Source organism: Solirubrobacter deserti (genome assembly GCF_027587175.1).
GTDB lineage: Bacteria > Actinomycetota > Thermoleophilia > Solirubrobacterales > Solirubrobacteraceae > Solirubrobacter > Solirubrobacter deserti.
Genome location: NZ_JAPCID010000020.1, coordinates 56,083 through 113,131, shown reverse-complemented (window position 1 = coordinate 113,131; position 57,049 = coordinate 56,083). Strand labels below are relative to the sequence as shown.

The following is a 57,049-nucleotide window of genomic DNA, read 5'->3' as shown; positions in this document are numbered from 1 at the left end:
CCGTTGCCGGACTTGCCGAGGATCGGCGCACCCTCGCCGCGGAGCCGCTGGACCGTGCCGTGCTTGGTGCCCGGCGCGACGCGCAGCTTCTTGGTGCCGTGCAGCGTCGGGACCTCGACCTCGGCGCCGCCGAGCGCCTCGACGACCGTGATCGGCACCTCGACCTCGAGGTTGTCGCCCTTGGCCTTGAAGACTTCGGACTCGGTGACGTGGGTCACCACGTACAGGTCGCCCGGCGGCCCGCCGCGTAGCCCCGCCTCGCCCTTGCCGGCGAGCCGGATCCGCGAGCCCTCGCGCACGCCCTTGGGGATGTTGACCCGGTAGCGCTTCATCTCGCGCAGCCGGCCCTCGCCCCCGCAGGTCCCGCACGGGTCCTCGATGACCGTGCCCGTGCCGTTGCAGCGCGAGCACGGGCGGGTGATGGAGAACACGCCCTGGCCCTGGGCCTCGACGCCCCGGCCGCTGCAGACCGGGCAGACCTTGGGCGAGGTGCCCGGCCGCGCGCCCGACCCGCGGCACGTGGTGCACGGCGCGTGGGTGGCGACCGAGACGGGCACCTGGGCACCCGTCAGCGCCTGCTCGAACGACAGCGTGACCGCCGTCTCGAGGTCCTTGCCACGCTCCGTCGCCGGCTTGGTGCGCGTGGCGCGCCCGCCGCCGGTGTTGAAGATCCCGCTCAGGATGTCCGAGAACGAGCCGAAGTCGGCGCTCGACGCGCCGCCGGCCGTGCCGGACGTCCCGCCCCCGAACGGCGAGGTGCCGCCGAAGACCGAGCCGCCGCGGTCGTACTTCTTGCGCTTGTCGGGGTCGCCGAGGACGTCGTAGGCCTCGGAGATCGCCTTGAAGCGCTCCTCGGCCCCCGCGTCCTTGTTCGTGTCCGGGTGGTACTGCCGCGCGAGCTTGCGGTACGCCTTCTTGATGTCCTCCTGGGACGCCTTCTTGTCGACCCCGAGGGTCTTGTAGTGGTCGGTACCGCGCGCCATCGCTACTGAGCCACCACCACGCGAGCGGGGCGCAGCACCGCGCCGTTGATCCGGTAGCCGGACTGGTAGACCTCGGCGACGGTGCCGGACTCGACACCCTCGATCGGGGCCTGGGCCATCGCCTCGTGCTCGTTGGGATCGAACGGCTCGCCCTTGGGCGAGAACGCCTGGATCCCCACGCGCGCGAGGGCGGCCTGCAGCTCGCCCGCGACCATCGCGAAGCCCTTCACCACGTCCTCGTGCCCCTCGGCCGCCTTGAGCGCGAGCTCGAGGTGGTCGAGCGCCGGCAGCAGCTCCTTGGCCAGCTTCGCCATCCCGCGGTCGGCGGCCGCCGCGTTCTCACGCGCCATCCGCTTGCGGTAGTTGTCGAAGTCGGCCTGGGCGCGCTGCGCCAGCCCGAGGTACTTGTCACGCTCGGCCGTGAGCGCGTCGAGCTCGGGCGCGATCGGAGCCTCAGACGCGGGCGGCGCCTCCGCATCCGCGAAGGACGTCTCGCCCGCGCCGGACGCCGCAGCGTCGGGCGGCGCCGCCGCGGAGAACTCCTCGGGAGCCTCCGCGGCTTCGACGTTGACGTTCTCGTCCGTCATTACTTCTGCTCGTCCACGACCTCGGCGTCGACGACCTCTTCCTCGTCCGCGCTGGCCGCGTTGCCGTTGCTGCTGGTCGCGTGGCCGTTGTTGTCCTCCGGCGCGGGCGTGTCCTGCTGCTGCGCCTGGGCACGCTCGTACATCTGCTCGGAGACGCGATGGAAGGCGGTCTGCAGACGCTCGGTCTTGTTGCGGATGTCCTCGGCGTCCTCGCCCTTGACGGCCTCGTTGACGTCCTTGATCGCGTCCTCGATCTCCGTCTTGGAGGCCGAGTCGATCTGGTCGGCGAGGTCCTTGAGCTGCTTCTGCGCGTTGTAGGCGGCGGACTCGCCGTTGTTGCGCGCCTCGGCGAGCTCACGCTGACGCTTGTCGTCGTCGGCGTGGGACTCGGCGTCCTGGACCATCCGCTTGATCTCGTCGTCGCTCAGACCGGAGCCCGACTTGATCTCGATCTTCTGCTCCTTGCCCGTGCCGAGGTCCTTCGCCGACACCTTGACGATGCCGTTGGCGTCGATGTCGAAGCCGACCTCGATCTGCGGGATGCCGCGCGGTGCCGGCGGGATGCCCGTCAGCTGGAACTTGCCCAGCGACTTGTTGTACATCGCCATCTCGCGCTCGCCCTGGAGCACGTGGATCTCCACGGAGGGCTGGTTGTCCTCGGCGGTCGAGAAGACCTCGGACTTGCGCGTCGGGATGGTCGTGTTGCGCTCGATGAGCTTGGTCATCACGCCGCCCTTGGTCTCGATGCCGAGGGTGAGCGGGGTGACGTCGAGCAGCAGCACGTCCTTGACGTCGCCGGCCAGGACGCCCGCCTGGATGGCGGCCCCGACGGCCACGACCTCGTCCGGGTTGACGCCGCGGTGCGGCTCCTTGCCCGTGAGCTCCTTGACCTTCTCCTGGACGGCCGGCATGCGGGTCATGCCGCCGACGAGCACGACGTGGTCGATCTCCTTGACGCCCTTGTCCTTGGCGTCGTCGAGCGCCTGGCGGACCGGGCCGACGACGCGCTCGATCAGCGAGCCCGCGAGCTCGGTGAGCTTGGCGCGCGTGAGGCGCACGTCGAGGTGCTTCGGGCCGGAGGCGTCGGCCGTGATGAACGGCAGGTTGATCTGCGTCTCCTGCGCGGAGGACAGCTCGATCTTGGCCTTCTCGGCGGCCTCGTAGAGGCGCTGCAGGGCCATCTTGTCCTGCGTGAGGTCGATGCCCTGGTCGCGCTTGAACTCCGCCGCGAGCCAGTCGACGATCGCCTTGTCGAAGTTGTCGCCGCCGAGGTGGTTGTCACCCGCGGTGGCCTTGACCTCGAACACGCCGTCGCCGATCTCGAGCACGGACACGTCGAACGTGCCGCCGCCGAGGTCGAAGACGAGGATCGTCTGGTCGGATTCCTTGTCGAGGCCGTAGGCCAGCGCGGCCGCGGTCGGCTCGTTGATGATGCGCTTGACGTCCAGGCCCGCGATCCGGCCGGCGTCCTTGGTCGCCTGGCGCTGATCGTCGTTGAAGTAGGCCGGGACGGTGATGACCGCGGAGTCCACGGACTCGCCCAGGTAGGCCTCGGCGTCGGCCTTGAGCTTCTGGAGGATCATCGCGGAGATCTCCGGCGGCGTGTACTGCTTGCCGCCCGCATCGATCCGCGCCTCCCCGCCCGAGCCGGAGACGACGTTGTACGGGACGATCGACTCCTCCTCGCGCACCTCGGCCTCCTTGCGGCCCATGAAGCGCTTGACGGAGAAGACCGTGTTCGTGGGGTTGGTGACCGCCTGGCGCTTGGCGACGGTGCCGACCAGGCGCTCGCCGCTCTGCGCGAAGGCGACCACCGACGGGGTGGTGCGTCCACCCTCGCTGTTCTCGATCACCGTGGGCTCGCCGCCCTCCAGCACTGCCATGCAGGAGTTGGTGGTCCCGAGGTCGATCCCGATGGTCTTTGCCATGTGGCTATTGCTCCTCGTCCGAAATCTCAGTCTGCTTGACGCAGATTGTAGCCGGTCGGACAGAGCCGCAACAGCGCGCAGTCCTCACATTTAGGGCGCCTTGAATGACACGTCCGGCGCCCGTGCCGGAGCAGGTTCACGTGGAACTCGAGCTCCTGCCCGCGCGGGGTGAGCGCGAGCATCGCGTCGTGCAGCTCCTCGAACGGGGCCTTCTCCCGGAACAGCCCCAGGCGGGTCCCCACCCGCGAGACGTGGGTGTCCACCGGGATGTCGCGCTTGCCGTAGGCGAACAGCAGCACGCAGGCCGCGGTCTTGCGGCCCACTCCGGGCAGGCCGACCAGGAGCTCGCGCCCCTCGTCCACGCTCATGCGCGCGAGGGCGGCGTCGAAGGTGTCGACGTCGATCGCCCGCAGGATGTCCTGGATGCGGGCCGACTTGACCTTCGAGATCCCGCCGGGCCGGATCGCGAGCTCCACCTCCGCGTTCGGCGCGTCGCGAACGGCCGCCCAGCTCTCGAAGCGCTCGCGCAGGGCGAGGTAGGCGACGTCGCGGTTGCGATCGTTGGTCGACTGCGACAGGACGGTGAGGATCAGCTCGTCCAGGCCCTGCCCGTGCGGCGGGGCGAACGGCCGACCGTAGACGAGGCGGAGGCGGTCGCGGATCCGGCGGACGCGCGCGCGGTTGAGCTCAGGCACGACGGCCACCGTATCGGCGCGATCCAATACCCCGGTTTGGCGATTTTCAGCACCGTCATGTATTGTTTCTGACGGATCGCGCGGTCCACGGGCTGCGAGATCCGTGTGCGACCTTTAGGTTGCGGGCCGCGCGGACGGATTTCGCGCTGGTCGAAGTACGGCGACGGACTGCGCCGAATTTGGTCAACACCCCGGTGGCCTTGGTCGGGCCTCCGGTCCCAGGGGGATTCATGTCCGTCACGTCCGTGCGGCGAGCGCTGCTCGTCGTGTGTCTCATCGTCTGCGTCTCAGCGCCCGGTGCGGTGGCGCGCGCGTCGGCGCGCACCGACTCGCTCGAGGCCGGGATCGTCCGTGCCATGAACCAGTTCCGCGCCCAGCACGGCCTGCCGCAGCTCCGTCAGCAGCTCGGGTTCGCCCGCGCCGCCGACGTGCACTCCGCCAGGATGCTGCGGGAGAACCGGCTGGCGCACGGCGCCTACGGCAAGCGCGTGCGCCGCTACGTGCGCCGCGTGGCGCGCGTGGGCGAGAACCTCGCGTGGATGAACCGCTGCGACCCGCACAAGGTCGTGCGCATGTGGGCGCGCTCGTCGTCGCACCGCCACGTGATGCTCTCGCGGTCGTTCCGCCGTGTCGGCGTGGCCCGCCGGGCGACGTCGCGTGCCTGCTTCGTCACCGCTGACTTCGGCACCGCCCGCTAGCGCCTCGGCGCCCGATACGCTGTCTGCCGCACATGCGGCGGGCGTTCGAGCATCCCCTCGCGCCGGCGCTCGGATGCGCGCTGGCCTGCTTGGCGTACCTGATCGCGCAGCCGGCGACGGCGGACATGGCCGCGCACTCCTACCGCGCGTGGCTGTTCGAGCAGCAGGGGCTGACGGTCTGGAACGCCCAGTGGTACGGCGGCCACCACGTCCTCGGCTACTCGCTGCTGTTCGCGCCGTTCGCGATGGTGCTCGGCCCGGCGCTCGTCGGTGTCGCCGCCGCGATCGCGGCCACGCTGCTGTTCCCGCCGCTCGCCCGCGCCGCTGCGCCCTCGGACACCGCGGCCGCGATCGCGTCCTGGCTGTTCACCGCGGGCGTGCTGTCGAACGTCGCGATCGGGCGGATGCCGTTCCTGCTCGGGATCGCGTTCGGCGTGGCGGCCTGGACGGTCACACGCGGCGGGCGCCGCGCGCTCGGCGGCGGGCTCGCCCTGTGCACCATGCTCGCCAGCCCCGTCGCGGGCGTGTTCCTGATGCTCGGCGCGGCCGCGAAGCTGCTCGCCGACGGCCGGCCCGCGCTGCGCACCGCGGCGTGGGTGTTCGCCCCGGCCCTGGCCGGCGGGATCGCGCTGTGGGCGCTGTTCCCCGAGGGCGGCAACGACCGCTTCACCGCCACCGCCTTCTGGCCCATGCTCGCGATCAGCGCCGCGGGCGTCGCGCTGCTCACGCCGGGCCGGCGGACCATCTGGGCCGGCGGCCTGCTGTACCTGGGCGTGCTGATCGGCGCGTTCGTGGTCCCGACGCCGTTCGGCCAGAACGCGCTGCGGCTCGGCGTGCTGGCGGGGCCGTCCGTGCTCGCGCTCGCACACCGGCGGAAGGTCCCGCTTGTCGCGGTGGCCACCGTCGGCGTCGCGCTGCTGTACCTGCAGTGGCTGCCCGCCGTGCGGGCCGTGGCGGAGGCGCACGGGGACCCGTCGACCCGGCTCGCGTTCCAGGCCGAGGCGCGCGACTTCCTCGAGAAGCGGGCGCAGCCCGGCGAACGCGTCGAGGTCCCGCTGACCATGAACCATTGGGAAGCGGCCGACCTGGCGAAGGTCGTCCCGCTCGCACGCGGGTGGGAGCGCCAGCTGGACGCTAAGGCCAACCCGATCTTCTACGACGACGAGCGACTCACGCCGGCGCGCTACCACGACTGGCTGCGCGAGAACGCGGTCCGCTTCGTCGCGCTCCCGACCGCGCCGCTGGACTACTCCGCGCACGCCGAGGCGCTGCTGCTCGAGGACGGGCTGGACTACCTCGAGCTCGTCTACGAGTCCCCGCGCTGGCGCATCTGGGAGCTGCGGGACCCGGTCCCGCCCGCGTCCAACGGCGCGTCCATGCTTGCGGCCGGCCCGAACTGGTTCATGGTCAACGCCTCCAAGCCGACGGTCGTCAAGTACCGCTACACGCCGTACTGGACGACGACGAACGCGTGCGTGAGCCGCGCGCCCGGCGGCTGGACGCGCGTGGAGCCGGAGGAATCCGGCGTGCTGATCGTGCAGGCGCGCTTCGGCATCGACCGCAGCCGGCGCGCCAAGACCTGTCATTAGCCGTTGTTGAGGCCGAGGAGGCCGAGGCGCCGCCCCCTTTAGTCTTGGGCGGACGTTGCTGTCCCGAGTGCTCCCCCGCGGCCCCCGCGACCTGCTGTGGCAGGTTCTCCTGTTCTGCGGCGCGTACTGGCTCTACCGGCTCGTGCGCGGGCAGGTCTGGGACCAGTCCGCGGCGGCGTTCGCCAACGCGCGCGACATCGTCGACCTCCAGCAGGCGCTGCACGTCTTCGCCGAGCCCGAGATCCAGCGCTGGGCGATCCAGACGGGCTGGGTCGACGACCTGGGCTCCTGGATGTACCTGAACACCCACTTCGGCGTGACCACGGTCACGCTCGCGTTCATCTACCTGTTCCGCAACGAGCACTTCTACTGGGTGCGAAACATGTTCATGGTCGCGATGGGGCTCGCGCTCGTCGGGTACGTCGCGTACCCGACCGCGCCGCCGCGGCTGATGCCCGAGCTCGGCTTCACGGACTCGGTCATGCAGTTCACGGGCGTGGCGCCGACGTCGGACGTCAACGCGCTCTACAACCCGTACGCCGCCGTGCCCTCGATGCACGTCGGCTTCGCCCTGATGCTGGCGATCTCCGTGATCCGGATGACGCGCCACACCTGGGTGAAGGTGGTGTGGGCGACCTATCCGCTCGTCGTCAGCCTGGTCGTGGTCGTCACCGCCAACCACTGGATCTTCGACGCCGTCACCGGCGCCGCAGTGGCGGTCGTCTCCGCGTTGGCCGCGCAGGTGCTGTTCGCGCGCGTCTGGCCCGCTCACTGGGCGTTCCGCTCGGAGCCGGGCCTGGCCGCTCCGGCGCGCGCCGGGTAGGCTGCGCGGCCGAATGGCCACACGCGACTACCAGACGGTCATGCGCAACCGTCTCATCGAATCACGGCTCACGCCGAACGCGATCTCCCTGACCGGGTTCGTGCTCTGCGTCGTGTCCGCCGTGCTGATCCTGCAGGGCTGGTGGATCGCGGGCGGGATCGCGTTCATCGTCGGTTCGGTCTGCGACACCCTCGACGGCCGCTACTCGCGCATGTCGGGCAAGGGCACGCCGTTCGGCGCGTTCCTGGACTCGACGCTGGACCGGCTGGAGGAGGGCATCGTGCTCGCGGCCGTCGGCGTGATGTTCGTGCGCGACGAGGACCTGACGTTCATTTTCAACGCGGAGGTCGCCGTCGGCGTGACGGTCCTGGCCGTGCTCGCGTCGCTGATGGTGTCCTACACGCGAGCCCGCGCCGAGGCGCTGGGCGTCGAGTGCAAGGTCGGCATCGCGGATCGCGCCGTGCGCGTCGTGGTGCTGTCCGCGGGCCTCGTGTTCGGGTTCGTCCAGGCGATCGAACCCGCCGTATACGTCCTGGCCGCGATGGCGATCATCACGGTGTTCCAGCGCATCTTCCACGTGCGCTCCGAGCTGACGAAGCCTGTAACCGATACGGTCTAAGTGGGTTTATTGACCGACGGTCATCAACACTTGGAAGGGATTTGAGGCACTTGACGGCGTCAACGAACGGCAACGGCCGCTACCAGAACGACAAGGTCCGCGTCGCCATCATCGGCGTCGGCAACTGCGCGAACGCGTTCGTGCAGGGCGTGCACTACTACAAGAACGCTGATCCGGAGACGCGCGTCCCGGGTCTCATGCACGTCGACCTCGGCGGCTACCACGTCGGCGACATCGAGTTCTCCGCGGCCTTCGACATCGACGCGGACAAGGTCGGCAAGGACCTCTCCGAGGCGATCTGGGCCGGTCAGAACAACACGATCAAGTTCTACAACGAGGACATCCCGAACCTCGGCGTGCCGGTTCAGCGCGGCATGACGCACGACGGCCTGGGCAAGTACCTCTCGCAGAAGATCACGAAGGCGCCGGGCTCCACGGTCGACATCGTCGAGGTGCTGAGGGAGACCAAGACCGACGTCGTCGTCTCCTATCTGCCGGTCGGCTCCGAGCAGGCGACCAAGTGGTACGTCGAGCAGATCCTCGAGGCCGGCTGCGCGATGGTCAACTGCATCCCGGTCTTCATCGCCCGCGAGCAGTACTGGGACAACCGCTTCAAGAAGGCCGGCCTGCCGATCGTCGGCGACGACATCAAGTCCCAGGTCGGCGCGACGATCGTCCACCGCCAGCTGGCTCGCCTGTTCGGCGACCGCGGCGTCGAGCTGCAGCGCACGTCGCAGCTCAACGTCGGCGGCAACATGGACTTCTACAACATGCTCGAGCGCGAGCGCCTGGAATCCAAGAAGATCTCCAAGACGAACGCCGTCACCTCGATCGTCGACCACGAGATGCCCGAGCACGACGTGCACGTCGGCCCCTCGGACTACGTGCCGTGGCTCACGGACCGCAAGTGGGCGCACATCCGCCTCGAGGGCGCGGCCTTCGGCGACGTCCCGCTGACCGCCGAGCTCAAGCTCGAGGTGTGGGACTCCCCGAACTCGGCCGGCATCGTCATCGACGCCGCCCGCTGCTGCAAGCTCGCCATGAACAACGGCGTCTCCGGCCAGCTCGACGGCCCGTCGTCGTACCTGATGAAGTCGCCGCAGAACCAGCGCCCGGACGACCAGGCGCGCCAGGCGACCGAGGAGTTCATCGCCCGCTACTCGCGCGCCGAGAAGGTCTCGCGCGCCGCGCGCGAGAAGAAGGCCGCGACGACCGAGAAGGTCCAAGCGCCCGCCGAGTAGGCCCACCGCGGGCACGCAGGCGTCCTGCGTGCCCGCGTCTCAGCGTCGGGTCAGGGCCGCCGCGGCGATCGTGCTCGTGAGGTCACGCGGGCGGCCGACGTGGAACCCCTGGGCCATGTCGACGCCCAGGCCCTGCAGCAGGTCGACGGTCGCCGCGTCCTCGACGTACTCGGCGATCGTCCGCTTGCCCAGCCCGCGCGCGGCGTGGATCAGGCTCTCGAGGATCACGCGGTCGGTCGCGCTGCTCGCGCTGTTGCGGACGAACTCGCCGTCGATCTTCAGGAAGTCGAACGGCAGGTGCTTGACGTAGGTGAACGAGCCGAAGCCGACGCCGAAGTCGTCGAGCGCGAACCGGCAGCCCAGCCGCGCGAGGGCGGACGCGAACGCCTGCGCCTCCTCGAGGTTGGTGACCGCGGTCGTCTCGGTGATCTCGAAGATCAGCCGGTCGGCAGCGAACCGGTGCGCCTCCAGCGCGTCCGCGATCGCCGCCAGCAGCTCGGTGGAGCCGAGTGAGCTGCCGGAGAGGTTGACCTCGAAGATCAGGTCGCGGTCCCGGTTGGCGCCGAGCGCCGCGATCGCGCGGGTGACGACCCAGCGGTCGATCTCCTCCATGAGCCCGAACTGCTCGGCGATCGGCACGAAGCTGCCGGGCGCGATCTGCTCGCCCTCGCGGCCCAGCATCCGCAGCAGCAGCTCGTGGTGGACGACCGAGCCCGAGTCCAGGTCCTGGATCGGCTGCGCCAGCAGCACGAACCGCTCCTCCGCCAGGGCGGTGCGGATGCGGTCGACCCAGCGCAGCCGGGTCTGCGTGCTCGACGCCGAGCGGTGGTCGAAGCGCGCGGCGCGCCGACGGCCGGCCGCCTTGGCGTCGTACATGGCCAGGTCAGCCGCCATCAGGGCCTCGTCGGCGTTGGCGAAGTCGCCGTCGAGCATGGCGTAGCCCGCGCTCGCGCTGACCGAGTGCAGCCCCGTGATGTCCGGCACCACCGAGCCGGTGCTCACGGCGGCCACGAGCCGGTCGGCGGTCATGTGCGCGTGCTCGTCGGACGCGCCCGGCAGCAGCACCGCGAACTCGTCGCCGCCGATCCGGGCGACGATGTCGCCGCTGCGCACCGCCTCGCTCAGCGCGTGCCCGGCGGCCCGGATCACCTGGTCGCCGACATGATGGCCGAGCGTGTCGTTGACAGCCTTGAAGTGGTCCAGGTCGAGCAGCATGACCGCTCCCCGCGCCGCGTCGGGCCCGGTCAGCAGGGCGTCCAGCCGGCGCTGGAAGCCGCGCCGGTTCAGCAGCTCGGTGAGCGCGTCGTGCTCGGCCTGATGGCGAAGCTCGACCTCCAGCCCCCGCTGCTCGGAGACGTCGATGACCTGGGTGAGCACCGGGTGCGCGGCGTCCCGGTCGCGGAGCCGGATCAGATGCACCTGCACGTAGCGCGCGACGCCGTCCGTGGCCGCGAGCCGGACCTCCCGGCCGACGCCGACGCCGGGGCGTTCGAGCGCCTCCCGGAGCATCGCGCTGACGGCGGCGTGATCGCGCGGATCGACGAGGTCGACGCAGGTCATCTCCGCCAGCTGCTCCTGCGTGTGGCCGGTGAGCTCGCCGAGCGCCGCGTTGACGCGGGCGAAGCGCCCGTCCGGCGACGCCAGCGCCTGACCCACGGGGCTCGCCTCGAAGGCGTCCGCGAAGCGCAGCTCGCCGACGGCCAGCCGCCGCCGCGCCCGCCACGCGCTGGCGATGATCAGCGCGAGCGCGGTCAGCCCCGGACCGACGAGCAGCCCCAACGCGCCGTAGCGGATGCCGTCGCCGCTCGGCGCGTCGGCCTGCACTGCCATCCGCACGCCGCCGTACTCGACCGCCCCGCTGGGCGCGGACCGGGCCCGCGGCGCGCCGATCACGGTCTGCCCGGCGACCGCCACCGCCACCTCGGTGTCGCGCACCAGGGCGCGCTCGACCGTCTGGTCGAGCCGCCGGAACGTGAGGCTTCCCACGACGAACTGCCGCGGGTCGTTCCCCACCCGGGCGTAGACGGCGAACCCCCGCTCGTCGCGCTGGGCGAGCGCGATCGGCCCCGTCGCACCGAGCTCCCCGGTGCGCGCGGCACGCTCGAGTGCGCGGCGGCGCACCGGGTCCACCAGCAGATCGAGCCCGACGATGTTGCGACCGCGGCCCGCGTCACGGATCTCCTCGATGACGGCGTACTCGGGACGCTCACCCGCGAGGACCATTGCTCCGTCCGGGCGCAGCTCGCGCACGCGGACGCCGAGCCGGCGCTCCGTGGCGGCCCGCTCAGCGGCTTCGATCCGGCGGATGTACCCGAACGAGTTCGCCTCCGAGTTCTCGAACATGTCGCGCGTGTAGGCGTCGAACTCGGCCCGCGTGACGTTCCGGCTCGCCTCGAACAGGCTGGCGAGGCCCTCGACCTGCGCGCTCAGCTTGGTCAGCTGCAGGCGCAGGGCGCCCACCGCGGCGGCACGCGCCTCGTCGTCGCGGAGCGCGGCGCGCTCCGCATCCAGACGCGAGCCCGCCAGCCACAGCCCCAGCGTGACCAACGCTCCGACGAGCACCGTCACTCCAACGCCCCGAAGACGGGCCGGCCGCCGCTGCTGTCGCAAGCGGCGACCCTACCCAGAACTTCGCAGGTGCGAGAACGGTTGGCCGGTTCTCAGTGCGCAGCGACAGGTTCGCCCGCGGCGCCCGGCTCGGCGACGCGCACCGACGGGACGATCGCGCCGACGATGATCGCGCCGGCGGCGAAGACGCCCGCGGCGACCCAGAAGGCGACCGTGTAGCCATGGACGGTGGCCGTCTCGGCCAGGGACGGCGACGGGGTGTGGCCGTTGGCGTAGGACGTGACGGCGCCGGCGAAGATCGAGCTCAGCAGCGCGGTGCCGATCGAGCCGCCGACCTGCTGCATGGTGTTGACCATGGCCGAGGCGACGCCCGTGTCGGCGCGGTCGACGCCGTAGGTGGCGCTCTGGAAGGCCGGCGGGAAGATGTTGCCCATGCCGACGCCCATCAGAACCAGGGCCGGCAGCACGTGGGTGACGTAGCTGGAGTCGGTGCCGAGCTGGGTCAGCACGAGCATCGCGGCGGCGCCGAGCAGCATGCCGGTGACCATGTGCGGCCGCGGACCGAACTTGGCCAGCAGGCGCTGGCTGACGACGTTGGCCGTGACGATGATCGCCGCCGACATCGGCAGGAACGCGAGGCCGGTCTGGATCGGCGAGAAGCCGAGCGTGGACTGCAGGTAGTACGTGAGGAACAGGAACAGCGCGAACATCGCGATGCCGGCGATGCCGATGCCGGCGAACGCGCCGCCGCGGGTGCGGTCGGCGATCACGCGCAGCGGGAGCAGCGGGTGCGCGACGCGGCGCTCGACGGCGAAGAACCCGGCGAGCAGGATGACCGCGGCGACGAGCATGATGATCGTCACGGGGTGGCCCCAGGAGTTCGTCTCGGAGTTCGAGAAGCCGTAGACGAGCGCGAACAGGCCGGACGTGGCGAGCAGCGTGCCCGGGACGTCGATCCGCGGCCGCTGCGGGTTCGCCTGGTTGGTGATCAGGCGGAAGGCGAGGACGGCGGCGGGCAGCGCGAACAGCAGGTTCACGTACAGCGCCCAGCGCCAGGACAGGTACTCGGTGAGGATGCCGCCGAGCAGCAGGCCGATCGCGGCGCCGGTGCCGGCGATCGCGCCGAAGATGCCGAACGCCTTGCCGCGCTCACGCGGGTCGGTGAAGGTCGTGGCCAGCAGCGCGAGGGCCGAAGGCGCGAGCATCGCGCCGAACACGCCCTGCGCGGCACGAGCGCCGACGAGCAGGCCGAACGAGTCGGCCGCGCCGCCGACGGCGGAGGCGACGGAGAAGCCGAGCAGGCCGCCGATGAACGTCCACTTGCGCCCGAACAGGTCGCCGATGCGGCCGCCGAGCAGCAGCAGGGAGCCGAACGCGAGCGCGTAGGCGGTGACGACCCACTGGCGGGAGTCGTTGCTGAAGCCGAGGTCCTGCTGGGCGCTCGGGAGCGCGATGTTCACAATCGTGGCGTCGAGGACGACCATGAGCTGCGCGATGGCGATGACGCCGAGGATCAACCAGCGGCGTGAGTGGTGGGGATCGGTGTGGGGAGGCATGCCTTAGGGGAGGAAGTGGAGGCTGGTATTCCGGTTATCGGACAAGGTAGCACGGAACTGGAGGGAGTGCTTCCGCTTTCTTCTATCCTGCGTCTCACCCATGTCCGCCGCCCGCCCCCTCCGCGTCGACGCCGAACGCAACCGCCAGCGCATCCTCGAAGCCGCCAGGACGCTGTTCGCCGAGCGCGGCGTCGACGTGTCCGTCGATGACATCGCCGCGGCGGCGGGCGTCGGGATCGGGACCTTCTACCGGCGCTTCCCGGACCGCGAGTCGCTCGTGGAGGCCGTCTTCGCCACCAAGCTGGACCGCATCGTCGAGGCCGCCCGGGCCGCGCTGGAGATCGAGGACCCGTGGGAGGCGTTCCGCACGTACGTGATGACCGTCTCGCGCATGCACGCCGGCGACCGCGGCCTCAAGGACGTGATGCTCTCCACCGATCGCGGCCGCGAGCAGGTGACCGCGTTCCGCGCGACCATCCAGCCGCTCGCCGGGGCGCTGATCGAGCGCGCCAAGGCCGCGGGCGTCCTGCGCGAGGACATCTCGCCGTTCGACATCCCGCTCATCCACCAGGCGGTCGGCGCCATCGCCGACGTCACCCGCGACTGCTCACCCGACTACTTCGAGCGTACGCTCACCCTGCTGGTCGACGGCCTCGCCCAGCAGCGCACGGCGCCGACGCCGATGTCCGCCCCGCCACTGAGCGTCGACCAGTTCCTCACCATCATGGCGCGCCGGCGCTGACCCTCACTGCGGGTGCTGCACCTCGACGACGGGCGGCGGCTCGTCGTCGGTGCCCGACACCCGGAACTCCACCTGCTCGTACTCGAGCCCCGGCTCGGACAGCACGTACTCGACCGGGATCGGCGTGAGCACCTCCGCCGCCCCGCCCTCCGGCCCGCTCAACGCCAGCTCGAGCACCAGCATGCGCGGGTTGATCCCCGGGTTGCCCTCGTAGTCGCGCAGCTCGGCCGTGCAGCCGTCGGTCCGGCACACGACGGTGCCCGACACGCGCAGCGCGCCGTCGCTGCCCGGCATGTGGTCGTGGATGGCCGTGAAGTCCTCGTAGTGGGCGACGACTGACATGCGCTCCTCCGTGGTCGATGTGTGCGGGAACCTACGGTCGGGCGGATCGGCCGCCCCTGGCCGGACGCTCAGGTTTCCCAACGCAACCGGGTTCCGGCGTACGATGACCGCTTGCCGCTGGAAGTGCACGATCAACTCACGCGTGGGCGGCTGCTGCCGCTCAGCGCGGTCGCCGCGTGCGTCGAGCACCTGCGCGGCGGCGGGCTCGCGGTGCTCCCGACCGAGACGGGCTACATGCTCGCCGTGGACGCCACCGACGAGGCCGCGATCGACGCCGTCTACGCCGCCAAGGGGCGCCCGGAGGCCAAACCGATCCACGTGGCCGTCGCCTCGCTGGAGGAGATCGACCGGGTCACGGAGCTGCCCGAGGAGGCGCGGCGCCTGTGCCTGGAGCACATGCCCGGGCCGCTGACGCTGGTCGGGCGCAGCCGCGGCGTGGTGCCGGACGCGCTGACCGCGCACACCGGGACGCTCGGCGCGCGCATCCCGGACACGCCCGCGACGCTGCAGATCCTCGCCGCGTTCAGGGGTCCGCTGACGGCGACGTCGCACAACCTGTCGGGCGAGCCGCCCGACCCGGACCCGATCCAGGCCGCGGGCCGGCTCCATCCCGTGGGCAGCGGCGCCATCCACGTCGTGGTCGACCCCGAGGCGATCAAGTACGACCGGCCGTCCACCGTCGTGGACACGCTCGTTCACCCGTGGGACATCTTGCGGGAGGGACCGGTGACTATCCTCCCGCTCAGTGGCTGAACGGTTCGCCATCGCCCAGGTCGCGCCGCATCCGCTCGAGGATGCGAACGAGGTCGGAACGTTCGCCTCGGAGGTCTCGAAGGAGCTCGCCGCGCGCGGCCACCGGGTGTTGCTGCTCGCACCTTCGCGCAATCCCGACCTCGTGCGGGAGTCGCGCCGGCTGATCCGCGCCGCGCGCGAGACGCCGGAGGACCTGTTCGACCCCGACGGCGGCGTCCGCGTCCTCGGGGTCGGGGAGCTGCTGTTCAACACGGGCCGCAAGGGCATCAACCCGGCGCCGCCGGTGGACATCGCGCGCACGATCGAGGAAGTGCTCACGCACACGCCGCTGGACTTCGTGCACGTGCACGAGCCGTGGGCGCCGAGCGCGGGCAGCGTCGCCCTCCGGCACAGCCGCGCGCTGAACGTCGGCTCCTTCCACGCTCCCGCCGAGCGCGTCCTCTCCACGCAGGTCGCCCGCAAGTTCGTGGAGCTGTTCTTCGGCCGCATGGACGCGCGCACCGCGTCCTACGAGGCCACCGCGGAGCTGATGAACCGCTTCTTCCCGTCCTCCTACCAGCTGCTGCGTCCCGGGATGACCCCCGAGCAGCGCGAGCGGCCGGAAGGCCCGCCGCGGATCGCGTTCAGCGACCGCGAGGAGCGCGGCGCGCTGCGGCTGTTCCTGCGCGCGCTGCGGCTGCTGCCCGAGGAGCTGCCGTGGGAGGCCGTCGTCTACAGCAAGACGGGCGGCATCCCGACGCTGCGCTCGAGCCTGCGCAACCGCGTGACGGTCGTCGACGACGAGGACGCGGCGTTCGCGAGCGCCGACATCGTCGTGGCCGCCTCGCTCGGCCAGGTGACCGCCCCCGGCGTTCTGGTGAAGGCGCTCGGCGTCGGCGCCGTCCCGCTCGCGGCGCGCACGCCGGTGTACGAGGAGGTCCTGCGCGAGGGAGACCTCGGCCTGCACTTCCAGGTCGGCGACGTGGAGGTGCTCGCCCAGCAGCTCGAGCGCGCGCTCAAGGACGAGGCCCTGCGCGCCAAGCTCGTCGCCGCGGGTGCCGAGGCACGCGAGGCGCTGGGGTGGACGCGGGTCACCGACCAGGTCGAGGAGATCTACGCCGGCCTGGCCGCGCTCCGGCACGACCCGGACCCCAAGCCCGAGGTCCGCGCGCGCGTGGCCAAGAAGAAGCTGATCGACGTCGATCTGCACATGCACACCGACCACTCCAACGACTGCGCGACCCCGGTCGACGTGCTGCTGGCCACCGCGGTCGAAGTCGGGCTGGGCGCGATCGCCGTCACCGACCACAACGAGATCTCCGGCGCGCACGACGCAGCGGCCAAGGCCGCGGACTACGGCATCAAGGTGATCGTCGGCGAGGAGGTCAAGACCGCCGACCAGGGCGAGGTCATCGGCCTGTTCATCAACGAGAAGATCCCGCGCGGGATGACGCTCGAGGAGACGATCGCCGAGATCCGCCGCCAGGGCGGGCTGGTCTACGTCCCGCACCCGTTCGACCGCCTACACAGCGTCCCGGACTATGAGCACATGCTCGCGATCGTGTCCGACATCGACGCGATCGAGGTCTTCAACCCGCGGATCGCGATCCCGGCCTTCAACGAGGAGGCCGTGCGCTTCGCCGCCAAGTACCGGATCGTCGGCGGCGCCGGGACTGACGGACATGTTGCACAGGCGCTGGGCTCGGTCCGGATCACGATGCGCGACTTCGACGGACCCGAGGAGTTCCTGGAATCCCTGCGCGACGCGAACATCGCCGCCAAGCCTTCTTCCCTGCGTTACGCGCAGGTTCAGGCCCTCAAGTTCCTCCAGACGACCGCCATGCCACCGGCCGCTCGCCGGGCCACGCGCAGGCGCAAGGTGGCGAAGGCGGTGGCCGGTCGCGGCGGGCAGTGACTTGCAGGGGCAAGGAGAACCCGGGCTGGGCGTGAACCTCGTCGGCGGAATGCCCGCCACCGACGACGAGATCCGCGAGAAGTACCTCGAGCGCGCCATCCGCGAGCTCAACACGTTCACCCACGACCTGCAGAGCTGCGAGCGCTGCCCACGCGGCAACCTGATGCCGGTGCTGGGCTCGGGCCACCCGCAGGCGGACGTGTTCCTGCTCAAGTACGCGCCGACCCCCGCGGAGGTCGAGGAGGGCGTTGCCTTCTACGGCCGATCGGGGACCGCCCTCATGAAGTCGCTGCGGCGGCTCGACATCGACCCGCTGGTCGTCTACGGCACGCTGTGCGTGAAGTGCCCGGTCGCCGATCCCTCCCTGGCCGCGCCGGAGTGCGTCGCGCGCCTGGTGGAGGAGCTGGCGATCGTGCAGCCCAAGATCGTCGTGGTCATGGGCACCGACGCGCTGGACGTGCTCAACGACCTGCAGCTGCCACTCGCCCGCGAGCTCCATGAGCTCCCGGGCGACATCCAGCGCCTGACGCCTTCGATCGAGGCGCTGTACGTCCCCGACATCGACCGATCGCTCGACGAGGAGTCCGCCAAGCGCGACTTCTGGCGCGCGTTCCGCGAGCTGGGCACCTGGTGGAGCGACTTCCCGCCGTACTAGCGCTCACATCTCCAGGACGACCTTGCCGAACTTCTTGCCGGCGCTGAAGCGCTCGTAGGCCGCTGGCGCGTCTCCGAGCGGGAAGGCGGCCGTGACCGGCACGGACAGGTCGCCGGACGCGAAGCCCGGCAGCACCATCTTCTCCACCAGCCGCGCCGCGATCGCCTTCTCCTCGATCGGGCGCGTGCGCAGCGTGGAGCCGTGGATGCGCCCGCGCTTGGCCATCAGCTTGCGCAGGTCGATCTCGGCCTTGGCGCCCGCGCCGACGCCGATCGTGCAGATGCGGCCGCCGACGGCGAGCGCGTCGAGGTTGTCGGACAGGTTGATCGCGCCGACCAGCTCGAGGATCACGTCGTACTCGCCCGCGGCGACGAACTCGTCGGGCGCGATCGCGTGCACCGTGCCGAGCGCCGCGACCTGCTCGCGGGCGTGCTCGTCGCGCACGGTCGCCGTCACGCGCGCGCCCGCCATCACGCCGAGCTGGACGGCCGCCATGCCGACGCCGCCGGCCGCGCCGTGCACCAGCAGGCGCTCGCCCACCGTGAGGCCGGCCTGCGTGAAGAGCGCGTCGTGGGCGGTGGTGAAGACCTCCGGGACGCCGCCCGCGGCGGTCCAGTCGAGCTCCTCCGGCACCGGCATCGCGGTGCGCTCGTGCACGACCGCGAGCTCGGCCTGCCCGCCGCCGGCGACGAGCGCCATCACTCGGTCACCGGGCTCGAAGCGCTCGGCGCGGCGCCCGCAGGCGACGACCTCGCCCGCGAGCTCGAGGCCCGGGATGTCGGCGGGAACGCCGGGCGGCGCGGGGTAGTGGCCGGCGACCTGCAGGATGTCGGCACCGTTGAGCCCGGCGGCGCGGACGCGGACGAGCAGCTGCCCGTCCTGGGGCTCGGGATCGGGACGGTCGGCGACCTCGATCCGGCCGTCGACGATGGTGGCGGCACGCATGGTCGCGAAGATACTCCAGGCGCCCTGTCCCGTTGGCGGTGGTGGTCCGCACCGGTTTTGGGTAAGAATGTGGACTTGGGCGTCCAGGTTCCCCACTTCCCCCCGCTCTGGCGCGAGAGCATGGCCGGCGTCGAGCTGGCCGCGCTGCGGCGCAGCGCCGTCTGGCGCGGCGGCGGGGTGCCGGAGGGCGAGGGCCGCCCGGTCCTGCTGATTCCCGGCTTCCTCGCCGGCGACGGCTCGCTGGCGACGATGACCGGCTGGCTGCGTCAGAACGGCTACCACACGCGCCGGGCCGGAATCCGGATCAACGTCGGCTGCTCGTCGGAGGCGATCGACCGCCTCGAGGAGCGGGTCGAGCAGTTCGCGCAGGACACGGGCGAGCGCGTCGCCGTGATCGGCCAGAGCCGCGGCGGCATCTTCGCCCGGCATCTCGCCGTGCGTCGCCCGGACCTGGTCAGCGGCATCGTCACGCTCGGCTCGCCCACCGTCAACCAGCTCAGCACGCATCCGCTCGTGCTCGCCCAGGTCGCGCTCGTCGGCGTGCTCGGCACGACCCGGTTCCCCGGGATGTTCCGCATGAGCTGCCTGCGCGGCGCCTGCTGCGAGCGCTTCCGCGACGAGTTCAACGCCGACGTCCCGCCCGAGGTCGGCTTCACCGCGATCTACTCCAAGACGGACGGGATCGTCAACTGGCACGCCTGCCTGGACCGCTGCGCCGACCTCGTCGAGGTGCACTCCTCGCACGTCGGCATGGGCGCCAACGCCGAGGTCTACGCGGAGATCGGCCACGCGCTCGGCGAGTTCGGGCACCGCTGGGCGCAGACGACGTAGCCTGGTCTCATGGCCAGACACCAGCCCGCGGGCCGACAGCACGCCGGTGAACCGCCGCCACCGAAGGTGACCATGCGCTTCGACGCCGCGACGGGGCGCTTCGTCCCCGTCGAGGAGCCGCGCGAGACGACCGAGACCACCGAGGCCGCCGAGCGCCCGGCGACGCCCGACGATCCGCGCCCCGCGGCCTTCCGCAACATCCCGCCGTTCGGCGGCGGCGTCTGAGCCGCCGCCGAACCAGCGTGATCGTTACGGCGTCGTGGTGCTGAGCGTGAAGACCAGCGTCGTTCCGTAGCGGCCGGAGCGCAGACCGTCGGTCTCCGCGATGGGCTGCTTGAACTGCACCGGGATCACGTCCTTGCCCACCGGGCCGGTGTAGGTGCGCAGGGTGGCCGGGAGGCCGCCGAACGCGCCTTCGGCCGCCTTGACCTGCAGCGGCTGCGGCAGCGGGTAGCTGCCGTTGCTCAGGTAGCCCGGCTTGGCCGCGCCCGGGTCGGTGACCGTGAGCTTGGCCTCGCCGGCCGTCGAGACGACGGTCGCCGTGGTGGAGGCGAGGTAGTCCCTCGTCACGCCCGGCACGAACGGCTCGAGGTCGAGCACCGGGCCGAGCGTGAGGTTGAGCGTCGGAGCGACGTCGCTGCCGAGCTCGATCGGCGTGGACGTCGACGCGCCCTCGACGGTCACCGTGACCGTCTTCTCCGCGGTGAGCTTGCCGTCGGACACGGTGACCTTCGCCGTGTACGTGCCGGCCCGCTCGTAGCGGAACGCGGGCTTGGCGACGGTCGAGTCGACCGTGCCGTTGCCGTCCAGGTCCCACGCGTAGGTGAGCGCGTCACCGTCGGCGTCGGTCGCGACGGCCTCGAACTGGGTCGAGAACGGCGCCGTGCCCTTGTTCGGCGTGGCCGTGGCGGCCGAGATCACCGGCGCGCGGTTGCCGGTTCCGAGGCGGAAGAAGTCGAACCGCGCCGGCTGGCCCGTGCCGTGGTAGCCGGCGAGACCGACCTTCGCCCCCGCCAGCGAGGCCAGCGGCTTGGCCCGCCCGAACGTCGTCCAGGTGGTGCCGTCCGCGGACCACTGGCCCGTGAGGGTCGTGCCGTCGCTGATCATCTTCAGCCACACGCCGGACTCGTTGATCCCCGCGGGGAGCGCGCCCGAGCGGTCCTGGTTGTCGACGTTGGTCGTGACGCCGTTGACGTCCTGACCGAGCTCCAGGCGCCAGCCCGTGCCCTCGAGGTCGATCAGCATGAGCTTCGCGAAGTTCCGGCCGTCCTTGTAGAGGACGAGGCCCGCCTGCTCGTACTGACCGCCCTGGGCCAGCTTGACCTTGGTCGTCGCCTCCCACTTGCCGACGGGCGCCGGCTGCAGGAGGACGCTCTTCGCCGTGTCGGTGCCGTTGTAGAGGTCACCGTCGATGGCGTCGATCTGGAGCTCGCCGTCGGCGACCCGCACCTCGCCCGAGACCGGGCGGACCACGGTCGTCCAGCGGCAGTCGCTGAGCGCGCTGCCGTCGAACTCGTCGTTCGGCGTCGAGAGGTTGAACCACTCGAAGCTGGCCGGCGTCTGCGCGGTGCCGTTGAAGGCCGCGATGCCGAGCTGCGGGCTCGTCATGCGGTCCAGCGGGCGGGCCGCGCCCACCTGCGTGAAGGACACGCCGTCACGCGAGAACCAGACGGTGAGGCTCGTCCCGTCGCTCTGCATGCGCAGGTAGACGGTGCTGCCGGCGTCGCCCGGGAAGATCGCCGAGCGTGCGACGTACGCCGCCTCGTTGGCCCGCAGGCCCACGAACTCGACGTTGCGGCCCTCGGCCGTGCGGATGAACGCGGCCTTGTAGACCTCGGTGTCGCCCTGACGCAGGAGGATCGCCGCCTGCTCGCCGTTGGCGACCTGGCTCAGCGCGACCTTCGTCGTCGCCGTCCACGGGCCGGCCGGGGCCGGGCGGGAGACGATGTTCTTGGCCGTCGTGTTGCCGGTCCACATGTCACCGGCGACGGCGTTGATCTTCAGAACACCGTTCTCGACCTTGTAGTTGGCCGCGTCCTCGCGGACGATCGACGGCCAGACCGTGCGGTCGAGCGCCGTGCCCGTGAACGCGTCGGTGCCCGGGCAGGTGCCGAGGACCTCGACGGAGAACGACCGCGACGTCTTGCGGCCGTCGGCGTCCGTCGCGGTGACGGTCGCCGTGTACAGGCCACGCTGCGTGTACGTGTAGGACGCGTTGGCGGTGGTCGCCGTGGCGCCGTTGACGCCGAAGTTCCACGCGTAGGAGACGGCGGTGCCCTCGGGGTCGACCGCGCTCGCCGTGAAGTCGACCTTCAGCGGCGCGGCGCCGGAGACCGGCGTGGCGTTGGCGGTCAGGTTCGGCGCGGCGTTGCCGTTCGCACCCGGGCCGTTGAACGTGAGCTCGTCGATGTCGAAGCCGGAGACCGGCGCAACCAGATAGAGGTCACGCGTGCCGCCCGGATCGGTGATCGGGGCCGGATCCTGGGTCTTGTAGACCTCCCAGTCGCCGGAGGCCACGACCGGGACGTTCGCCACCAGCGGGCCGGTCGGCGAGTCCGCGCGCAGCTCGAGGCGAGCGGCGTTCGGGCCGCTGGTGCGGACCGTGACGCTGTCGATGCCGGCCATGTTGACCTTGTCGAAGCGCAGCCAGTCGCCCGGATCGGTGTAGCCCATGCGCTTGCCGCCCATGGCGTTGGCGACCGTGTTGACCGTGAAGCCGTTGTTGGCGTCGAACTGCTCCGCCTGCAGCGTCTTCCACTCCAGCTCGACTTGGCTCTGGCCCGTCAGCTCCAGGCCCGTCGAACGGTCCGTGTAGGACGCGTTGACGATGTACCAGATGTGCTGGGTCTTGTCCTCCCACGCGGGCGGGATCGTGAACTCGCCCGAGCAGCCGCTCAGCGACTGGTCGCCGTGCGAGTGGTCGTTGTGGCCGAGGGCCGTGTTGACCATGACCTTCGAGCAGTCGATCGTCCCGTCCTCGGGATCGGTGACGGTGACCGTGTACCTGATCTTGTCGCCGTAGTCGAAGAACGCGCCCTGCGCCGGCAGGTTGATCTTCACCGTCGGGGCGGTGTTGCCCGCGGTGATGTTGAAGGACGCGAAGCCCTCCTGGCCGGTGGCGTCGGTGACCTTGAGGGTCGCCGTGCGCTTGCCGTTGGTGGTGTAGGTGAAGCTCGGGTTCGGCTCGGTGGAGTCCGTCGCGCCGTCGCCGTCGAAGTCCCACGCGTACGTGAGCGGCGTGCCGTCGGGGTCGACGGTGCCGGCGCTGGAGAACTTGACCGCCAGCGGCGCCGGGCCGGACGTCTTGTCCGCCGTGGCCTTGACGATCGGCGAGCGCGCGCCCTGCACGTAGTCGACGCGGTAGACCGCGGAGTTCTCGTCACCCGCGAAGTAGCCGCCCGTGCCGTAGTCGAGCACGTACAGCGAGCCGTCGGGGCCGAAGTCCAGGTCGATCAGCTGCTTGAAGCCGAAGTTCTGGAACCAGGTGTCGACCTGCGGGAACGAGCCGTCGGTGCCACCCGTGAACGTCTTGATCCACGCGCGCCCGAACTCGTAGGCGAAGTTCTTGCCGTCGAAGTAGGCCGGGAACTTCGTCTTGGACGGGTTGTTCGGGTCGTAGCGGTAGGTCGGGCCGCCCATCGGGGACTCAGAGCCGGAGCCGAACTCCGGGATCGAGCCGCCGTCGTAGGCGATCCACGCCGGGATCGCCGGCGGCAGGTTGGTGCGGCCGGTGTTGTGGCGCGAGTCGTTGACCGGCGCCGCGCAGTTGAACTTCGCGCCGGACGTGCCCGTGGCGAAGTCGTAGTCGTTGTAGGCGTCGTTCTTGCCCGTGCAGAACGGCCAGCCGTAGTTGCCCGGCTCCTTGATCAAGTTGAACTCGACCTGGCCGCCGGGGCCGCGGTTCGCGTTCGGTCCGCCGGCGTCGGGGCCGTACTCACCCAGGTAGACGAAGCCCGTCTGCTTGTCGACCGCGAACCGGAACGGGTTGCGGAAGCCCATCGCGTAGATCTCGGGCTTGGTCTGCATGTCGCCCGCCGGGAACAGGTTGCCCGCCGGGATCGTGTAGCCGCCGCCGTCCTTGGGCGTGATCCGCAGCAGCTTGCCGCGCAGGTCGTTCGTGTTGCCGGAGGTGCGGCGCGCGTCGTAGACCGGGTTGCGGTTGGCCCGGTCGTCCAGCGGCGAGTAGCCGTCGGACTGGAACGGGTTGGAGTCGTCGCCCGTGACGATGTAGAGGTTGCCCTGGGCGTCGAAGTCCATGTCGCCGCCGACGTGGCAGCAGGAGCCGCGCTCGGACGGGATCTGGATGATCTTCTCCTCGGAGGCGAGATCGAGCTTGCCGTCCGTGCCGAGCTTGAAGCGAGAGACCTGGTTGTAGCCCTTGAACGGCGCGAACGCGCTGTCGGCGCCGTCGTTGGGCGCGTCGTTCATCGGCGTGGTCAGGCGCGGGGCGTAGAACAGGTAGATCCAGCCGTTGGTGGCGTAGTTGGGATCAACCGCGACGCCCTGGAGGCCGTCCTCGTCGTGCGTGTAGACGTCGAGCTGCGCGGCCAGCGTGGTGGTCGCGTTCGGCGTCGTCAGCCACAGGCGGCCGTTGCGCGAAGTGTGCAGGACGCGGCGGTCCGGCAGCACGGCGAGCGAGATCGGCTCGCCGACCTTGTCGACGCCCTTGGCCAGCGTCGCGACCTCGAAGTCGTCGTTGGTCGGGGTGCGCCGGCGCTCGGCGCCGCAATCCGCGTCGACGTTCTTCGCCGCGGTCTTGAGGCCACCCAGCAGGTGCGCGCGGAAGTTCTCCTCCTGGAAGGACGCCTGCGTGTGGCCCATGGCCGTGTACCAGACGCGGCCGCCGTCGAAGTTCGAGCACCACGAGATCGGGTGATCGTCGTCCGTGCTGTTGTCGTCGCCCTCGTCGTAGGTCGACTCGTCGACGTTGGCGAGGACCTTCACACCGCTGGTCCGCGGCGAGTAGTCCGGAATGCCCGGCTGGTTGCCGTTGACGACTGGGTTGTTCGGGCGCTGGAAGTTGTACCATTCGTCGTTGCGCACCCAGGAGGTCGGAAGACCCGTGGTGGAGGGCTCGTCGCCGTCCTCGACGCGGACGGTCGCCTGCGGCGTGCCGGACGGGTGGGACTTGAAGTAGCCGCCGAGCATCTGGCCGTAGTAGGGCCACGTGTACTCGGTGTCGGACGCGGCGTGAACACCGGCGAAGCCGCCGCCGGCGCGCATGTAGCGCTCGAACGCGCCCTGCTGCTCGCTGTTGAGGATGTCGCCGGTCGTCGACATGAACACGATCACGTCGTACTGGGCGAGGTTCGCGTCCGTGAACTTCGTCGCGTCCTCGGTCGCGTCGACCGTGAAGCCGTTCGTCGTGCCCAGCGACTGGACCGCGGCGATGCCCTGCGGGATCGAGTCGTGCCGGAAGCCGGCCGTCTTCGAGAAGACCAGCACCTTCTCGAGCGGATCAGCGGCCTGTGCAGGCGCCGCGCTCAGCGCGCAGGTCGCCGCAGCGAACAGCCCAAGGGCCGCTCCCTTTCGGAAACGCAAGTCGGAACTCCCCTCTCAGGTTTCGCGTCCGTCACTCCTTGCGGACGCCAAGGTCCGCAACCTTAGCGCGCTTTTAGCCCCCCTTGGACGGATGTTCGTCCAAACCTAGACGGAAGTGGCGCGCCCGCGCGTACTTACTCGTGTGAGCACGCGGAAAGCGCTTGCCGCGACTACTCGCGGTCTGGGTTGCGGACGCCTTCCGGGCCCGCTTCCAGCAGCGCGACGCACTCGATGTGCGGCGTCTGCGGGAACATGTCGACCGGGCGCACCTGCTTGAGCTGGTAGCCGGCCTCGACGAGCTGCGCGGCGTTCGGCGCGAGCGTCGTCGGGTTGCAGGAGACATAGACGATCCGCGACGGGGCGGCCTCTACGATCCGGCGCACGATCTTGGCCGACAGGCCGGCGCGCGGCGGGTCGATGATCGCGACGTCGGGCTTGCCCTCGCGCTCGACGAGCTCGCGCAGGGCGAGACGGGCGTCGCCGGCGTAGAAGTTCGCGTTCTGGATGTCGTTGAGCTTCGCGTTGGCGATCGCGTCCGCGACGGCGGGCGCGACGATCTCCAGGCCGACGACCTGGCGGGCGCGGGTGGCCATCGAGAGCGCGATCGTGCCGATGCCGGAGTACAGGTCGAAGACCTTGTCGCTCCCGGACAGCGACGCGTACTCGAGCGCCACGCCGTAGAGCTTCTCGGCCATGTCGGTGTTCGTCTGGAAGAACGCCTCGGGCGAGATCAGGAAGTCGAGGTCGTTGATGGAGTCGACGAGCTGGGGCGCGCCCTTGAGCAGCGTCGACTCGCCGCCCTGGGTGCTCTCGCCGAGGTCGGCGGTCTGCGTCCACCACAGGCCGTCGGCGTCGACGGCGTCGATGAAGCCGTCCACGTCGAGCTTGCCGGGGCTGGTGACGAGGCGGACTTGCGTCTGGCCCGAGCGGCGCCCCTCACGGATCACGAGGTTGCGCAGGAACCCCCGCTGATCGCGCCGGTCCCACGGCATGTAGCCCTTGACGAAGCGCAGCACCTGCTCGCGCAGCTCGTTCACGCGCTCGGAGACGAGCTTGCAGTCGTCCATCGGCACGATGTCGTTCCAGCGGCCGGGCGCGTGGAAGCCGCACACCAGCTCGCCCTCCGGGCCCTGCCCGAACGAAAACTCGACCTTGTTGCGGTAGCGCCACTGCTCGACGGCGGGGATGATCGGCTCGAGCTCGAAGTCCGTCAGCCGCCCGATCCGCTTCAGCGCGTCCTCGACCTGCTCGGCCTTGACCGCGAGCTGCTTCTCGTAGGGCAGCACCTGCCACGGCGCGCCCGGATGGTCGGCGAACGGCTCCACCCGGTCCGGCGACGGCGTGACGACCTCCACCACGCGCGCCTCGGCGTAGGCCCGCTTGGCCTTGCCCACCTCCGCCTTGACCGTGTCGCCCGGGAAGCCGCCCGCGACGAACACGACGTAGCCCTCCTTGCGCGCGACACCGTTGCCGCCGTGCGCGAGCGTGTCGATCGTCAGTTCGAGGATGTCCCCGCGCGAGGGTCGGCTGAAAGTGGGCGCAGACATGGATGTGTGAGGATGACAGGGTGTCCATCGACTCCCCTGATGAGCTGGCCGGTCTGCGCGCCGCGGGCCGCGTCGTGGCCGAGACCATCCGCGAGGTCGCCCGGCGCGTGCGCCCCGGGATCTCCACCGGCGAGCTGGACGAGGTCGCCGCGCAGGTCTTCGCCCGCTTCGGCGCCCGCAGCGGCCCGCAGCTCGACTACGACTTCCCCGGCACGATCTGCCTGTCCGTCGACGACGAGGCCGTGCACGGCATCCCCGGCCCGCGCCGCCTGCGCGAGGGCCAGCTGCTGAAGATCGACGTCACCGCCGAGCTCGACGGCTTCTACGCCGACGCCTGCCGCACCGTCCCGGTCGGCCGCGTGCGCCCGCGCGAGCAGCGGCTGATGGCGGCCTCGCAGTCCGCGCTCAAGCGCGGGCTGGAGGCGGCCGTCGCGGGCGTGAACGTCGGCGTCGTCGGCAAGGCCGTCAACGACGAGGTCCGCCGGCGCGGGTTCTCCGTGATCGAGGAGCTCGCGGGCCACGGCATCGGCCGCCGGATCCACGAGGAGCCGAACGTCCCGAACATCGACTGGGACGGCCCGACGCTGACCGACGGCCTCGTGATCACGATCGAGCCGATCATCGCCGCCGGCACGGGCGCCGTCTACCAGCACTCCGACGGCTGGACGATCAAGACCTACGACCGCAAGCCCGCCGCGCACTTCGAGCACACGCTGGTCGTGACCGAGTCCGCGCCGATCCTGGTGACGGCGTGACGGTCGTCCCGGGCCGGATCGGCCTCGGCTGCATGGGTATGACGTGGGCCTACGGCCAGGCCGAGCGCGACGAGGCCGAGTCGATCCGCGTCATCCACCGCGCCGCGGAGCTGGGCGTGACGCTGCTCGACACCGCCGACATGTACGGGCCGTACACCAACGAGGAGCTCGTCGGCCGCGCGATCGCCGGGCGCCGCGAGGACTACTTCGTCGCCACCAAGTGCGGGCTCGTGGTCGAGGACGCCGCGGAGTACGTGATCGGCAAGAACGGCCGCCCCGAGCACGTGCGCGCCTCCGTCGACGGGTCGCTCAAGCGGCTCGGGATCGACGTGATCGACCTCTACCAGCTGCACCGGGTCGACCCGGAGGTGCCGCTGGAGGAGACCTGGGGCGCGATGGCGTCGCTGGTGGAGGCCGGCAAGGTGCGGGCGCTGGGGATGTCCGAGGCGAGCGTGGACGAGCTCGAGCGCGCGCACGCGATTCACCCCGTCGCGTCGCTGCAGTCGGAGGCTTCGCTGTGGACGCGCGACGCCTTCGCCGACGTCGTGCCGTGGTGCGTCGAGCACGGGGCGGCGTTCCTGCCGTTCGCGCCGCTCGGCCGCGGGTTCCTCACGGGCGCGCTGGCGCCGCAGAAGTTCCCGTCCGGCGACTTCCGCAAGAACAACCCGCGCTTCCAGCCGGAGGCGATGGACGCCAACCAGGCGCTCGTCGAGCGGGTGCAGGCCGTGGCCGCCCGGCGCGAGGCCACGGCGGCGCAGGTCGCGCTGGCGTGGCTGCTCGCGCAGGGCTCCAACGTCGTGCCGATCCCCGGCACCAAGAAGGTCTCGCGGCTGGAGGAGAACGCCGCGGCGGCCTCGCTGCAGCTGTCGGCCGAGGACCTCGCGGAGCTCGACGCGCTCCCCGAGGCCGTCGGCAGCCGTTACTGATTGAGCTTGACGTCGACCGCGTTGAGCACGGTCTTGCGGTTGGCGTTGCGGCGTTCGTAGTCGCGCACGCGGCGCAGGTCGGCCGGCTCGAGCTCGGTGAGCTGGGACACGATCTGCGCCGCGGTCAGCTCGTCGTAGTCGGCGATCGGGAACGCGTCCTGGGTGAGCCCGACCGCACTGAGCTCGGCGGGTGCGGAGATCGCGCGGCGGACGATCTCCGCCATCAGCTCCGTCGCATCGTCGCGGGTCATGCGGCCGCGCCGGACCGCGTCGTCGAGCGTGTCCTGCAGGCGCTCGCGCGTGATGACCATGACGTCGACGGGATTCTTGAGCTGCGGGGACATCGGACTGGCGGGAGTTACCCCTCCCCCCTTTGCGGTGAAACGAGAAGCTCGAGCAGCGCCTTCTGCGCGTGGCGACGGTTCTCCGCCTGATCCCAGATGCGCTGGCGCTCACCGTAGAGCACGGACTCGGTGATCTCCTCGCCGGGATGGGCCGGCAGGCAGTGCAGCGCGAACGCCTCCGGCTTGGCGTGGCTCATGAGCTTGTCGGTGATGGCGTACGGCGCGAGCGCCTCGCGGCGGGCGGCGGCGGAGCTCTCGTCGTCGCTCATGCTCACCCACACGTCGGTGTAGACGGCGTCCGCGCCCTTGACGGCCTCCACCGGGTCGGTGAACAGCTCGGCCGGCGTGTCGGTGATCTGGTAGCCGTCGGGCGCCGCGATCCTCACTCGCACGCCCGCGAGCTCGCCGATGACCGCGAGCGAGCGGGCGACGTTGTTGCCGTCACCGACGTAGGCGATCGTCCGGCCTTCGATGTCGCCGAAGGCCTCCTTGAGCGTGAGCAGGTCCGCGAGCGCCTGGCACGGGTGGTGGCCCGGGCTGAGCATGTTCACCACCGGGACGGCCGCGTGCTCGGCGAGGCCGTTGAGCTCGTCCTCGTCGCCCGTGCGCAGGCCGATGATCGCGGCGTGGCGCGACAGGACGATCGCCGTGTCCTTGACCGACTCGCCGCGCGTGAGCTGCATCTCGTCCGGGCGCAGGATCATCGGGTGCCCGCCGAGCTCGAAGACGCCGGACTCGAAGGACGTGCGCGTGCGGGTCGACGGCTTGTTGAAGAGCAGCGCGACGGTACGGCCTTCCAGGGCCCGGCTGGACAGGGGAGCCTCCTTGAGCGCGGCCGCGCGATGCAGGAGCAGATCGAGCCGGTCCGCGTCCAACTCGGCGCCGGTGATGAAGTGTTGGGGTGCGGGCATTGAGCTGGAACCTCTACCACGGTCGCGCGGTGGATCCCGCCGGACGGTCGTTGCTGAATGAGTTTGCCGCGGCGCTGGACGGTTGGGACTGGGACGTCGCGTTGCTGCAGGAAGTACCGCCGTGGTGGCCGCCGCTGCTGGGACGCGCGAGCGGCGCCTGCGCCCGATGGGTGCTGACGTCGCGCAACTTCGGGTTGGGCGTGCGGCGGGCGGTCTCGGCGCGCAACCCCGACCTGCTGAAGGCCAACGGCGGGGGCTGCAACGCGATCCTCGTGCGGGGGCGGGTGCAGGAGCATCGTGTCGTCCGTCTGACGTGGTGGCCGGAGCGGCGCTGGGCGCACGGCGTGCGGGTCGGACCGTGGTGGGTGGTGAACCTGCACGCGTCCACGCACCGCGACGTGTGGGCCGCGCGGGACGTGGCGCGGGCGGCGCGCGCGTGGCCGGTCGAGGCGCCGCTGCTGTTCGGCGGGGACCTGAACCTCAAGCGCCCTGCGCTGCCCGGGCTCGTGCATCTCGGCGGCAACCACGTCGACCACTTCTTTGCCCGCGGTGCAGCCGGCTCGGGGTTCGAGGTGCTCGACCGCGGGTCGCTGTCGGACCACCCGCCGATCCGGGTCACCCTCTGAGGCCGAACCCCCGCAGCATCAGCATCGCCCGCTCCCCCGCCGTGCCGGGCTTGGGCAGCACGCCGAGGTCCATCGCGGCGGAGTAGACGTCGAAGAACGCGCGGATGCGGAAGAAGCGCCCGTCCTGCAGCTCCGCGTAGACGACCGCGTGGACCTCGAGCGCCTTCTTGGTCGGGTGGATGCGCCCGATCTCGCCCAGGTGCGTGCCGAGGATGCGGCACGGCGCGGCGGCGAACGTGCCGTCGGTCAGGCGGTTGCCGGTGCTGTTCACGCGCGCGTCCGGCAGCGCCTTCCACAGCTGGCGCGCATGCTTCGCGAGCCTGCGCGTCCCGATCAACGGCTCCTCCGTGAGCGGGTCCTCGTAGTGGACGTCCGGGTTGCAGATGGATTCGAACCCACGCGGATCGCGGCCGGACCAGGCGCGATCCCACGCGTCGAAGAGCTCGTCGACGTCCACGGCCGCCATGATGGCTGACCGCGATGCTGGGCGTGCTGCGTGAGCGGGAGTTCCGCCTGCTGTGGTTGGGGCAGAGCGCGTCGACCGTCGGCGACCGGCTCGTGTTCGTCGCGCTCGCGCTGTTCGTGACCGAGCTCGGGACGCCGACCGACGTCGGCTACGTACTGGCCGCCTACACGGTCTCGCTGGTGCTGTGCCTGACGTTCGGCGGCGTCTGGGCCGACCGGCTGCCCCGGCACCGGCTCATGCTCGTGACGGACCTGATCCGCGGCGGCGTGCACGCGCTGCTCGCGGTCCTGATCTTCACCGGCGTCGTCGAGGTCTGGATGATCGTCGTGATCGAGATCGTGTTCGGCGCCGCCGAGGCGTTCTTCCGGCCCGCCATGACGGGGTTGGTGCCCCAGACGGTCAGCGAGGAACGCGTCCAGGAGGCGAACTCGGCGATCGCGGTCGTCAACACCGTCGCCGAGTTCGCCGGGCCGGCGCTGGCGACGCTGCTCGTGCTCGGCGTCGGCGCGGGGTGGGCGTTCGCGCTGGACGCGGCGACGTTCGTGGTCTCCGCGTGGTTTCTGGCCCGCATCCGGCCGCGGGCGCGCGGCGAGATCGCGGCGCCGTCGGGCTCGGTGGTGCGCGACCTGCGCGAGGGCTGGGACGAGTTCCGTGCCCACGCGTGGGTCTGGGGCGTCGTCGCCATCTTCAGGCCTGCCGGTCCTCGTGCTCGTGGCGTGGTTCTTCGTGGCGGGCGTCGGCCTGGCGCTGTTCGACGTCTGGTGGCACACCGCGCTCCAGCAGCGCATCCCGGCGCACGCGCTCTCGCGGGTCAGCTCCTACGACTGGATGGGCTCGCTGGCGCTGCTCCCGCTCGGCTACCTGCTCGCGGGGCCGCTCGGCGAGGCGGTCGGCAACACGCAGGTGCTGATCGCCGGCGGCGCCGCGGGCTTCGTGTTGGTGCTGCTCGGGCTGACGATCCCGGACGTCTGGCGCCTCCGCGCGCTCGACGCTAGCGTTGCAAGCAGTGGCATCGGTCAGCGTCCGTGATCACGACGACGACGTCCGGCAGCGGTTGCGGGTCCGCGCCGCGCGCAACGGCCGCTCGATGGAGGCCGAGATCCGCGCGATCCTCACCGACGCCGTGAGCGAGCCGCCGTCGGCGGACCTGTTCTCGACGCTGCTGGACCGCTTCAGCGCCGCCGGCGGCGTCGACCTACCCGCCGCCGCGCGCACGGAGCCCGCGCGGGCCGCCGACTTCTCCGCGTGATCGTCCTCGACACGAACGTCGTGTCGGAGCTGATGCGCCCGGCGCCGGCGCCCCAGGTGGTCGCGTGGCTGCGCGGTCGAGCTGAGCCGCTGGCGACGACCGCGGTCACGGTCGCCGAGCTCCGGTACGGGCTGGAGCGGCTTGCCTTCGGGACGGCGCGCGACGCAGCTGCAACGGCTCGCCGACGAGACCCTCGGCGCGTTCGCCGAGCAGATCCTGCCCTTCGACGCGGCCGCCGCCGCTCGCTACGGACCGCTCGTCGGCGAGCGCGAGCGTGCGGGCCGGCTGATCGCCGCCCTCGACGCGCAGATCGCGGCGATCTGCGTCGCCCACCGAGCCACGCTCGCGACCCGCAACCCCCTCGCGGGCTTCGCGGACGTGGGCGTCGAGCTCGTGGACCCGTCCGTCCGATTGCCCGATTGACTGCCCTCCGGGGTCGCGATCACAGACCTTTGGTGCTTGCGCGGGCCTCCGCGGGCGGGCTAGGGTCGCCAGCAGATGAAGCTTCGTGTGGCGACGCTCGCGGTGGCCGCGAGCCTGGTCGTGGCCTCTCCCGCCGCGGCTGACACCTTCACCGTCACGGGCTTCGGTGACGGCAGCGGTTCCTGCGCACCGAACGGCCCGACCGGCATCTGGGCCTGCACGACGCTGCGCGCGGCGGTCGACCAGGCGAGCGCGATCACCGGCGAGGACACGATCTCGCTCGGCGCGGGCGAGTACAGCGTCAATGCCGGCGACCTGGAGTTGGCCGGCAGCATCCAGATCGCCGGCGCCGGCCCACGTCAGACCACCGTGCGGTCGGTCGACAGCCCCCAGCCGGTCTTCACCGCCGGAGGCGGCGCCGACGTCACGCTCGCGCTGATGACCATCCGCGGCGGCACGAACGGCATCTCGATCGTCGGCGGCGCCGAAGTCGGCATGACCTTCACCCGGGTCACCGCCGCGACGGGCACCGCCGGGATCCTCAACGCGGGCACCGTGGTCGTCACGAACAGCTTGATCGACGGCAACAACGGCGCGGGCATCCGCAACGCCGGCATCGACGGACAGCCGGCGGACGTCACCGTGGGTAACTCGACGGTCGCCCTCAACTCCGGCGCCGGGATTGCGTCGGTCGGCACGAGCGAGAACAACGTCAGCCTGCTGCACGCCACGGTGGCCCGCAACGCCGCGGCCGGCCTGAGCTTCAGCAGCCCACAGGACGCGCTCGCCAGCGGCTCGATCATCGCGTTCAATGGCGGCGGCACCAACTGCGCGGGCGGCCCGCTGACCGGCGAGCACAACGTCGAGGACACCACCAGCTGCGCGCTCGCTCCGGGGCAGAACCAGTCCGTCACCGACCCCAGGCTGGCCGCGACGACCAGCGACCAAGGCGGCTACACCGACGTCCTCGCCATCGCCGCCGGCAGCCCGGCGATCGACTACGTCAACCCGTGCGTGATCCAGATCGACCAGCGCCCGTTCACGCGCGTTCCGTCGCTCAGCGGCCCATGCGACGCCGGCGCCTACGAGCTGTCCGGCACCGATCCCGGCTTCCCGCAGGACCCGCCCCCGGACCCGACGCCGACGCCCACGCCTCCGCCTCAACCGCCCACGCCCACGCCGGCGCCGGGCCCCGAGCCGACGCCCGCACCGAACCAGACTGCGGTGGTGCGCGAGGTGCGCGGCACGGTGAAGGTGCAGCTGCCGGGAACGAAGACGTTCGTGGACGTGGACGCCGCGCGCGGTATCCCGATGGGCTCGACGATCGACACGCGCAAGGGCGCGGTCGAGCTCACGTCGGTGCCGAGGGCGGGCGCGCCGCCCGAGAAGGCGACGTTCTACGACGGCCTGTTCAAGGTGACCCAGCGCGCCGGAATCACGGACCTGGCGCTGGTCGAGGAGCTCGACTGCGGCAAGGGCAAGCGCGCGTCGGCGAGCCAGAAGGGCAAGAAGCCGAAGTCGCGCAAGCTGTGGGGGGACGGCAAGGGGGCGTTCCGGACGAGCGGGCGCTACAGCGCGGCGACCGTGCGCGGCACGAAGTGGCTGGTGCAGGACACGTGCACGACGACCACGGTGCGCGTGACGCAGGGCAGCGTGCTCGTGCAGGACAAGGTCAAGAAGAAGCGGATCGTGCTGCGGGCGCCCAAGACCTACGTGGCCAGGGCGAAGAAGTAGGTGCGGCGGCTGGCGATCGCGGCGTTCGGCGCGCTGGCCTTCAGCGCTGCGCCGGCGCACGCCGCGACGTTCCAGGTCACGACGCCGCAGGACCTGCAGACGCCGTGCACGCCGTCCGAGTGCTCGTTGCGCGCGGCGGTGTCCGCGGCGTTGGCCAACGGGGCCGGCGAGGACGACGTGGTCAACGTGCCGGCGGGTGAGTACGCGGTCAGCGGAGGGCTCAACCTGAACGGCACCCCGGCCGTGCGGATCACGATCGCCGGCGCCGGGGCGAACGCCACGATCATCCGGCCGACGGGTGCGACGCGCGTACTCACCGTGGGAGCCGGTGCCTCGATCGCCGTCCAGGACGTCACGCTGCGCGACGGAGTCGCGAGCGACACCGGCGGCGGCAACGTGCGCGTCGAGAACACCGGCTCGCTGCGGCTCCTGCGCACCCGGGTGACGAACGGCAGCGCGCCCCAGGGCGGCGGCATCCTCGCGGGCGGCAACCAGCTCAGCATTGTCGCGAGTCTCATCGACGGCAATCGGACGGTCGGCACGGGGCAGGCGAATGGCGGCGGCATCTACGCCTCCGGCAACACGACCACGCTCCAGCTGTCCGTCCAGGACTCCACGATCACCGACAACGAGGCCGTCAACGGCGGCGGGCTGTACGTGACGAGCAACGTCGCGACGGCGCTGCGGGGCGTGACGCTCGCGCGCAACCGGGCGAGGGCGTTCGGCAACGCGGGCGGCATCTTCGCCAACGGCAGCGGCGGCGTCCGCTTCGAAGGCTCGATCATCGCCGGCAACACCATGCCGGCGGCCAGCACCGCCACGCCGGTGCCGTCGAACTGCGGCATCTCGCCGCCACCGGTCGACGAGGGCGGGAACCTGGACAGCGGCACGAACTGCGGCGTCGCGGGCCACACGAACACCGACCCGAAGCTCGCCGCCGCGCTGGACACCAGCGCGCCGCCCGTCCTGGCGATCGCGGCCGACAGCCCGGCGCGCGACATCGCACCGTGCGGTACGCGGACGTTCGACCAGCGCGGCGTGCTGCGTCCGCAGGGCCTCGCCTGCGACGCGGGCGCGTACGAGTACGCCGAGCCGGTGGTCGAGCCGCCGCCGGACCCGACGCCCACAGCCACGCCGCCGCCCGGCCCCACCGCCACGCCCACCCCCACGGTCACGCCGGTTCCGACGCCGGTCGTCAACCGCACGATCGTCGTCGGCCCCACCCGCGGCACGGTCAAGGTCAAGCTGCCTGGCGCGAATCGCTACCTCGACCTCGACGCGACCCGCGGCATCCCGGTCGGCTCGACCGTGGACACGCGCAAGGGCCGCGTCACGCTCACCTCGATCCCCAGGCCGGGCGCGCCGCCCGAGACCGCCGTCTTCTACGACGGCCTGTTCCGCGTCACCCAGTCGCGCGGGATCACGAACCTGACGCTCACGGAACCGCTCGCCCGCTGCCCGCGCAACGCCCGCGCGAGCGCCGCCGCCGCCAAGGCGAAGAAGCGTCGCCTGTGGGGTGACGGCAAGGGCGCGTTCCGCACGTCCGGCAAGTACAGCGCCGCCACCGTCCGCGGCACCAAGTGGCTGGTCGAGGACTCCTGCGCCGGGACCCTCACGCGTGTGACCCAGGGCAGCGTGCGCGTCCGCGACAATGTCCGCAAGCGGACAATCGTCGTCCGGCCCGGGAAACCCTACACGGCGCGACCTAGACCCTAGGTCAGGCGGAACCGGTCCTGCCCGGCTAGCCTCGGCGCCAACGTGATGCGCCGGACATGGATGCTCCTGGCCATGGTCGCGGCGCTGGTCTGCGCCCCCGCGGCCCAGGCTGCCGAGTTCGAGGTCAACTCGACCGGGGATGGCGCGGACGCGTCCTGCCCGACCACCTGCACGCTGCGCGCGGCGATCGCCGCGGCGGACGCCGCCCCGAACCCGGACCCGGAGATCCCGGACACGATCACGGTTCCCACGGGGACCTACCAGCTGACGCAGGGCGCGCTGCGGCTGACGACCCCGGTGGCCGTGACCGGCGCGGGCGCCGCCGCGACCCAGATCGTCGCCCGCGCGTCCGGCGGCGCGCGCGTGGTCGAAGTCGTGAGCACGAGCGCCACGCTCACCGGCATCGCGCTCCAGGGCGGGACCGCGCTCGGCCCGAACGGGCCGCACGGCGGCGCGCTGATGGCGCAGTCGAGCACGGTCGTCCTCAACCGCGTCCACGTCTCCGGCGGCTCCGCCCTGAGCGGCGGCGGGATCGCGAACCGCAACGGCACGATGACGATCCAGCACTCGTCGATCGAGGGCAACCGGGCCTCGCAGGGCGGCGGCGACGGTGGCGGCATCATCAACTTCGGCGGCGACGGCGGTGCGCCGGCCCACCTGCTGGTGCGCGAGTCGACGATCGCGTTCAACACCGCGCGGCTCGCCGGCGGCCTGATCAGCTACCCGAACCCGGCGGACTCGGTGACGCTCGAGGGCGTCACGATCGCGCGCAACCAGGGCGGCGACCGCGGCACGGGCGGAGTGCGGATCGACACGCCCTGGCAGGCCAAGTTCACCGTGATCGCGGACAACGTGGCCCAGGGGCTCCCCTCCGGCTGCACCGGCGTTCCGGCGATCTCGCAGGGTTGGAACGTCGAGAGCGGCAACGAGTGCGGTTTCGCGCAGGAGGTCGACCACCGCTACGCGGACGCCAAGCTCGCCGGCGCGCTCGACCTGTGGGGCGGCACGACCCCGAGCCTGCGCCCGGCGAGCGACAGCCCGGCGGTCGACATCGCGATGCCGGGCAGCGACTGCGCGCCGACCGACCAGCGCGGCTTCCAGCGCCCGCAGGGGCTCATCTGCGACGCGGGCGCGTTCGAGCTCGACTACTGGGCGCGGGTCACCGCCGGCCCGCGCGGCGCCATCACCGAAGCGCGGCCCGAGTTCGAGTTCCGCTCCGCGCGCGGCGCGACGAGCTTCGAATGCCGCTTCGAGGCGGCGGCCGACTGGGCGCCTTGCAGCTCGCCACACCGACCGGCGACCGCCCTGCGCGACGGCGACTACGCCTTCAGCGTGCGAGCCGTCGGCCAGACCGAGACCGCCGAGCGCGCGTTCACCGTCGACAGCGTGGCGCCCGTCGTGACGATCACCTCCGGCCCGGCGGCGACCAACGCCCAGGAGGCCGAGTTCGCGTTCACGGCATCCGAGCCGGTGGCGGAGTACCACTGCCGCGTGCTCACGCCCGACAACGGCGACCTTCCGTTCCTGCCCTGCACCTCGCCCTACCGGGTCGACGGCCTCGCGACCGGCCGGCACGAGTTCCAGGTCCAGGCCACCGACGCGGCCGGCAGCGACAGCGAGACGGCCACGCGTGAGTTCGTCGTCGACCGCACCCCGCCCGCGATGCCCGTGATCCTGCAGCCCGCGAACGAGAGCTACACGAGCGCCACCTCGCTCCAGCTCTCGGGCACCGCCGAGCCGGGCGTGACGCTCCCCATCTCGCTCGGCCCCGAACTGCTCGCCACCGCCGAGGCCGACGCCCAGGGCGCGTGGACGGCGACCGTGGACATCCCGGAGGGCGACCTCGTCCTGCAAGTACCGGCCGTGGACGCGGCGGGCAACCGCTCGGACCCCAACTATCTGGTCGTGCACGCCGACCGCACCGCGCCGGAGACGCGGATCGACACGGCGCCGACCGACCCGACCAACGACGCGAACCCGTTGTTCACCTACAGCACCCTCGAGCCGGGTTCCACGTTCACGTGCTGGCTGACCGGGCCAGGCGTCACCGAGACCGAGCACCCGTGCTCCGCCGACGGTCACCCGTACAACGGCTTGCAGAACGGCAGGTACACGTTCCACGTGCGTGCGCGCGACCGCGCCGGCAACGTCGATCAGAGCGCGGAGAGCCACACCTTCACCATCAACGCGGATCTGCCGGCCGTGCCGGTGGTCACGACGCCGCAGGGGCAGGTCAGCTACTCGAACGGCACCGTGACGTTCCGTGGCACCGGCGCCAACGGCACGACCGTCTACGCGGCGACGAGCACCAACGTCTTCGGCGGCACCGCGGTCATCGACGGCGAGTGGCACATCGAGTTCGAGGCCGATCCCGGCGACTACGCCTTCTCGATCTACGCGACCAACGCGGCCGGGCAGTCCGCGGGCGTCGCCCGCAGGATCATCGTCGACAAGACCCCGCCGACCGTGGCGCTGGCCGCCCCGCCGCGGTACACGGGCTCGAGCGGCATCCTGTTCGCGCCCGCCTCGCCGGACCCCGAGGCGCGGCTCGAGTGCACGCTCAACGGCAACACCGCGTCCTGCACGGACACGTACGACCTGATCGTCGGGCAGACGTACACCTGGGCGCTGCGCGCCGTCGACCGAGCGGGCAACTCGTCGGCGCCGGTCGGGCGCACGTTCATCTACCGCGGCCCGTTCCAGACGACCGTCAAGTGGGACACCCCGGCGAGCGACAACACGCCGGCGTTCACGCTGACCGGCGGCACGCAGTACACGTGCTGGATCGACGACGTCGCCGTCCCCTGCGGGCCCGCGTTCACGGCGCCCGCGCTGAGCGACGGCAACCATACGCTGCGGGTGCGCGGCGCTGACGCCTCCGGCATCGAGGAGGAGGAAGAGCGGACGTTCGCGTTCGACATCGACACGGTCGATCCCGCGCCGCCGACGATCGACTCGCCCCCGAGCGGCACTGAGGTCACCACGCCGGAGATCACCCTCGAGGGCACGACCGAGCGGCTCAGCGAGGTCGAGATCTTCGACGGCACGACGCTCGTCGGACGCGCACGGATCGTCAATGAGGGCAGCGGCGAGTGGTTCCTCGACGTCTCGCTCACCCCGGGGGCGCACACCTTCACGGCCGTGACCGTCGACGACGCCGGTAACCGCTCCGCCCCGTCGGCGCCCGTGACCGTCACCTATCGGGCGGCCGCGACCACGATCGTGTCCGGCCCCCCGGCGGTCACGCGCGAGACGACCGCGGCCTTCACCTTCGCCTCCGAGTTCCCGAACCCGCGGTTCACCTGCGCGCTCGATGGCGACCCCGAGTTCACCGACTGCCCGGCGGCGTACGAGAACCTGGCTGAGGGCCCGCACGAGCTGAAGGTCGTCGCCGTCGACCCGGACGGCAGGCGCGGCGCGGTGGCGACGCACGTCTGGCGCGTGGACCGTACGCCGCCGGCCGCGACCGCGGTCACCGCGGGCGAGCCGGGCGTGTTCACGTTCGCCGCCGACGAGCCGGGCGTCACTTACGCCTGCAGCCTCGACGACGGCGCGTTCGAGCCGTGCGCCTCGCCGCAGACGTACGCGGGCCTCGCTCCCGGCGCGCACACGTTCAGGCTGCGCACGGTCGACGCGGCCGGGAACGCGACGGACTCCCCCGCCACGACGTTCGCGGTCGCGGCCGTCGCGGCGCAGACGCAGACGCCGACGCCGACGCCCGCGCCGAGCGCCGCGCCCGTCACGCCGACGGCGACGCCGACCCCGCAGCCCGAGGCGGGCGAGACGGTCGTGTCGCGGCCCGTCTCCGGCCGGATCCTCGTCAAGCTGCCGGGGTTCCCGTCGTTCGTGGAGCTGCGGTCGATCGACGACATCCCGCTCGGGTCGGAGATCGACGCGCGCAACGGCCGCGTGCAGCTGCGCTTCGAGAGCGAGCCGGGCAAGGTTCAGATCGCCCTGTTCTACGGCGGCATCTTCCAGGTCACGCAGCGCGGCAAGGTGCTCGACCTCAAGCTCACCGAGGAGCTCGCGCCGTGCCCGAAGAAGAAGGGCAGGGCGTCCGCGGCCCAGAAGAAGGCCTCCAAGCGCAAGCTGTGGGGTGACGGCAAGGGCGCGTTCCGCACGTCCGGCAAGTACAGCGCCGCGACCGTGCGTGGCACCAAGTGGCTCGTGGAGGATTCCTGCGCGGGCACGCTCACGCGGGTGACGAGCGGCGTGGTCGCCGTGCGCGACCGCAAGAAGACGGTGCTCGTCCGCGCCGGCCGCAAGTATCTGGCCAAAGCGCGCTAAGACCTGCCCGAACGGCCTTGTCCGGCGCCTGACAATGCGGTTAGGGTCGGCAGGTGGGCTGGCGTGCAGCGTTCATCACCTCGATCGCGACGCTGCTGTGCGCGGCTCCGGCACAGGCGGCCACGTACACCGTCACGGGCACGGGTGACCCGGGCGGAGCGTGCTCGGGCACGACCTGCACGACGCTGCGGGCCGCGATCGAGGCCGCGGAGCGGGCACCCGGGGCGGACACGATCGAGCTGCCGGCGGGAACCATCACCATCGCCGCCGACTACACGGTCGGCACGCAGCTCACGATCACGGGCGCCAGCGCGCGGACGACGGTCATCGACGGCGGCGACAAGCACCGGCCGTTCCGGGTGGGTGCGAACGGGCAGCTGGCGCTCAGCAACGTCTGGCTGCGCAACGGGCTGTCCGGCGGCGGCGACGTCACCGACGGCGGCGCGCTCTACGTCAACCAGGGCTTCGTCACGCTGCAGGACGTACGGATCTCCAGCAGCACCGCCAGCCGCGGCGGCGGCATCGCGAACAATCTCGGGCGTGTGGTCGGCGACAACGTGCTGATCGACAACAACGCGTCGACCGGGCTCGGCGGCGCCGGCATCCACAACGTCGGCGGGTCCGAGCTCGCCAACCAGGACGGCTGGATCGCGCTCACGGACACGACGATCTTCAACAACACGGCCAGCTCGGCGAGCGGGGTCGGCGGCCTGCTGTCGACGGGCAGTGGCGCGCTCGTCACGCTCACCCGCTCGACGATCGCCGACAACGACGGCGGCAGCCGCAGCGTCGGCGGCATCGTGCCCAGCGGCGCCACGGGCGCGACGGGCAGCATCATCGCCCGCAACCTCGCCGACGGCACCACCGTCAACTGCTCGGCGCCGCTCACCGACGGCAACTTCAACGTCGAGGACGACACGGACTGCGGCCTGGCGCCCGGCAAGCTCACTCCCGGCCTCGCGAACGCGCTCAGCAACCAGGGCGGCCAGATCGACGTGCTCCCGATCACCACCGCCGGCGCCGCCTTCAACCGCATGCCGCTCGGCGACACGCCGTGCGAGGGGACCGACCAGCGCGGCCTCTCCCGGCCGCAGGGCACGGCGTGCGACGCGGGCGCGTTCGAAGTCGACCAGGCCGCGACGGTCACGATCACCGGCGGCCCGAGCGGGACCGTCACGGCGACCAACGTCCAGTTCGACTTCCGCGCCAACGAGCCCGGCGTGACGGTGCAGTGCGACCTCACCGGGCCGGGCCAGACCGCGAGCTGGGAGACGTGTTACAAGGAGAACGCGCAGCCGTACGCGAGCCTCGCCGACGGGCCGTACACATTCTCGGTGCGCGCCGTCAGCGCGGCGTTCCCGAACCCACCGGTGGCGATGCGGACGTTCGTCGTCAACGCCGCGGGCGCGCCGACCACGACGCTCACCGGCGGGCCTGACGGCCCGACCAACGACGCCACGCCGACGTTCACGTTCAGCTCGAACGAGGCCGGGTCGACGTTCGAGTGCGCCGTCGACTCCGACGCGTTCGCCACGTGCACGAGCCCGCACACGACCGCGCCGCTCGCCGAGGGCGGGCGGACGTTCCGCGTCCGTGCGCGCGACGCCGCGGGCGTCGTGGGCAACACGGTGACGCGGGCGTTCAGCGTCGACCGGACGGCGCCGGACACGACGATCGGCTCCGGGCCGTCGGGACCTGTGGCCTCCACCAGCGCGGCGTTCACCTACACGAGCGAGCCGGGCGCGACGTTCCAGTGCTCGCTGGACGGCGCGGCGTTCGGCGCCTGCCCGGTCAACTACACCGGGCTCGCGCAGGGGCCGCACACGTTCCAGGTCCGCGCGCACGACGCCGCCGGGAACTTCGACGCATCGCCGGCCACGCGCGCCTGGACGGTCGACACGGTCAGGCCGAGCCCGCCGGCCGTCGCCTATCCGGCGCAGAACCAGTGGGTGCGGACAAGGTCGGTGACCGTGTCCGGCACCGCGGAGGCGGGGGCCTCGATCGAGATCCGGGAGGGGCAGTTCTTCCGCGGCACGGCCACGGTCACCGGGGCCGGGACGTGGTCGATCCCGCTCGCGGTCGTCACCGACGACACCCACGTCTACTCGGTGACGGCCCGCGACGGCGCCGGGAATACCAGCGACCCGACCGTCCGCACGTTCCGCGTGGACACGGTCGCGCCGGCCGCGCCCACCATGGCCGAGGCCGTGGTGAACGGGGCGACGGTCACGCTGTCCGGCCGCTCCGAGGCCGGCGCGACGGTGGAGCTCTTCGACGGCGCCACCGCGCTCGCGACGACGACCGCCGACGCGAACGCGGCCTGGACCCACACGCTCACCGGCGTCGCGAACGGGACCCACAGCTACACCGCGCGGGCGCGCGACGCGGCCGGAAACGAGAGTGGCGGGTCCACCCCGCCGCGGATCGCGACCGTCAACACCGGCTCGCCGCCGGAGCTCGAGCTGACGGGCCCGAGCGGCGCGACCGACGCGAACCCGGTGTTCGCGTTCACCGCGTCCGAGCCCACGACCGAATGCCGGCTCGACGGGCCGGACGGACCGGGCGCGTACGCGGCCTGCGTCTCGCCCAAGACCTTCAACGCGCTCGCGCCCGGCGGGTACGTGTTCTTCGTGCGGGTGACCGACGCCGCCGGGAACCGCTCCGAGAGCCGGCGTGAGTTCACCGTCGCGCAGCCGCAGGCCGGCCCGGGCCCAGGGCCAGGCACACCCACGCCGACCCCCGCGCCGGCGCCGACGCCCGTCCCGAACCAGACGATCGTCGTCGCGCCGGCGCAGGGCACCGTGCTCGTCAAGCCGCGCGGCGCGCTGAGCTTCGCGCCGCTGGACGTCACCACGGGCATCCCGAACGGCTCTGAGGTCGACGTCCGCGCCGGCCGCGTCACGCTCACCTCGATCCCGCGACCCGGCGCGCCGGCGGAGACCGCGGACTTCTACGGCGGCATCTTCATCGTCACCCAGAAGGGCGGGATCACCGAGCTCAAGCTCAGCGAACGCCTCACCGGCTGCCCGCGGGGCCAGCAGGCGCGCCTCGCGCAGAGCAAGCCCAAGAAGCGCCGCCTCTGGGGCGACGGCAAGGGCGCGTTCCGCACGTCCGGCAAGTACAGCGCCGCGACCGTGCGCGGCACGCGCTGGCTCGTCGAGGACACGTGCACCACCACGTTCACGCGCGTGGCGGTCGGCAGCGTCGAGGTGCGGGACTTGGTCAAGAAGACCCGCACGGTGCTGCGCAAGGGCAAGACCTACACGGCGCGCGCCAAGAGGCGCTGAACCACGTCCTCGGGCTCGGACACCCGCTCGATCGTCCAGCCGGCATCGCGCAGGAGCCGGTCGCGGCGCGCGTCGTCGCGGCGGATCGGGGCGCGGGAGTGCCCGGGGCCGTCCAGCTCGATGACGAGCTTGCGGGCCGGCCAGTGGAAGTCGACTTCCTCGCCGAGGAGCCTCGTGTTGACGAGGGGCTCGGGGAGGCCCGCGGCTTTGAGGAGGGTGATGGCCTTGACCTCTTCCCGGCTCCTGGTACCGGCCGAGCCGGATTCGTAGAGCTCGATCGCTTCGCGCGCCGTCCTGATCTTCCGGCCGAGGTTGCGCTCGATCGCGTCTTGGGTGGCGAGGAGGGAGTAGAGGCCTTTGAACGCGGCCTCGCGGATGACGGCGGTGATCTCGTGCGGGACGGTGACGACGTCGGTCAGGTCGACGATGAGGCGGGCGACGGTGGTGACGGGGATGCCTCGGCGGTCGGTGCGGTCCCTCGGATCGATCGTTGCCCGGTGGAACTTCGTGCCCGGCGGTGACTGACGCTTGCTCGGGACAAGGGCATCGATGAGGGGGGCGCGGCGGCGTGTGAGGTCTAGGAGCTCCGCGCCGGCCCAGTGGCTGATCAGCGTGTCCGGGCCACCGAGGAGGGCCACGGCCATCAGCTCGGCGTCGCGGGAAAGCGGGCCGACGGAGTAGACCGCGCGGTACACGCGGCGCAACCGCCCGGCCCGAGCGCGCTTCGTCAGCGCCGCGGTGTCCAGTCCGATGCGAGCGAGTTGCGCGGTCGTGATCAGACCGTGCTGGCGCTCGGCGAGGGCCGCGATCGCCTGATCCACGGTGGGTGCGGTCGGAAAACTGCCTGTGAGGAAGCTTCGCGACCGCACCCGGTGATGTTCTCGCGGACCGCTGTTACGGATCTACGCGCGGGTGCACCAAATGTGTGTCAATACTCCGGCAGGCCCTCTTCGGGCGTGGAGGCCTGCGCGTACAGGCGGCGCGGGATTCGGCCCGCGCGGTAGGCGAGGCGGCCCGCCTCGACGCCGAGGCGGATCGCCTGGGCCATGGTGGCCGGGTCCTCGGCGCGGGAGATCGCGGTGGCGCACAACACCGCGTCGAAGCCCAGCTCCATCGCCAGGGCGGCGTCCGAGGCCGTGCCGATCCCCGCGTCCAGGATCACCGGGACCCCCGCACGCTCGCGGATGAGGCGCAGGTTGTACGTGTTCAAGAGCCCTTGGCCCGAACCGATCGGCGAGCCGAGCGGCATGACCGCGGCGCAGCCCACGTCCTCCAGCCGGCGCGCGAGAATCGGGTCGTCGTTGGTGTACGGCAACACGATGAAGCCGTCGTCGACCAGCTCCTCGGCGGCCTCGAGCAGCGCCGGCGCGTCAGGGAGCAGCGTGCGCTCGTCGCCGATGACCTCGAGCTTGACCCAGTTGGTCTCGAACGCCTCGCGGGCCAGCTTGGCCGTCAGGACGGCGTCACGCGCGGTGAAGCAGCCGGCGGTGTTGGGGAGCAACTGCACGCCGGCCGCATCCAGCACGTCGACGATCGAGCCGTGCTGAGCGGGGTCGATGCGCCGCAGGGCGACCGTCACGAGCTCGGAGCCGCTCACCTCCAGCGCACCGGCCAGGGCGTCCAGCGAGCGGAACCCGCCCGTGCCGAGCAGCAGGCGCGAGCTCAGCGTCTTGCCCGCGATCGTCAGAAAATCGGTACCGGTAACGGCCATCTCAGCCTCCCTGGATCGCGCGCAGGATCTCCACCCGCGCCCCTTCGTGCAATGTGGTCTTGCCCCACTGGCCGCGCGGGACGACCTCGGCGTCGACGGCCACCGCGACCCCGCGCCCGGCGCCGGGCAGGTCCAAGGCCTCCAGCGCGTTCGCCACCGTCGCGCCCTCGTCCAGCGTCGCCGGCTCTCCGTTCAACACGACGTTCATGCGGCGACTCCGGCGAAGCGTTGGGGGTTGGCGGGCGCCGCCCAGTCCGGCAGCGCCTCGTCGTTCAGGACAGACGCGACGAGATCCGCCGTGACCGGCGCGAGCAGGATCCCGTTGCGGAAGTGCCCCGTCGCCCACACGAGCCCGTCCAGCGCGCCCGGGCCGATCGCCGGCACGTTGTCGGGCGTCGCGGGCCGCAGCCCGGCGAGCAGCTCCTCGATCTCGAGCTCGAACACGCCCGGGACCACCTCACTCATGTCCCGCAGCAGCTCGTACACGCCGCCCGCCGTCGGCATCCGGTCCCAACCGCGCTCCTCCATGGTCGCGCCGAGCACGTAGCGCCCGTCGCCGCGCGGGACGAAGTACGCCTGCTCGCCGCGGATCGTGCGCTCTACGAGCCCCGGCCCGCGCGGATCACGCAGCCGCAGGACCTGACCCTTGACCGGCCGCACCGGCACGCGTGCGCTCTCCGGCAGGTCCAGCCGCGCGACGTCCACCCCCGCGGCGACCACGACCTGCTCGGCCGCGACCACACCGTCGGCGGTCAGCACGCCCGTCACGCGCTCCCCCGCCACCCGCAGCCCCGTCACCCGCGCCCGGCGCACGTCCACGACCCGCGCGAGCGCCGCGACCAGCTTGCGCGGATCGATCGAATGATCGGACTCGATCTCCAGCGCGAGCCGGACGGTCGGCGCCAAGGCGGGCTCCAACCGGCGCGCCTGAGACGGCCGCAGCCGCGAGACCGGCAAGTCCAGCCCACGCCGGAACTCGGCCAGCCGGTCCAAGGCCGCCGCCTCGTCGCTGTCGCGCGCGACCACCAGCGTCCCCACGGACCGCAGCCCCGGGTCCTCCAGCCCCGCGCAGAACGCCGGGTACCGGCGCGCGCTCTCGAGCCCCAGCTGCAGCAGATCGCCCTCGCCGAACTCGGCCTCCGACACCGGCGCGAGCATCCCCGCCGCGACGTGCCACGCGCCCGGCTCGCCCGCGTCGAGCACGACCACCCGCGCGCCGCGCTCCTGCGCCCGCCACGCACACGCGAGCCCGATCGGACCGCCACCCACGACGGCGACGTCGAAGCTCTCTGACTGCACTGCCACTACGTCCTTGCCTCCCTACGCCGGCACGACCCGGATCAGGTTCGACGGTCGGCGCCCCGCTGGCGCCCTCTCAGCCCGTCTGCGGGCTCCCGTGCATGAGCCGTTCATGGTATCCCCTGGTGGGTGACTCCACGCGAGCGTCTGTCCACCGCGCGCCTGTACCTCGTCTGCCCCGCGCGCCCCCGCGACTGGATCGCGGCCGCCGTCCGCGGCGGCGCCGACCTGATCCAGCTGCGCGACAAGACGCTGGACGACGAGCAGCTCATCGAGGCCGCGCGCGCGTTCACCGGCCACGACGCGCTGTTCATCCTCAACGACCGCCCCGACCTGGTGGAAGCGACCCGTGCCGACGGCGTCCACGTCGGCCAGGACGACATGACGCCCGCCGAGGCCCGCGCGCTGATCGGCCCCGACCGCGTCGTCGGCCGCTCCACGCACGCGCCCGCGCAGGCGCAGGCCGCCGACGCGGACCCGGAAGTCGACTACCTCGCCGTCGGCCCCGTCCACACCACGCCGACCAAGCCGGGCCGCCCCGCGGCGGGCCTGCACTACGTGGCGCACGCCGCGAGCGCGGTCAACAAGCCCTGGTTCGCGATCGGCGGGCTGGACGCCGGCAACGTGCACGAGGTGGTCGAGCGCGGCGCGACGCGGATCGTCGTCGTGCGCGCGATCACCGAGGCCGAGGACCCGGAGGCCGCCGCGCGGGAGCTGCGGGCCGCGCTGGAGGAGCCCGCACGTGCCGGGCACTGAGCGGCCGCACGAGGAGGAGCCGGCGCACGAAGACGCGCCGGCGGCCGCGCCGCGCGAAGAGGCCGCGAGGCTGGAGGCGGCGCGCGAGGCCGCGCGCCGCGACTTCGCGCGCGAGCAGGCCGAAGCCGACCGCGCGCCGTCGGGCATGCAGCGCGGCTACGCGCGCGGCCGCGCCCGCGACGAGGCGATCCGCGCGCAGCTCACGCCGCTCGGCCCGGACGAGCGCCCGCTCGGCCTGATCCTGGCGATCGTCGTCGTCCTGGTGATCTGCGGCGCCAACGCGATCCTCGCCGCCACAGAGGACCACTTCGCCTACGCGGCGGCCTTCGTCGTCGGCGGCCTGGCGCTCGCCGCCGGGCTCTGGCAGCGCATCTACGCCGTCGTCGTGCTGGTCGAGGCGCTGCTCGCGCTCGCGATCGTCTTCGCCGCGCTTTCGCTCTTGCTCGCGGGCAGCCTCCTGGCCGCGGCGGCCGCCCTGCTCGTCATCGCGGTCAGCGGCCCCGTGTTCTGGTTGCTGATCCGCGTGATGGCGCGCCTGCAGGTGCCCAAGCAGTGACGTTCGCCGAGGCGGTCGCGGTGGCCGCGGCGGGGTTTGCGGCCGGCGGCGTGAACACGATCGTCGGCTCCGGCTCGCTGATCACGTTCCCGACGCTGCTCGCCGTCGGCTACGCGCCCGTCGTGGCGAACGTCTCCAACGGGGTCGGGCTGGTGCTCGGCGGGATCAGCGGGGCGGTCGGCTACCGGCGCGAGCTGTGCGGACAGTGGCGGCGCGTCGGCTTCCTCGCCATCGGCACGACCTTCGGCGCGCTGCTCGGCGGCATCCTGCTGTTGGAGCTGCCCCAGTCGGTGTTCGACGCGATCGTCCCGGTCCTGATCCTCATCGCGGCCGTGCTGATGGCCGTCAAGCGCACGCCGGACGCGCACGCCGACAGCGAGCGCAACGGCGCTGGGCTGACTGCGTCGTTCGCCACCGGCATCTACGGCGGCTACTTCGGCGCGGCGCAGGGGATCATCCTGATGTCGCTGCTGCGCTTCTGCTACCCGGACGAGCTGCAGCGGCTGAACGCGGTCAAGATCGTGCTGACGGCGGTGGCGAACGGCGTGTCGGCGCTGCTGTTCATCCTCGTCGCCGACGTCGCCTGGGAGGCCGCGGGTCTGATCGCGCTCGGCTCCATCCTCGGCGCGCAGGTCGCCGCCAAGTACGGGCGCAAGGTCCCGTCCGAGGTCCTGCGCTGGATCGTGGTCATCGGCGCCACGTTCGTCGCCGTGATCCTGTTCGCGACGTAACCGCTAACGTGGCCGCCACTTATGCCTGAGCAATATGACTGCATCGTCATCGGCTCCGGGCCGGGTGGGTATGTCGCCGCGATCCGTGCCGCCCAGCTCGGGATGAAGACCGCCGTGGTGGAGAAGGACAAGGTCGGTGGGCGCTGCTTGAACTACGCCTGCATCCCGGCCAAGGCCGTCCTGCGCGTCGCGGACATCCTCTCCGAGATCGACGAGGCCGACGAGTTCGGCATCGAGGTCCCCAGCCGCGAGGTCGACTTCTCCAAGGTCTCCGCGCGTCGTGAGAAGGTCGTCAAGACCCTCACGGGCGGCGTCGGCGGCCTGCTCAAGAAGAACAAGATCGACGTCATCGAAGGTGAGGCCTCCCTCGCCGACGGCGGCGTGAAGGTCGGCGACGAGACCTATCAGGCGTCGAAGGCGATCATCCTCGCCACGGGCTCCGTGCCCAAGCCGGTGCCCGGCACCCAGTTCGGCGGCCGCGTGATCGGCACCGAGGAGGGCTGGGCGCTCGAGAAGCTGCCGAAGAAGATCGCCGTCCTCGGCGCGGGCGCGTCGGGCTCCGAGCTCGCCTCGGCCTATGCACGCCTCGGCACCGAGGTGCTGCTGTTCGAGATGCTCGACCGCGTGCTCCCGACCGAGGACGCGGACATCTCCAAGGTCGCCGGCCGTCAGCTGCAGAAGCAGGGCATCAAGATCAACCTCGGCGTGCCGGTCGAGAACGTCCAGTCGCACGACGACAAGGTCACGTTCACGTACGGCGACAACTCCGACGAGGTCGAGTACCTGATCATCGCCGCCGGCCGCGGGCCGGACGTCGAGGCGCTCGGGCTCGACAAGGCCGGCATCAAGCTCACCGACCGCGGCCTGATCGAGGTCGACGGCGCGCTGCGCACGTCCGTCGAGAAGATCTACGCCATCGGCGACCTCGTCCCCGGCCCCGCGCTCGCGCACAAGGCGTCCGATGAAGGCGTGATCGCCGTCGAGGACGCGGCCGGCATGAAGACGCACCCGATCGAGTACGTCGACATCCCGCGCGCGACCTTCTGCACGCCCAACGTGGCGAGCTTCGGCCTCACCGAGGCGCAGGCGCGCGACGCCGGCATGGACGTCGTCGTCGGCAAGCTGCAGTACGGCGCCGTCGGCGCGGGCACGGTCTACGGCGACCGCACCGGCGTCATCAAGATCATCGGCGACAAGAAGTACGGCGAGCTGGTCGGCGGCCACATCGTGGGCGCGAAGGCCACCGAGCTGATCCAGGAGCTGGTCAACGCCAAGGCGCTCGAAGGCGGCTACGCCGAAGTGGCGCGCATCATCCACGGCCACCCGACGCTGTCGGAGGGTGTGATGGAGGCCGCGCGTGCCGCAGACGGTTGGCTCATCCACGGATAGAGCCCAGCCCCGCTTCTATTACGACCTCGCCTCCCCCGAGAGCTACTTCGTCGCCGAACGAGCGCTCCACGCGGTGGGCGAGGTCCCGGAGTGGATCCCGGTCGATCTCGGCGGGGCGTTTCGCTGCGCCGCCGAGGTCGAGGCGTACAAGGAGGACGTCGAGCGCCGCGCCGCCGCGCTCGGCGTGATGCCGATCCGCTGGCCGGACCCGTTCCCAGCGGACATCGAGTGGGCGACGCTGGCCGCCACCTACGCGAAGTGGATCGGCCGTGGCGTGGCCTTCTCGCTCGCCGCGCTGCGCCAGGCGTTCGCCGCCGGGCGCGACCTGTCGGTGCCCGACAACGTCCTGCTCGCCGCGGCCGCGTGCGAGATGCACCCGCACGCGGTGATCAAGGGCGTCGAGCTGGAAACCACCAAGCGCGCGCTCGCGGAGGCGCATGAGCGCGCCGCCGCCGACGGGATCGACACGGTGCCGGCGATCTGGGTCGACGGCCAGGTGCTCGCCGGCGAGCGGGCGATCCCGGTCGTATGAGGGCCGACCACACGTTCGAGCTGAAGGTGCACCGCCAGGGACGCTTCTTCCGTCCCTCCGACAAGCTCGAGCAGGTCGAGCTGCTCCGCGCCGACACGGGCGAGACCGTGCTCGCCTGGGACACCCGCCCGCGCGACACGGGCAAGCTCGCCCGCGCGCTGCGCGCCGACCTCATCCAGCTCCAAGCGGACGAGTTCCTCGCGCGCTGGCGCAAGTACGAGAGCTAGGCGTTCACTCGGCGACCCGGGCCAGGCGGTTGAGCATGACCTGGATGATCGGGCCGTAGGTGGCGGCGAGCGCCGGTTCGAGCGGCCCGGGCGCGCGCAGGTCGATGGCGACCACGCAGCCCGTGCCGCGCTCCTCGACCCGGTGGACCATCTCGGCCGGGCCGACCTGCCAGGTCCAGGAACGCGCCGACTTGGCCGTGATCTTCGCCGGGACGGGCAGCACGCCGAACAGCCGCGCCGCGCCCACCGCGCCCGCTTCGACTTCCGGTGTGCCGAGGCCCCAGGCGCCCCGGACGTGCGGCGCCCAGCTGGCCCAGACCCCCGGACGCGCCATCAGGGCCCACGCGATCGCTGCCGGTGCGCGGGAGTCCGCGGTCCAAGTGCGCATGCGGGTGGCCTACCCGGGTACGACCAGCGGCATGGGAGACGGGCTCGACGCGGCGCGTGAGTGGCTTAAGACGATGGTGCTGATCCGGCGCTTCGAGGAGCGCGCGGGGCAGATGTACGCCAAGAACAAGGTCGGCGGCTTCCTGCACCTCGCGATCGGTGAGGAGGCGACGATCGTCGGCGCGGTGCGGGCGATGCGCGACGAGGACTACCTGATCTCCACCTACCGCTCGCACGGGCACGCGCTCGCGCGCGGGACGGACCCGAAACACGTGATGGCCGAGCTGTTCGGCAAGGCGACGGGCGTCAGCGGCGGGCGCGGCGGCTCCATGCACATGTTCGACGCCGAGCGGCGCTTCATGGGCGGCTACGGGATCGTCGGCGGCAACCTCCCCCTCGCGGCGGGCATCGCGCTCTCCAGCGACTATCGCGAGACCGAGGAAGTGACGGTCTGCGTGTTCGGCGACGGGGCGGCCAACCAGGGCACGTTCGGCGAGACGCTCAACATCGCCGCGCTGTGGAAGCTGCCGGTGGTCTTCATGGTCACCAACAACCAGTTCGGGATGGGAACCGCGCTCGAGCGCCACGCCGCGCAGCCGGACCTGCACAAGCGCGGCGAGGGCTTCGGCGTGCCCGGGCTCAAGTGCGACGGGATGGACATCGGCGACACCTACGAGGTCCTGAGCGAGGCGATCGAGAAGGTGCGCAGCGAGCGCACGCCGCTGCTCGTCGAGGCCGTCACGTACCGCTTCGCCGGCCACTCGATGGCGGATCCCGAGGAGTACCGGGAGAAGGACGACGTCAAGAAGTGGCGCGAGCAGCACGACCCGATCAAGAACTTCGCCGCCAAACTCGACGACGTCGATCTCGACGCGCTCGACGAGGAGGCCGCGAAGACGATCGACGCCGCGGTCGAGTTCGCCGAGGAGTCCGACTTTCCGACGCCGGAGTCGATCTACGAGCACGTGTACGTCACCGGAGGCCAGGTCCGTGGCTGAGCTGCGCTACCGGGAGGCGCTCAACCAGGCGCTGCGCGAGGAGATGGAGCGCGACGAGCGCGTGTTCATCATCGGCGAGGACATCGGCGTCTTCCAGGGCGCGTTCAAGGTCACGCAGGGGCTGCTGGAGGAGTTCGGCGGCAAGCGGGTGCGGGACACGCCGATCTCCGAGAACACGATCGTGGGCGTGGGCGTCGGGGCGGCGATGACCGGGCTGCGGCCGATCGTCGAGCTGATGACGGTCAACTTCAGCCTGCTGGCGATGGACCAGATCGTCAACCACATGGCCGCGATCCCGTACATGTTCAACGGCCAGGTCCAGGTGCCGATGGTCGTCCGGATGCCGCAGGGCGCCGGGCACCAGCTCGGGCCGACCCACTCGCACTGCCTCGAGGCGATCTACCTGCACGTGCCCGGGATGCTCGTCGCCGTGCCGTCCACGCCCGCGGACGCCAAGGGCCTGCTGAAGGCCGCGATCCGCGACGACAACCCGGTCGTCTTCATCGAGCACGAGTCGCTCTACGGCGCCAAGGGCGAGGTGCCCGACGACGACGATCTGATCGTCGACTTCGGCCAGGCCGCGGTCCGCCGGGAGGGCGAAGACGTGACGATCGTCGGGATCTCGCGCATGGCCGTCACGGCGCAGAAGGCCGCCGAGGAGCTCGCGAGCGAGCACGACATCAGCGCCGAAGTGATCGACCCGCGCACCCTGCGCCCGCTCGACCTGGACACGATCGTCGAATCCGTGCGCAAGACGAACCGCGCCGTGATCGTCGAAGAGGGCTGGCCGCACGGCGGCGTCGGCGCCAACCTGGCGGCGCTGATCCAGGAGCACGCGTTCGACTACCTGGACGCCCCGATCAAGCGCGTGACGGGCGCCGACCTGCCGATGCCGTACTCCAAGCCGCTCGAGCAGATCGCGTTCCCGCACGAGCCGCAGATCGTCGAGGCCGTCAAGGCGCTCTTGTAGCGACCCAGTCGCGACAAGTCTTATAACCGCGCGCCGGGGTCCTGCGCACACACAGCCGACCCCAACCTCAGGAGACCCTCATGAGGACAGCCCTGTTCGGGGCGGCGACCGTCGCCGCCCTGGCGGCCGGCGCGCTGGCGACCACCGGCGTGTTCGGCTCCTCGCACCGCGAGGCCCCGCGCATCATGCTCGACCCGAGCGCGGACAACACGGACCTGTACGCGTTCACGGCCCCGGACGCGCCCGGCAAGCTGACTGTGATCTCGAACTGGGTGCCGCTGCAGAACCCGGCGGGTGGCCCGTACTTCGGCAAGCTCGATCCCGAGGCCCGCTACTACGTCAAGATCGACAACACGGGTGACGGCGTCGAGGACGTCGCGTATCGCTGGCAGTTCCGCAACACGTTCCGCAACCCGAACTCGTTCCTGTACGCGGTGCCGCCGGTCAACTCGATCGGCGACTCCAACCTCAACTTCGTCCAGACCTACGACCTCTACCGCGAGCGCTACCGCGGCGGGCGGGTCACCGACTCCGACCGGATCGCGCGCAACGTGCCGGTCGCGCCGGACAACGTCGGCCCCAAGACGATGCCGAACTACGCGGCCGTCGCCGCCGGCGCCACCCAGCCGCTGCCCGGTGGCGGCAAGACGTTCGTCGGGCCCGTGGACGACCCGTTCTTCGTCGACCTCGGCTCGATCTTCGACGGCATCAACATCGACAAGCCCGGCCGGCCCGGGATCGGGCTCGGCAACCAGGGCGGCGGCAAGGACGACGTGTCCGGCTTCACCGTGCACTCGTTCGCGCTGCAGGTCCCGGCCGCCGAGGTCACGCGTGACGGGCGCCCCGTGTCCGGCCCGACCGGCGCGAACGCCGTCGTCGGCCTCTGGACCACCACCGAGCGCAAGGCGATCAAGGTCCAGCGCGGCCGCGTGCACGACCGCTGGGTGCAGGTGAGCCGGCTCGGCAACCCGCTCATCAACGAGGTCGTGATCCCGATCGGCAAGAAGGATCTCTACAACGCCAGCGCGCCGCGTGACGACGCGAAGAACTTCGGCGCCGCCGCGCTCGCGCCGGAGCCCGCCCGGATCCTCAACCAGCTGTTCAACCTCGGCATCAAGGAGACCGGCCGCACCGACATCGTGCAGGCGCTGCTGACCGGCGTTCCCGGCCTCACGCAGATCGCGAAGAACGCCGTGCCCGCGGACACGCTCAAGCTCAACCTCGGCGTCCCGCCGGCCGCGAACCCGAACCGCTTCGGCGTGCTCGCCGGTGACACCGCCGGCTTCCCGAACGGCCGCCGCCTGGCCGACGACGTCACCGACATCGAGCTGCGCGTGATCGCCGGCGCGCTGCTCAAGCCCGAGCAGGGCGGCAAGCAGATCCCGCTCGGTGACGGCATCGACGTCAACGACAAGCCGTTCCGGACGACGTTCCCGTACGTCGCGCTGCCCGACAGCGGCTTCGACGCGAAGTTCGGGCGCGTCGAGCCGGCGCACGCCCCGGTCCCGCAGCCGCCGACGCCATGATCAAGTTCGCCCTGCTCACGGTCGCCGCGGCCTTCGCCGCCGCGACCGTCGCGTTCACCCGCGGGGACGACCCCGCCACCGCGGCGCCGCGCGTCGACCGGCCCGTCCTGACCGGCACGTCCGCGGACATCCCGGCGCTCGAGCGCGCGGTCGCGGCCGGCCAGGACGACCTGCGCCCCGACCTCGCGCTGGCGTACCTGCAACGGGCGCGCGAGACCGAGGACACCGCGTTCTACGACACGGCCGAGCGGGCGCTGGGCAGGCCGAAGACGCCCGCCGGCCTCGCGATCGCCGCTCAGCTCGCCGCCGCGCGGCACGAGTTCACCAAGGCGCTCGCGCTCGGCGCCAAGGCCGGGAACCTGGGAGCGCCGATCCGCGTGGACGCGCTCGTCGAGCTCGGCCGCCTGGACGACGCCGAACGCGAGCTGCAGGCGATGATCGACCGCCGCCCGAACCTCGAGGGCTACGCGCGCGTGTCCTACGTGCGCGAGCTGCGCGGGGACCTCGACGGCGCCGTGGAGGCCATGCGCCTCGCGCTGGCCGCGGGCGGGCCGTCGGTGGAACACGGCGCCTACGTCAACGTCCTGCTCGGCGAGCTCGAACGCCGACGGGGCCGGCCCGCGGCCTCACGGCGCGCGTTCCAGCGCACGCTGGCGCTGATGCCCGAGCATCCCGAGGCCGAGATGGGCCTCGCCCGGCTGGACGCGGCCCGCTCGCTCGACGCCGGGATCGCACGGCTGCGGCGGCTCGCCGACCGGCTGCCGGACTTCGACCACCTGATCGCCCTCGGCGAGGCGGAGCTGGCAGCCGGGAAACCGGCGCGACGCACCTTCCAGCGCGTCGCCGCCAAGCGCAAGACGATCGGGCCGCTGAACGCCGACACCGCGCTCGAGCTGGCGCTCTACGAGGCCGATCACGGCAACCCGCGGGAGGCCGTGCGGTTCGCCCGCTTCGGCTACCGGGAGGCGCCGAGCGCGAAGGCCGCGGACACGCTCGGATGGGCGCTGACCCGCGCCGGAGCGCCGAAGGAAGGCCGTCGCTACACCCGCGAGGCGTTGCGGGACGGCGCGCTGGACCCGCTGTGGCTCGCGCACGCGGGCCTGACCGAGATCGCCGCGGGCGGGGACGGGCGGCGGGAGCTGCGGCTCGCGCTCGCCCACGGCCTCGACGGCCATCCGTGGCAGGCGCAGCAGGCGCGCCGCGCCCTGGGTTGATCCGAACGGTGCGGCCTCGCGCTACTGAAGCCGAGATGACCGAGGCCGCGCTGGTGAACACCGTCCGTGCGCATGGGCTGCGCGTCAGCGCCCTGCGCCGGACGGTGCTCCGGCGGCTGCTCGCGGCCGACGCGCCGCTCACGGCCGAGGAGCTCGCGCGCGGCGAGGACGTCGCTTCGACGTACCGCAACCTCAACGCGCTGGAGACGATCGGCGTCGTGCGCCACATCCACCTGGGCCACGGGCCGGGCCGCTACACGCTCAGCGGCCGCTCCGCCGGGTGGGTGACGTGCGAGCGCTGCGGCCGCTCGACGCCGATCGCCGACGACGCGCTGCACCGCCTCCGGGAGGCCGTCCTCGCTGTCACGGGCTACCAGGCGGGGTTCAACCGCTTCCCCATCGTGGGGCGTTGCGTCGACTGCATCTAACCTGTGCGTCGCTTTGAGCGGGCCTGGCGAGCGCGGACTCCGGGACGCGGCCCGGCACCTCGGTGCCGTCTTGCCGCACGGCCACTCGTTGCCGGAGGCGGAGTGGCAGTCACGCCAGCGCGGGCTGCGGTGGCTGCTGTGGGCGCACGTCGTCGCGATCCCGATCATCTCGCTGCTGTTCGACCAGGGCGTCGCGGAGGCCGCACTGGACACGTTCACGCCGTCGTTCTTCGCCGTGCTCGCCCAGCTGCGCAAGGGCAGCCGGCGCGTGCAGTCGCTGATCGTCACGGTCGGCCTGCTCTCCTGCAGCGCGCTGATCGTGCACATCACGGGCGGCCTGATCCAGGCGTACTTCCACTTCTTCGTGATGGTGGCCGCGCTGTCGCTGTACGAGGACTGGCTGCCGTTCGCGACCGCCGTGCTCTACGTGGGCATCCAGCAGACGATCACGGCCGAGATCGTCGACTACGACGAGGCGAACTCGCCGTGGCGCTGGGCGCTCGTGCACTCGGCGTTCATCGCGGCGCTGTCGTTCGTCTGCCTGGCGACGTGGCGCGCCTCGGCCCGCGATCGCGAGGCGTTCCGCTCGCTGGTGGAGTCGCTGGAGGAAGGGGTGGTGATGATCGACCGCGACGGCCAGATGGTCGCCGCCAACCCGAGCGCGACCCGGATCCTCGGCATGGACCCCGGCGAGATCCTCTCGGCCTACGGCACCGACGACGAGTGGCAGTTCGTGGACGAGACCGGTCAGCCGCTGCCGTTGCGGGAGACCCCGCTGTTCATCACCGGCCACACGGGCGAACCGCAGGTGTCGGTCGTGGCCGGCCTGCGACGGCGGCGCGGGGAGACGCGCTGGCTGGCGGTGTCCACACGCGCGGTGGAGAGCGACCGCGAGCCGCCGTACACGATCGTCGTCTCGTTCACGGACGTGACCGAGGAGCGCGAGGCGGCCGAGGCGCTCGAACGCTCCAACACCGAGCTGTCCCAGTTCGCCTACATCGCCTCGCACGACCTGTCCGAGCCGCTGCGGATGGTGTCCAGCTACCTCGGGCTGCTGCGCCGGC

51 protein-coding genes, 1 pseudogene and 1 riboswitch (2 of these 53 running past the window's edge) are annotated in these 57,049 nt (G+C 71.7%); of the genes and pseudogenes, 34 read left to right on the top strand and 18 right to left on the bottom strand.

Features of this window, described 5'->3' with window-relative positions; genetic code table 11:
* The 4 genes in view from dnaJ to OJ962_RS15935 are tightly spaced (at most 26 nt apart) and all read right to left on the bottom strand, a layout consistent with a single transcriptional unit that may run on beyond the window.
* On the bottom strand, window positions 1-983 hold the 5' portion of the coding sequence (gene dnaJ, locus OJ962_RS15950; RefSeq protein WP_202954406.1) for a molecular chaperone DnaJ. Its footprint begins 136 nt before the window's first position; only the first 983 of its 1,119 coding nucleotides appear in the window; it begins with the start codon at window positions 981-983; the stop codon falls past the left edge of the window.
* A 2-nt stretch (window positions 984-985) separates the two neighbouring features.
* Window positions 986-1,570, bottom strand: coding sequence for a nucleotide exchange factor GrpE (locus OJ962_RS15945; RefSeq protein WP_202954407.1), 585 nt, complete (start codon window positions 1,568-1,570; stop codon window positions 986-988).
* Window positions 1,570-3,498 (bottom strand): molecular chaperone DnaK, encoded by a 1,929-nt coding sequence (gene dnaK, locus OJ962_RS15940; RefSeq protein WP_202954408.1) that lies wholly within the window; start codon window positions 3,496-3,498, stop codon window positions 1,570-1,572. Before dnaK ends, OJ962_RS15945 begins: the two co-directional genes overlap by 1 nt.
* A gap of 26 nt (window positions 3,499-3,524) precedes the next feature.
* Window positions 3,525-4,193 carry an endonuclease III domain-containing protein gene (locus OJ962_RS15935; RefSeq protein ID WP_270006463.1) on the bottom strand — a complete coding sequence of 223 codons (669 nt, stop codon included), beginning with the start codon at window positions 4,191-4,193 and terminating at the stop codon, window positions 3,525-3,527.
* A gap of 230 nt (window positions 4,194-4,423) precedes the next feature.
* On the opposite strand from OJ962_RS15935, the gene OJ962_RS15930 reads away from it, so the two are divergent.
* The 5 genes from OJ962_RS15930 (at window position 4,424) to OJ962_RS15910 (ending at window position 9,163) form a co-directional block, all read left to right on the top strand.
* Entirely contained in the window at window positions 4,424-4,891 is a 468-nt protein-coding gene (locus OJ962_RS15930; RefSeq protein ID WP_202954410.1) for a CAP domain-containing protein, read from the top strand.
* A gap of 32 nt (window positions 4,892-4,923) precedes the next feature.
* Window positions 4,924-6,480, top strand: coding sequence for a hypothetical protein (locus OJ962_RS15925; RefSeq protein WP_202954411.1), 1,557 nt, complete (start codon window positions 4,924-4,926; stop codon window positions 6,478-6,480).
* Window positions 6,481-6,547: 67 nt separating this feature from the next.
* Window positions 6,548-7,303, top strand: coding sequence for a phosphatase PAP2 family protein (locus OJ962_RS15920; protein WP_202954412.1), 756 nt, complete (start codon window positions 6,548-6,550; stop codon window positions 7,301-7,303).
* A gap of 13 nt (window positions 7,304-7,316) precedes the next feature.
* Window positions 7,317-7,922, top strand: a complete 606-nt coding sequence (locus tag OJ962_RS15915; RefSeq protein WP_202954413.1) for a CDP-alcohol phosphatidyltransferase family protein — start codon at window positions 7,317-7,319, stop codon at window positions 7,920-7,922.
* A 50-nt stretch (window positions 7,923-7,972) separates the two neighbouring features.
* Complete coding sequence (locus tag OJ962_RS15910) at window positions 7,973-9,163, top strand: inositol-3-phosphate synthase (RefSeq protein WP_202954414.1); 1,191 nt, start codon at window positions 7,973-7,975, stop codon at window positions 9,161-9,163.
* 39 nt (window positions 9,164-9,202) lie between these two features.
* On the opposite strand, the gene OJ962_RS15905 is transcribed toward OJ962_RS15910, so the two are convergent.
* On the bottom strand, window positions 9,203-11,731 hold the full coding sequence (locus OJ962_RS15905) for a bifunctional diguanylate cyclase/phosphodiesterase (protein WP_202954415.1): 2,529 nt from the start codon (window positions 11,729-11,731) through the stop codon (window positions 9,203-9,205).
* A gap of 92 nt (window positions 11,732-11,823) precedes the next feature.
* A complete protein-coding gene (locus OJ962_RS15900; RefSeq protein ID WP_202954416.1) occupies window positions 11,824-13,287 on the bottom strand; it encodes an MFS transporter in 1,464 nt (487 codons plus the stop codon).
* Window positions 13,288-13,387: 100 nt separating this feature from the next.
* On the opposite strand from OJ962_RS15900, the gene OJ962_RS15895 reads away from it, so the two are divergent.
* Complete coding sequence (locus tag OJ962_RS15895; RefSeq protein WP_202954417.1) at window positions 13,388-14,029, top strand: TetR/AcrR family transcriptional regulator; 642 nt, start codon at window positions 13,388-13,390, stop codon at window positions 14,027-14,029.
* Between the two features lie 3 nt (window positions 14,030-14,032).
* On the opposite strand, the gene OJ962_RS15890 is transcribed toward OJ962_RS15895, so the two are convergent.
* Window positions 14,033-14,371 (bottom strand): hypothetical protein, encoded by a 339-nt coding sequence (locus OJ962_RS15890; protein WP_202954418.1) that lies wholly within the window; start codon window positions 14,369-14,371, stop codon window positions 14,033-14,035.
* A 111-nt stretch (window positions 14,372-14,482) separates the two neighbouring features.
* Here OJ962_RS15890 and OJ962_RS15885 point away from each other — a divergent pair, with 111 nt between their 5' ends.
* From OJ962_RS15885 to OJ962_RS15875, 3 genes are read left to right on the top strand one after another with little or no spacing between them, the layout of a single operon-like run.
* Complete coding sequence (locus OJ962_RS15885) at window positions 14,483-15,124, top strand: L-threonylcarbamoyladenylate synthase (RefSeq protein WP_202954419.1); 642 nt, start codon at window positions 14,483-14,485, stop codon at window positions 15,122-15,124.
* Window positions 15,117-17,018 carry a PHP domain-containing protein gene (locus OJ962_RS15880; protein ID WP_202954420.1) on the top strand — a complete coding sequence of 634 codons (1,902 nt, stop codon included), beginning with the start codon at window positions 15,117-15,119 and terminating at the stop codon, window positions 17,016-17,018. Before OJ962_RS15885 ends, OJ962_RS15880 begins: the two co-directional genes overlap by 8 nt.
* 49 nt (window positions 17,019-17,067) lie before the next feature.
* A complete protein-coding gene (locus OJ962_RS15875; protein WP_202955192.1) occupies window positions 17,068-17,673 on the top strand; it encodes a uracil-DNA glycosylase family protein in 606 nt (201 codons plus the stop codon).
* Window positions 17,674-17,676: 3 nt separating this feature from the next.
* On the opposite strand, the gene OJ962_RS15870 is transcribed toward OJ962_RS15875, so the two are convergent.
* Complete coding sequence (locus OJ962_RS15870) at window positions 17,677-18,618, bottom strand: zinc-binding dehydrogenase (RefSeq protein WP_202954421.1); 942 nt, start codon at window positions 18,616-18,618, stop codon at window positions 17,677-17,679.
* A gap of 75 nt (window positions 18,619-18,693) precedes the next feature.
* Between OJ962_RS15870 and OJ962_RS15865 the strand changes: the two genes are divergently transcribed.
* Window positions 18,694-19,449: an esterase/lipase family protein gene (locus OJ962_RS15865; protein ID WP_270006462.1), complete on the top strand. Its 756-nt coding sequence runs from the start codon at window positions 18,694-18,696 to the stop codon at window positions 19,447-19,449.
* A 9-nt stretch (window positions 19,450-19,458) separates the two neighbouring features.
* Window positions 19,459-19,674, top strand: coding sequence for a hypothetical protein (locus OJ962_RS15860; RefSeq protein WP_202954423.1), 216 nt, complete (start codon window positions 19,459-19,461; stop codon window positions 19,672-19,674).
* Window positions 19,675-19,698: 24 nt separating this feature from the next.
* Here OJ962_RS15860 and OJ962_RS15855 read toward each other — a convergent pair whose 3' ends face one another.
* Complete coding sequence (locus OJ962_RS15855; protein WP_202954424.1) at window positions 19,699-24,990, bottom strand: ThuA domain-containing protein; 5,292 nt, start codon at window positions 24,988-24,990, stop codon at window positions 19,699-19,701.
* 170 nt (window positions 24,991-25,160) lie between these two features.
* A complete protein-coding gene (rlmD, locus tag OJ962_RS15850) occupies window positions 25,161-26,537 on the bottom strand; it encodes a 23S rRNA (uracil(1939)-C(5))-methyltransferase RlmD (protein ID WP_202954425.1) in 1,377 nt (458 codons plus the stop codon).
* A 20-nt stretch (window positions 26,538-26,557) separates the two neighbouring features.
* On the opposite strand from rlmD, the gene map reads away from it, so the two are divergent.
* Window positions 26,558-27,292, top strand: a complete 735-nt coding sequence (map, locus tag OJ962_RS15845) for a type I methionyl aminopeptidase (RefSeq protein ID WP_202954426.1) — start codon at window positions 26,558-26,560, stop codon at window positions 27,290-27,292.
* Entirely contained in the window at window positions 27,289-28,218 is a 930-nt protein-coding gene (locus OJ962_RS15840) for an aldo/keto reductase (RefSeq protein WP_270006461.1), read from the top strand. Before map ends, OJ962_RS15840 begins: the two co-directional genes overlap by 4 nt.
* Here OJ962_RS15840 and OJ962_RS15835 read toward each other — a convergent pair.
* A complete protein-coding gene (locus tag OJ962_RS15835) occupies window positions 28,212-28,562 on the bottom strand; it encodes a hypothetical protein (RefSeq protein WP_202954427.1) in 351 nt (116 codons plus the stop codon). The genes OJ962_RS15840 and OJ962_RS15835 overlap by 7 nt on opposite strands.
* Window positions 28,563-28,576: 14 nt before the next feature.
* Window positions 28,577-29,473, bottom strand: coding sequence for an ornithine carbamoyltransferase (argF, locus tag OJ962_RS15830; RefSeq protein ID WP_202954428.1), 897 nt, complete (start codon window positions 29,471-29,473; stop codon window positions 28,577-28,579).
* A gap of 50 nt (window positions 29,474-29,523) precedes the next feature.
* Here argF and OJ962_RS15825 point away from each other — a divergent pair, with 50 nt between their 5' ends.
* On the top strand, window positions 29,524-30,099 hold the full coding sequence (locus tag OJ962_RS15825) for an endonuclease/exonuclease/phosphatase family protein (RefSeq protein ID WP_270006460.1): 576 nt from the start codon (window positions 29,524-29,526) through the stop codon (window positions 30,097-30,099).
* Here the strand turns inward: OJ962_RS15825 and OJ962_RS15820 are convergent.
* A complete protein-coding gene (locus OJ962_RS15820) occupies window positions 30,089-30,556 on the bottom strand; it encodes an ester cyclase (protein WP_270006459.1) in 468 nt (155 codons plus the stop codon). The two genes, OJ962_RS15825 and OJ962_RS15820, sit on opposite strands and share 11 nt — an antisense overlap.
* A gap of 23 nt (window positions 30,557-30,579) precedes the next feature.
* On the opposite strand from OJ962_RS15820, the gene OJ962_RS15815 reads away from it, so the two are divergent.
* The 8 genes and pseudogenes from OJ962_RS15815 to OJ962_RS15785 all read left to right on the top strand — a co-directional run bounded on the left by OJ962_RS15815 (window position 30,580) and on the right by OJ962_RS15785 (window position 43,261).
* Window positions 30,580-31,560: an MFS transporter gene (locus OJ962_RS15815; RefSeq protein ID WP_202954431.1), complete on the top strand. Its 981-nt coding sequence runs from the start codon at window positions 30,580-30,582 to the stop codon at window positions 31,558-31,560.
* An 11-nt stretch (window positions 31,561-31,571) separates the two neighbouring features.
* Window positions 31,572-31,814, top strand: coding sequence for a FitA-like ribbon-helix-helix domain-containing protein (locus tag OJ962_RS15810; protein ID WP_202954432.1), 243 nt, complete (start codon window positions 31,572-31,574; stop codon window positions 31,812-31,814).
* Window positions 31,815-31,846: 32 nt separating this feature from the next.
* A pseudogene (locus OJ962_RS34440) lies at window positions 31,847-31,939 on the top strand (VapC toxin family PIN domain ribonuclease); the annotation flags it as partial.
* Window positions 31,940-31,955: 16 nt separating this feature from the next.
* Window positions 31,956-32,237 carry a PIN domain-containing protein gene (locus tag OJ962_RS15805; RefSeq protein ID WP_238931574.1) on the top strand — a complete coding sequence of 94 codons (282 nt, stop codon included), beginning with the start codon at window positions 31,956-31,958 and terminating at the stop codon, window positions 32,235-32,237.
* Between the two features lie 75 nt (window positions 32,238-32,312).
* Window positions 32,313-33,971: a right-handed parallel beta-helix repeat-containing protein gene (locus OJ962_RS15800; protein ID WP_202954434.1), complete on the top strand. Its 1,659-nt coding sequence runs from the start codon at window positions 32,313-32,315 to the stop codon at window positions 33,969-33,971.
* On the top strand, window positions 33,972-35,687 hold the full coding sequence (locus tag OJ962_RS15795; RefSeq protein WP_202954435.1) for a choice-of-anchor Q domain-containing protein: 1,716 nt from the start codon (window positions 33,972-33,974) through the stop codon (window positions 35,685-35,687).
* A 45-nt stretch (window positions 35,688-35,732) separates the two neighbouring features.
* Window positions 35,733-39,974, top strand: coding sequence for a choice-of-anchor Q domain-containing protein (locus tag OJ962_RS15790; RefSeq protein ID WP_238931635.1), 4,242 nt, complete (start codon window positions 35,733-35,735; stop codon window positions 39,972-39,974).
* Between the two features lie 53 nt (window positions 39,975-40,027).
* Window positions 40,028-43,261, top strand: coding sequence for an Ig-like domain-containing protein (locus OJ962_RS15785; RefSeq protein WP_202954437.1), 3,234 nt, complete (start codon window positions 40,028-40,030; stop codon window positions 43,259-43,261).
* Here the strand turns inward: OJ962_RS15785 and OJ962_RS15780 are convergent.
* The 4 genes from OJ962_RS15780 to thiO form a co-directional block, all read right to left on the bottom strand.
* Window positions 43,234-44,082 (bottom strand): type IV toxin-antitoxin system AbiEi family antitoxin domain-containing protein, encoded by an 849-nt coding sequence (locus tag OJ962_RS15780; protein WP_202954438.1) that lies wholly within the window; start codon window positions 44,080-44,082, stop codon window positions 43,234-43,236. The two genes, OJ962_RS15785 and OJ962_RS15780, sit on opposite strands and share 28 nt — an antisense overlap.
* Window positions 44,083-44,189: 107 nt before the next feature.
* Window positions 44,190-44,972 (bottom strand): thiazole synthase, encoded by a 783-nt coding sequence (locus tag OJ962_RS15775; protein ID WP_202954439.1) that lies wholly within the window; start codon window positions 44,970-44,972, stop codon window positions 44,190-44,192.
* A 1-nt stretch (window position 44,973) separates the two neighbouring features.
* The gene (gene thiS, locus OJ962_RS15770; protein ID WP_202954440.1) at window positions 44,974-45,180 is read right to left on the bottom strand and encodes a sulfur carrier protein ThiS; all 207 of its coding nucleotides are present in this window, start codon (window positions 45,178-45,180) and stop codon (window positions 44,974-44,976) included.
* On the bottom strand, window positions 45,177-46,277 hold the full coding sequence (gene thiO, locus OJ962_RS15765) for a glycine oxidase ThiO (RefSeq protein ID WP_202954441.1): 1,101 nt from the start codon (window positions 46,275-46,277) through the stop codon (window positions 45,177-45,179). The genes thiS and thiO overlap by 4 nt, the downstream gene beginning before the upstream one ends.
* Window positions 46,272-46,380, bottom strand: a riboswitch (TPP riboswitch). Its footprint overlaps the gene before it by 6 nt.
* Window positions 46,381-46,400: 20 nt before the next feature.
* Between thiO and thiE the strand changes: the two genes are divergently transcribed.
* The 6 genes from thiE to OJ962_RS15735 are packed head-to-tail and all read left to right on the top strand — an operon-like array spanning window position 46,401 to window position 50,462.
* Complete coding sequence (thiE, locus tag OJ962_RS15760; protein WP_270006458.1) at window positions 46,401-47,027, top strand: thiamine phosphate synthase; 627 nt, start codon at window positions 46,401-46,403, stop codon at window positions 47,025-47,027.
* A complete protein-coding gene (locus tag OJ962_RS15755) occupies window positions 47,014-47,583 on the top strand; it encodes a hypothetical protein (RefSeq protein ID WP_202954442.1) in 570 nt (189 codons plus the stop codon). Before thiE ends, OJ962_RS15755 begins: the two co-directional genes overlap by 14 nt.
* Window positions 47,580-48,314 carry a sulfite exporter TauE/SafE family protein gene (locus OJ962_RS15750; protein ID WP_202954443.1) on the top strand — a complete coding sequence of 245 codons (735 nt, stop codon included), beginning with the start codon at window positions 47,580-47,582 and terminating at the stop codon, window positions 48,312-48,314. Before OJ962_RS15755 ends, OJ962_RS15750 begins: the two co-directional genes overlap by 4 nt.
* Window positions 48,315-48,335: 21 nt before the next feature.
* A complete protein-coding gene (gene lpdA / locus OJ962_RS15745; protein WP_202954444.1) occupies window positions 48,336-49,703 on the top strand; it encodes a dihydrolipoyl dehydrogenase in 1,368 nt (455 codons plus the stop codon).
* Window positions 49,672-50,235 carry a DsbA family protein gene (locus OJ962_RS15740; RefSeq protein WP_202954445.1) on the top strand — a complete coding sequence of 188 codons (564 nt, stop codon included), beginning with the start codon at window positions 49,672-49,674 and terminating at the stop codon, window positions 50,233-50,235. Before lpdA ends, OJ962_RS15740 begins: the two co-directional genes overlap by 32 nt.
* Window positions 50,232-50,462, top strand: a complete 231-nt coding sequence (locus tag OJ962_RS15735; protein WP_202954446.1) for a hypothetical protein — start codon at window positions 50,232-50,234, stop codon at window positions 50,460-50,462. The genes OJ962_RS15740 and OJ962_RS15735 overlap by 4 nt, the downstream gene beginning before the upstream one ends.
* 4 nt (window positions 50,463-50,466) lie before the next feature.
* Here OJ962_RS15735 and OJ962_RS15730 read toward each other — a convergent pair whose 3' ends face one another.
* On the bottom strand, window positions 50,467-50,850 hold the full coding sequence (locus tag OJ962_RS15730; protein WP_202954447.1) for an SRPBCC family protein: 384 nt from the start codon (window positions 50,848-50,850) through the stop codon (window positions 50,467-50,469).
* 31 nt (window positions 50,851-50,881) lie between these two features.
* Here OJ962_RS15730 and pdhA point away from each other — a divergent pair, with 31 nt between their 5' ends.
* The 6 genes from pdhA to OJ962_RS15700 form a co-directional block, all read left to right on the top strand.
* Entirely contained in the window at window positions 50,882-51,847 is a 966-nt protein-coding gene (gene pdhA / locus OJ962_RS15725; RefSeq protein WP_270006457.1) for a pyruvate dehydrogenase (acetyl-transferring) E1 component subunit alpha, read from the top strand.
* Entirely contained in the window at window positions 51,840-52,817 is a 978-nt protein-coding gene (locus tag OJ962_RS15720; protein ID WP_202954449.1) for an alpha-ketoacid dehydrogenase subunit beta, read from the top strand. Before pdhA ends, OJ962_RS15720 begins: the two co-directional genes overlap by 8 nt.
* Before the next feature lie 80 nt (window positions 52,818-52,897).
* Complete coding sequence (locus OJ962_RS15715; RefSeq protein WP_202954450.1) at window positions 52,898-54,343, top strand: DUF4331 domain-containing protein; 1,446 nt, start codon at window positions 52,898-52,900, stop codon at window positions 54,341-54,343.
* Complete coding sequence (locus OJ962_RS15710) at window positions 54,340-55,557, top strand: tetratricopeptide repeat protein (RefSeq protein WP_202954451.1); 1,218 nt, start codon at window positions 54,340-54,342, stop codon at window positions 55,555-55,557. The genes OJ962_RS15715 and OJ962_RS15710 overlap by 4 nt, the downstream gene beginning before the upstream one ends.
* Window positions 55,558-55,592: 35 nt before the next feature.
* Window positions 55,593-55,985, top strand: coding sequence for a Fur family transcriptional regulator (locus tag OJ962_RS15705; RefSeq protein ID WP_202954452.1), 393 nt, complete (start codon window positions 55,593-55,595; stop codon window positions 55,983-55,985).
* Window positions 55,986-55,998: 13 nt separating this feature from the next.
* Window positions 55,999-57,049: the 5' portion of a sensor histidine kinase gene (locus tag OJ962_RS15700; RefSeq protein ID WP_202954453.1), read on the top strand. It continues 578 nt past the right edge of the window; only the first 1,051 of its 1,629 coding nucleotides appear in the window; its start codon is at window positions 55,999-56,001; its stop codon lies beyond the right edge, outside the window.

What these genes read in the sequence shown, in the direction of transcription:
- OJ962_RS15790 (WP_238931635.1), top strand. Translation starts at nt 35,733, where the DNA reads ATGCGCCGGACATGGATGCTCCTGGCCATGGTCGCGGCGCTGGTCTGC.
- OJ962_RS15860 (WP_202954423.1), top strand. Translation starts at nt 19,459, where the DNA reads ATGGCCAGACACCAGCCCGCGGGCCGACAGCACGCCGGTGAACCGCCG.
- OJ962_RS15705 (WP_202954452.1), top strand. Translation starts at nt 55,593, where the DNA reads ATGACCGAGGCCGCGCTGGTGAACACCGTCCGTGCGCATGGGCTGCGC.
- OJ962_RS15835 (WP_202954427.1), bottom strand. Translation starts at nt 28,562, where the DNA reads ATGTCCCCGCAGCTCAAGAATCCCGTCGACGTCATGGTCATCACGCGC.
- OJ962_RS15870 (WP_202954421.1), bottom strand. Translation starts at nt 18,618, where the DNA reads ATGCGTGCCGCCACCATCGTCGACGGCCGGATCGAGGTCGCCGACCGT.
- OJ962_RS15895 (WP_202954417.1), top strand. Translation starts at nt 13,388, where the DNA reads ATGTCCGCCGCCCGCCCCCTCCGCGTCGACGCCGAACGCAACCGCCAG.
- OJ962_RS15710 (WP_202954451.1), top strand. Translation starts at nt 54,340, where the DNA reads ATGATCAAGTTCGCCCTGCTCACGGTCGCCGCGGCCTTCGCCGCCGCG.
- rlmD (WP_202954425.1), bottom strand. Translation starts at nt 26,537, where the DNA reads ATGTCTGCGCCCACTTTCAGCCGACCCTCGCGCGGGGACATCCTCGAA.
- OJ962_RS15775 (WP_202954439.1), bottom strand. Translation starts at nt 44,972, where the DNA reads ATGGCCGTTACCGGTACCGATTTTCTGACGATCGCGGGCAAGACGCTG.
- OJ962_RS15915 (WP_202954413.1), top strand. Translation starts at nt 7,317, where the DNA reads ATGGCCACACGCGACTACCAGACGGTCATGCGCAACCGTCTCATCGAA.
- argF (WP_202954428.1), bottom strand. Translation starts at nt 29,473, where the DNA reads ATGCCCGCACCCCAACACTTCATCACCGGCGCCGAGTTGGACGCGGAC.
- OJ962_RS15945 (WP_202954407.1), bottom strand. Translation starts at nt 1,570, where the DNA reads ATGACGGACGAGAACGTCAACGTCGAAGCCGCGGAGGCTCCCGAGGAG.
- OJ962_RS15890 (WP_202954418.1), bottom strand. Translation starts at nt 14,371, where the DNA reads ATGTCAGTCGTCGCCCACTACGAGGACTTCACGGCCATCCACGACCAC.
- lpdA (WP_202954444.1), top strand. Translation starts at nt 48,336, where the DNA reads ATGCCTGAGCAATATGACTGCATCGTCATCGGCTCCGGGCCGGGTGGG.
- OJ962_RS15730 (WP_202954447.1), bottom strand. Translation starts at nt 50,850, where the DNA reads ATGCGCACTTGGACCGCGGACTCCCGCGCACCGGCAGCGATCGCGTGG.
- OJ962_RS15900 (WP_202954416.1), bottom strand. Translation starts at nt 13,287, where the DNA reads ATGCCTCCCCACACCGATCCCCACCACTCACGCCGCTGGTTGATCCTC.
- pdhA (WP_270006457.1), top strand. Translation starts at nt 50,882, where the DNA reads ATGGGAGACGGGCTCGACGCGGCGCGTGAGTGGCTTAAGACGATGGTG.
- OJ962_RS15815 (WP_202954431.1), top strand. Translation starts at nt 30,580, where the DNA reads ATGCTGGGCGTGCTGCGTGAGCGGGAGTTCCGCCTGCTGTGGTTGGGG.
- OJ962_RS15800 (WP_202954434.1), top strand. Translation starts at nt 32,313, where the DNA reads ATGAAGCTTCGTGTGGCGACGCTCGCGGTGGCCGCGAGCCTGGTCGTG.
- OJ962_RS15735 (WP_202954446.1), top strand. Translation starts at nt 50,232, where the DNA reads ATGAGGGCCGACCACACGTTCGAGCTGAAGGTGCACCGCCAGGGACGC.
- thiS (WP_202954440.1), bottom strand. Translation starts at nt 45,180, where the DNA reads ATGAACGTCGTGTTGAACGGAGAGCCGGCGACGCTGGACGAGGGCGCG.
- OJ962_RS15875 (WP_202955192.1), top strand. Translation starts at nt 17,068, where the DNA reads ATGCCCGCCACCGACGACGAGATCCGCGAGAAGTACCTCGAGCGCGCC.
- OJ962_RS15715 (WP_202954450.1), top strand. Translation starts at nt 52,898, where the DNA reads ATGAGGACAGCCCTGTTCGGGGCGGCGACCGTCGCCGCCCTGGCGGCC.
- OJ962_RS15930 (WP_202954410.1), top strand. Translation starts at nt 4,424, where the DNA reads ATGTCCGTCACGTCCGTGCGGCGAGCGCTGCTCGTCGTGTGTCTCATC.
- OJ962_RS15925 (WP_202954411.1), top strand. Translation starts at nt 4,924, where the DNA reads ATGCGGCGGGCGTTCGAGCATCCCCTCGCGCCGGCGCTCGGATGCGCG.
- dnaK (WP_202954408.1), bottom strand. Translation starts at nt 3,498, where the DNA reads ATGGCAAAGACCATCGGGATCGACCTCGGGACCACCAACTCCTGCATG.